47 protein-coding genes and 1 pseudogene (1 of these 48 running past the window's edge) are annotated in these 57,671 nt (G+C 71.2%); 16 read left to right on the top strand and 32 right to left on the bottom strand.

Annotated elements, in window-relative coordinates; translation table 11 throughout:
* Positions 1-213 precede the first annotated feature (213 nt).
* From AC6JBM_RS12435 to AC6JBM_RS12420, 4 genes are all read left to right on the top strand, one after another.
* Entirely contained in the window at positions 214-501 is a 288-nt protein-coding gene (locus AC6JBM_RS12435; protein WP_497983752.1) for a hypothetical protein, read from the top strand.
* Between the two features lie 349 nt (positions 502-850).
* On the top strand, positions 851-1,690 hold the full coding sequence (locus AC6JBM_RS12430; protein ID WP_497986447.1) for a transposase: 840 nt from the start codon (positions 851-853) through the stop codon (positions 1,688-1,690).
* Entirely contained in the window at positions 1,687-2,190 is a 504-nt protein-coding gene (locus AC6JBM_RS12425; protein ID WP_497983751.1) for a GNAT family N-acetyltransferase, read from the top strand. The genes AC6JBM_RS12430 and AC6JBM_RS12425 overlap by 4 nt, the downstream gene beginning before the upstream one ends.
* 367 nt (positions 2,191-2,557) lie before the next feature.
* Positions 2,558-2,947 (top strand): hypothetical protein, encoded by a 390-nt coding sequence (locus tag AC6JBM_RS12420; protein WP_497983750.1) that lies wholly within the window; start codon positions 2,558-2,560, stop codon positions 2,945-2,947.
* 126 nt (positions 2,948-3,073) lie between these two features.
* On the opposite strand, the gene AC6JBM_RS12415 is transcribed toward AC6JBM_RS12420, so the two are convergent.
* Both AC6JBM_RS12415 and wrbA read right to left on the bottom strand, forming a co-directional pair.
* Positions 3,074-5,707: a beta propeller repeat protein gene (locus AC6JBM_RS12415; protein ID WP_497983749.1), complete on the bottom strand. Its 2,634-nt coding sequence runs from the start codon at positions 5,705-5,707 to the stop codon at positions 3,074-3,076.
* A gap of 149 nt (positions 5,708-5,856) precedes the next feature.
* The gene (gene wrbA, locus AC6JBM_RS12410; protein ID WP_497983748.1) at positions 5,857-6,471 is read right to left on the bottom strand and encodes an NAD(P)H:quinone oxidoreductase; all 615 of its coding nucleotides are present in this window, start codon (positions 6,469-6,471) and stop codon (positions 5,857-5,859) included.
* An 88-nt stretch (positions 6,472-6,559) separates the two neighbouring features.
* On the opposite strand from wrbA, the gene AC6JBM_RS12405 reads away from it, so the two are divergent.
* Positions 6,560-7,162 (top strand): TetR/AcrR family transcriptional regulator, encoded by a 603-nt coding sequence (locus AC6JBM_RS12405; protein ID WP_497983747.1) that lies wholly within the window; start codon positions 6,560-6,562, stop codon positions 7,160-7,162.
* Positions 7,163-7,233: 71 nt separating this feature from the next.
* Here AC6JBM_RS12405 and AC6JBM_RS12400 read toward each other — a convergent pair whose 3' ends face one another.
* The 5 genes from AC6JBM_RS12400 to AC6JBM_RS12380 all read right to left on the bottom strand — a co-directional run bounded on the left by AC6JBM_RS12400 (position 7,234) and on the right by AC6JBM_RS12380 (position 21,080).
* Positions 7,234-7,821, bottom strand: a complete 588-nt coding sequence (locus tag AC6JBM_RS12400) for a hypothetical protein (RefSeq protein ID WP_497983746.1) — start codon at positions 7,819-7,821, stop codon at positions 7,234-7,236.
* A complete protein-coding gene (locus tag AC6JBM_RS12395; RefSeq protein WP_497983745.1) occupies positions 7,818-14,888 on the bottom strand; it encodes an RHS repeat-associated core domain-containing protein in 7,071 nt (2,356 codons plus the stop codon). The genes AC6JBM_RS12400 and AC6JBM_RS12395 overlap by 4 nt, the downstream gene beginning before the upstream one ends.
* Complete coding sequence (locus AC6JBM_RS12390) at positions 14,885-19,603, bottom strand: NIDO-like domain-containing protein (RefSeq protein WP_497983744.1); 4,719 nt, start codon at positions 19,601-19,603, stop codon at positions 14,885-14,887. The genes AC6JBM_RS12395 and AC6JBM_RS12390 overlap by 4 nt, the downstream gene beginning before the upstream one ends.
* A 235-nt stretch (positions 19,604-19,838) precedes the next feature.
* Positions 19,839-20,231 (bottom strand): hypothetical protein, encoded by a 393-nt coding sequence (locus AC6JBM_RS12385; protein ID WP_497983743.1) that lies wholly within the window; start codon positions 20,229-20,231, stop codon positions 19,839-19,841.
* A gap of 21 nt (positions 20,232-20,252) precedes the next feature.
* Complete coding sequence (locus tag AC6JBM_RS12380) at positions 20,253-21,080, bottom strand: MerR family transcriptional regulator (RefSeq protein WP_497983742.1); 828 nt, start codon at positions 21,078-21,080, stop codon at positions 20,253-20,255.
* A gap of 48 nt (positions 21,081-21,128) precedes the next feature.
* Here AC6JBM_RS12380 and AC6JBM_RS12375 point away from each other — a divergent pair, with 48 nt between their 5' ends.
* Genes AC6JBM_RS12375 through AC6JBM_RS12365 form a run of 3 tightly spaced genes read left to right on the top strand, consistent with a single transcriptional unit; the run spans position 21,129 to position 23,183 of the window.
* Positions 21,129-21,455 carry a nuclear transport factor 2 family protein gene (locus AC6JBM_RS12375; RefSeq protein WP_497983741.1) on the top strand — a complete coding sequence of 109 codons (327 nt, stop codon included), beginning with the start codon at positions 21,129-21,131 and terminating at the stop codon, positions 21,453-21,455.
* Positions 21,452-22,294 carry an SDR family NAD(P)-dependent oxidoreductase gene (locus tag AC6JBM_RS12370; RefSeq protein WP_497983740.1) on the top strand — a complete coding sequence of 281 codons (843 nt, stop codon included), beginning with the start codon at positions 21,452-21,454 and terminating at the stop codon, positions 22,292-22,294. The genes AC6JBM_RS12375 and AC6JBM_RS12370 overlap by 4 nt, the downstream gene beginning before the upstream one ends.
* Positions 22,295-22,334: 40 nt before the next feature.
* A complete protein-coding gene (locus AC6JBM_RS12365; protein WP_497983739.1) occupies positions 22,335-23,183 on the top strand; it encodes an SDR family oxidoreductase in 849 nt (282 codons plus the stop codon).
* 11 nt (positions 23,184-23,194) lie between these two features.
* Here the strand turns inward: AC6JBM_RS12365 and AC6JBM_RS12360 are convergent, their stop codons facing one another.
* The 4 genes from AC6JBM_RS12360 to AC6JBM_RS12345 all read right to left on the bottom strand — a co-directional run bounded on the left by AC6JBM_RS12360 (position 23,195) and on the right by AC6JBM_RS12345 (position 26,860).
* On the bottom strand, positions 23,195-23,812 hold the full coding sequence (locus AC6JBM_RS12360) for a hypothetical protein (protein ID WP_497983738.1): 618 nt from the start codon (positions 23,810-23,812) through the stop codon (positions 23,195-23,197).
* Positions 23,813-23,884: 72 nt separating this feature from the next.
* Positions 23,885-24,637 (bottom strand): ATP-binding protein, encoded by a 753-nt coding sequence (locus tag AC6JBM_RS12355; protein ID WP_497983737.1) that lies wholly within the window; start codon positions 24,635-24,637, stop codon positions 23,885-23,887.
* Between the two features lie 91 nt (positions 24,638-24,728).
* Positions 24,729-26,411, bottom strand: coding sequence for an MFS transporter (locus AC6JBM_RS12350; protein ID WP_497983736.1), 1,683 nt, complete (start codon positions 26,409-26,411; stop codon positions 24,729-24,731).
* On the bottom strand, positions 26,408-26,860 hold the full coding sequence (locus tag AC6JBM_RS12345; RefSeq protein WP_497983735.1) for a MarR family transcriptional regulator: 453 nt from the start codon (positions 26,858-26,860) through the stop codon (positions 26,408-26,410). The genes AC6JBM_RS12350 and AC6JBM_RS12345 overlap by 4 nt, the downstream gene beginning before the upstream one ends.
* Positions 26,861-26,939: 79 nt before the next feature.
* On the opposite strand from AC6JBM_RS12345, the gene AC6JBM_RS12340 reads away from it, so the two are divergent.
* Positions 26,940-27,422 carry a universal stress protein gene (locus tag AC6JBM_RS12340; RefSeq protein WP_497983734.1) on the top strand — a complete coding sequence of 161 codons (483 nt, stop codon included), beginning with the start codon at positions 26,940-26,942 and terminating at the stop codon, positions 27,420-27,422.
* Between the two features lie 33 nt (positions 27,423-27,455).
* Here the strand turns inward: AC6JBM_RS12340 and AC6JBM_RS12335 are convergent, their stop codons facing one another.
* Positions 27,456-28,013, bottom strand: a complete 558-nt coding sequence (locus tag AC6JBM_RS12335) for a dihydrofolate reductase family protein (RefSeq protein ID WP_497983733.1) — start codon at positions 28,011-28,013, stop codon at positions 27,456-27,458.
* A gap of 117 nt (positions 28,014-28,130) precedes the next feature.
* Between AC6JBM_RS12335 and AC6JBM_RS12330 the strand changes: the two genes are divergently transcribed.
* On the top strand, positions 28,131-28,775 hold the full coding sequence (locus AC6JBM_RS12330; RefSeq protein ID WP_497983732.1) for a sigma factor-like helix-turn-helix DNA-binding protein: 645 nt from the start codon (positions 28,131-28,133) through the stop codon (positions 28,773-28,775).
* Between the two features lie 20 nt (positions 28,776-28,795).
* Here the strand turns inward: AC6JBM_RS12330 and AC6JBM_RS12325 are convergent, their stop codons facing one another.
* The 10 genes from AC6JBM_RS12325 to AC6JBM_RS12280 all read right to left on the bottom strand — a co-directional run bounded on the left by AC6JBM_RS12325 (position 28,796) and on the right by AC6JBM_RS12280 (position 39,533).
* Positions 28,796-29,503 carry an ABC transporter ATP-binding protein gene (locus AC6JBM_RS12325; protein ID WP_350625510.1) on the bottom strand — a complete coding sequence of 236 codons (708 nt, stop codon included), beginning with the start codon at positions 29,501-29,503 and terminating at the stop codon, positions 28,796-28,798.
* Positions 29,496-30,593 (bottom strand): branched-chain amino acid ABC transporter permease, encoded by a 1,098-nt coding sequence (locus AC6JBM_RS12320; RefSeq protein ID WP_497983731.1) that lies wholly within the window; start codon positions 30,591-30,593, stop codon positions 29,496-29,498. The genes AC6JBM_RS12325 and AC6JBM_RS12320 overlap by 8 nt, the downstream gene beginning before the upstream one ends.
* On the bottom strand, positions 30,590-31,459 hold the full coding sequence (locus tag AC6JBM_RS12315; RefSeq protein ID WP_497986446.1) for a branched-chain amino acid ABC transporter permease: 870 nt from the start codon (positions 31,457-31,459) through the stop codon (positions 30,590-30,592). Before AC6JBM_RS12315 ends, AC6JBM_RS12320 begins: the two co-directional genes overlap by 4 nt.
* Entirely contained in the window at positions 31,459-32,136 is a 678-nt protein-coding gene (locus AC6JBM_RS12310; RefSeq protein WP_497983730.1) for an ABC transporter ATP-binding protein, read from the bottom strand. Before AC6JBM_RS12310 ends, AC6JBM_RS12315 begins: the two co-directional genes overlap by 1 nt.
* A gap of 74 nt (positions 32,137-32,210) precedes the next feature.
* Positions 32,211-33,503, bottom strand: a complete 1,293-nt coding sequence (locus tag AC6JBM_RS12305) for an ABC transporter substrate-binding protein (RefSeq protein ID WP_497983729.1) — start codon at positions 33,501-33,503, stop codon at positions 32,211-32,213.
* A gap of 58 nt (positions 33,504-33,561) precedes the next feature.
* A complete protein-coding gene (locus AC6JBM_RS12300) occupies positions 33,562-34,353 on the bottom strand; it encodes an enoyl-CoA hydratase/isomerase family protein (RefSeq protein WP_497983728.1) in 792 nt (263 codons plus the stop codon).
* The gene (locus tag AC6JBM_RS12295; RefSeq protein WP_497983727.1) at positions 34,347-35,432 is read right to left on the bottom strand and encodes an acyl-CoA dehydrogenase family protein; all 1,086 of its coding nucleotides are present in this window, start codon (positions 35,430-35,432) and stop codon (positions 34,347-34,349) included. Before AC6JBM_RS12295 ends, AC6JBM_RS12300 begins: the two co-directional genes overlap by 7 nt.
* Complete coding sequence (locus AC6JBM_RS12290; protein WP_497983726.1) at positions 35,432-36,580, bottom strand: acyl-CoA dehydrogenase family protein; 1,149 nt, start codon at positions 36,578-36,580, stop codon at positions 35,432-35,434. Before AC6JBM_RS12290 ends, AC6JBM_RS12295 begins: the two co-directional genes overlap by 1 nt.
* Complete coding sequence (locus tag AC6JBM_RS12285) at positions 36,577-37,359, bottom strand: enoyl-CoA hydratase/isomerase family protein (protein WP_497983725.1); 783 nt, start codon at positions 37,357-37,359, stop codon at positions 36,577-36,579. The genes AC6JBM_RS12290 and AC6JBM_RS12285 overlap by 4 nt, the downstream gene beginning before the upstream one ends.
* On the bottom strand, positions 37,356-39,533 hold the full coding sequence (locus tag AC6JBM_RS12280; RefSeq protein WP_497983724.1) for an acetate--CoA ligase family protein: 2,178 nt from the start codon (positions 39,531-39,533) through the stop codon (positions 37,356-37,358). Before AC6JBM_RS12280 ends, AC6JBM_RS12285 begins: the two co-directional genes overlap by 4 nt.
* A gap of 119 nt (positions 39,534-39,652) precedes the next feature.
* Here AC6JBM_RS12280 and AC6JBM_RS12275 point away from each other — a divergent pair, with 119 nt between their 5' ends.
* The gene (locus AC6JBM_RS12275; RefSeq protein ID WP_497983723.1) at positions 39,653-40,528 is read left to right on the top strand and encodes an LLM class F420-dependent oxidoreductase; all 876 of its coding nucleotides are present in this window, start codon (positions 39,653-39,655) and stop codon (positions 40,526-40,528) included.
* A 14-nt stretch (positions 40,529-40,542) separates the two neighbouring features.
* On the top strand, positions 40,543-41,502 hold the full coding sequence (locus AC6JBM_RS12270) for a phosphotriesterase family protein (protein WP_497983722.1): 960 nt from the start codon (positions 40,543-40,545) through the stop codon (positions 41,500-41,502).
* A 19-nt stretch (positions 41,503-41,521) separates the two neighbouring features.
* Here the strand turns inward: AC6JBM_RS12270 and AC6JBM_RS12265 are convergent, their stop codons facing one another.
* The gene (locus AC6JBM_RS12265; RefSeq protein ID WP_350625531.1) at positions 41,522-42,115 is read right to left on the bottom strand and encodes a TetR/AcrR family transcriptional regulator; all 594 of its coding nucleotides are present in this window, start codon (positions 42,113-42,115) and stop codon (positions 41,522-41,524) included.
* A 184-nt stretch (positions 42,116-42,299) separates the two neighbouring features.
* On the opposite strand from AC6JBM_RS12265, the gene AC6JBM_RS12260 reads away from it, so the two are divergent.
* The gene (locus AC6JBM_RS12260; protein WP_497983721.1) at positions 42,300-44,072 is read left to right on the top strand and encodes a flavin-containing monooxygenase; all 1,773 of its coding nucleotides are present in this window, start codon (positions 42,300-42,302) and stop codon (positions 44,070-44,072) included.
* A 79-nt stretch (positions 44,073-44,151) separates the two neighbouring features.
* Here the strand turns inward: AC6JBM_RS12260 and AC6JBM_RS12255 are convergent, their stop codons facing one another.
* From AC6JBM_RS12255 to AC6JBM_RS12235, 5 genes and pseudogenes are all read right to left on the bottom strand, one after another.
* Positions 44,152-45,633, bottom strand: coding sequence for a PP2C family protein-serine/threonine phosphatase (locus AC6JBM_RS12255; RefSeq protein WP_497983720.1), 1,482 nt, complete (start codon positions 45,631-45,633; stop codon positions 44,152-44,154).
* Positions 45,634-45,736: 103 nt separating this feature from the next.
* Positions 45,737-46,798 carry a hypothetical protein gene (locus AC6JBM_RS12250; protein ID WP_497983719.1) on the bottom strand — a complete coding sequence of 354 codons (1,062 nt, stop codon included), beginning with the start codon at positions 46,796-46,798 and terminating at the stop codon, positions 45,737-45,739.
* A gap of 5 nt (positions 46,799-46,803) precedes the next feature.
* Entirely contained in the window at positions 46,804-47,016 is a 213-nt protein-coding gene (locus AC6JBM_RS12245) for a hypothetical protein (protein ID WP_497983718.1), read from the bottom strand.
* Positions 47,017-47,086: 70 nt separating this feature from the next.
* A pseudogene (locus AC6JBM_RS12240) lies at positions 47,087-47,944 on the bottom strand (permease); the annotation flags it as partial.
* Between the two features lie 105 nt (positions 47,945-48,049).
* Positions 48,050-48,910, bottom strand: coding sequence for a phosphotransferase enzyme family protein (locus AC6JBM_RS12235; RefSeq protein WP_497983717.1), 861 nt, complete (start codon positions 48,908-48,910; stop codon positions 48,050-48,052).
* Positions 48,911-49,199: 289 nt separating this feature from the next.
* On the opposite strand from AC6JBM_RS12235, the gene AC6JBM_RS12230 reads away from it, so the two are divergent.
* Complete coding sequence (locus AC6JBM_RS12230) at positions 49,200-49,793, top strand: TetR/AcrR family transcriptional regulator (protein WP_350616760.1); 594 nt, start codon at positions 49,200-49,202, stop codon at positions 49,791-49,793.
* Positions 49,790-50,836 carry an MBL fold metallo-hydrolase gene (locus AC6JBM_RS12225; RefSeq protein WP_497983716.1) on the top strand — a complete coding sequence of 349 codons (1,047 nt, stop codon included), beginning with the start codon at positions 49,790-49,792 and terminating at the stop codon, positions 50,834-50,836. Before AC6JBM_RS12230 ends, AC6JBM_RS12225 begins: the two co-directional genes overlap by 4 nt.
* 13 nt (positions 50,837-50,849) lie before the next feature.
* On the opposite strand, the gene AC6JBM_RS12220 is transcribed toward AC6JBM_RS12225, so the two are convergent.
* Both AC6JBM_RS12220 and AC6JBM_RS12215 read right to left on the bottom strand, forming a co-directional pair.
* Positions 50,850-53,585 (bottom strand): dipeptide ABC transporter ATP-binding protein, encoded by a 2,736-nt coding sequence (locus AC6JBM_RS12220; RefSeq protein WP_497983715.1) that lies wholly within the window; start codon positions 53,583-53,585, stop codon positions 50,850-50,852.
* Positions 53,578-54,585, bottom strand: a complete 1,008-nt coding sequence (locus AC6JBM_RS12215) for an ABC transporter permease (protein ID WP_497983714.1) — start codon at positions 54,583-54,585, stop codon at positions 53,578-53,580. The genes AC6JBM_RS12220 and AC6JBM_RS12215 overlap by 8 nt, the downstream gene beginning before the upstream one ends.
* 81 nt (positions 54,586-54,666) lie before the next feature.
* On the opposite strand from AC6JBM_RS12215, the gene AC6JBM_RS12210 reads away from it, so the two are divergent.
* Positions 54,667-56,328, top strand: a complete 1,662-nt coding sequence (locus AC6JBM_RS12210) for an ABC transporter family substrate-binding protein (RefSeq protein ID WP_497983713.1) — start codon at positions 54,667-54,669, stop codon at positions 56,326-56,328.
* A 235-nt stretch (positions 56,329-56,563) separates the two neighbouring features.
* Here AC6JBM_RS12210 and AC6JBM_RS12205 read toward each other — a convergent pair whose 3' ends face one another.
* Both AC6JBM_RS12205 and AC6JBM_RS12200 read right to left on the bottom strand, forming a co-directional pair.
* Complete coding sequence (locus tag AC6JBM_RS12205) at positions 56,564-56,836, bottom strand: GlsB/YeaQ/YmgE family stress response membrane protein (protein ID WP_350616769.1); 273 nt, start codon at positions 56,834-56,836, stop codon at positions 56,564-56,566.
* Between the two features lie 94 nt (positions 56,837-56,930).
* Positions 56,931-57,671, bottom strand: the end of a protein-coding gene (locus tag AC6JBM_RS12200; RefSeq protein WP_497983712.1) for a glycoside hydrolase family 3 N-terminal domain-containing protein. It continues 1,452 nt past the right edge of the window; only the last 741 of its 2,193 coding nucleotides appear in the window; its start codon lies off the right edge, out of view — the gene reads right to left on this strand; it ends in the stop codon at positions 56,931-56,933.

The raw sequence follows: 57,671 nt of genomic DNA, 5'->3' as shown, positions 1-57,671 counted from the left end.
TGCAAAACCAAGATGGAGGTTGAGCTATCGGTAGACAGGTTCTTGCGACGGAATCGATCCACCGAGAGGGCTCCGGCACGTCGCCGGCCTGCTCCGCGCGGAACGTCGTGCCTGCGGAACGCGTCGGAGAACCCCGGATTCGGCGCGTCCCGGGCCACCGCGTACCGCTAAGCCCTCGACATCACCGGCGCCCCGTGCTGGACCGCGTCCACATTGGACCTACCGACCCTGGCCGACTCCGGCTACGACGACACCGGCCCGGGCATCCACACCCCATACAAGCAATCCGCCGACGGCCGGGCACTCGCGGTCGACAACCGCGCCCACAACCCGCTGCCGCGCTCGATGCGCTGCCTCGGCGAACGCGGGTTCGCCATCCTCACCGGACGCCGGCGGACACCTCGTCACACCACCGCCAGCCCCCGCAGGCTCGGCGACATCGTCGCCGCAGCACTGCACCTCACCCACTTCGAATACCGCTACATGCCGCAATCTCGTTGAGATCACGTCACTGAGCCAGATAGCCTCACCCCTGCCCCGCATCGAAGTCAGCAGGAGCCGCAGCAACCTTCCTTCGAAAAGCGCCATCGACCGGGGCACCATGATTGAGCATATGATCAGGAGTTCCTCCTTCTGCAAGTGAGGAATGCTCGAAACCTGTGGATGAACGTCGGGAGGCGTACCCTCCCGAACGAGTCCGTGTCAGGAGTTCGAGTAAGGCCCGCGCGCCAACGCGGGTCGGGAAGGTACGCCGTGCTCACCGGCAGCCAACCAGGATGAGGTCACGCCAGCCGCCCCGAGTGTCGCGGCCACGACGCCGGCGCCTGCGCCGCACGGCGATGACGTGTCGATGGTAGGTGGGTCGCTGATCGACGAGATCGTGCGGGAGGACGCGCGGCGGATGCTGGCCGCGGCGTTGGAGGCCGAGGTCGCCGCGTACATCGCCGCGCATCGCGAGGAGGTCGACGAGCAGGGCCGCCGGTTGGTGGTCCGCAACGGCCGCGCCCGGCCGCGACGGGTGTTGACGTCGGCCGGGGCGGTGGAGGTGACGGCGCCTTGCGTCAATGACAAGCGGGTGGACGAGTCCACGGGTGATCGGCGGCGGTTCGCCTCGGCGATCCTGCCGGCCTGGTGCCGCAAGTCGCCGAAGATCACCGAGGTGCTGGCGCTGCTGTACCTGCACGGCCTGTCCAGTCAGGACTTCGTGCCCGTGCTGGAGAGCTTCCTGGGCACCGGGTCTGGGCTGTCCGCACCGACGATCAGCCGGCTGACCGTGGCGTGGCAGGACGAAGCGCGCCGCTTCGCCGGCCGGAGTCTGTCCGATGTGGACTACGTGTACGTGTGGGCCGACGGGGTACACCTCAACATTCGGCTGGACGAGGAGAAACTCTGCCTGCTCGTGATGATCGGGGTGCGGGTCGACGGCACCAAGGAACTCGTCGCCCTGGCCGAAGGCTACCGCAAGTCCACCTTCGCCACCGTGCGCCACCGGCCCAAGGTCACCAAGGGGCCCGGGTCCAAGGCGGCCGGCCTGGCCATGGCGTTCAAGCCCATCGAGGCCGCCCAGGCCCGGTGGCGCGCGGTCAACGCGCCCCACCTCGTCGCCCTGGCGCGCGCCGGCGCCCGCTTCGAGCGCGGCAAGCTCGTCGAACGCCCGCAACCGGACACCACGCAAGGCGCGGCGGCATGACGGCCCTGCGCGTGCTGGCCGCCACCGTCGCCGAGCTGCCCGACGCCCAGGCGCTCGTGTTCGAGTACATGGCCAGCACCCAACGCGAGGCCGGCCGCGCCGTGCCGGGCAGCATCGACGAGCTGCCCGCCATCCTGCACACCGAATGCGCCGACCTGGCCACCGCCTACCAGCCGCCCGGGGCACTACTGCTGGCCTACCACCACCAGCAGCCGATCGGCTGCGTCGGCCTCAAACCCATGCCCCCGGCCGGCACCATCGAGGTCAAGCGCCTCTACGTCCGCCCCACCCACCGTCGCGGCGGCACCGCCCGCTTGCTCATGCACCACGCCCACCGCCACGCCGCCGACCACGGCTTCGCCCGCCTCGTCCTCGACGTCATGCCCACCCGTACCGACGTCATCGACTTCTACCGCCGCCTCGGCTACACCGACGCCGAACCGTACCCAGCCGAGGCGCCCGACCCAATGATCTACCTACAACGCCCCAGCAACCCGTAGTTCCCCCATCCACATGTATTGACAATTCCTCCTGCAAGTCGTGAACCCGCATAACGTGCGGGAGCTTTCCCACCCCGACCGGCGTCCCGACTGGCACTGAGCCTTCGACCCCGTGGTCGACCGCCTCGTTGAACACCTCATGTAACGGCGTCATCGCCACTACACATCCCTCACCAATTCGTCCTTACGATACGTTCCAATACGGCGGCAGTCAGGGATCGTTACGTAGCTTTGGATCGATAGCCTGTGGGTTGCTGGGCTAGCGAGAGCGGGTCGACTGCAGCAGCCATTGCTCGGGGTCTTGACCGCCAACGACGCCGAGGTACGCCGTTGCCACCGTTGGAAACGGCTGATGAGGGGTGGTTCGGTGCCGATCGTCAACGGCAGGGCGACGGCGGTGCGGGCGACGGCCGCCCTGCTGAGCATCGGAACGCTGGAGATCCGGTCACTCGCCCGCGATCTGGACCGGGACGAGGCGGACCTCGACATCGCGACCGATGCCCTGCTCGAGCTGACGCGCCACGAGACCGACCGCGGCTGGATCGAACGGCTCCTACTCCGGCTCATCGACGGCGACGCCGACGTGCGGCTGCGAGCGCTGGCGGTCACCTGCCTCGGTCACGTCGCGCGGCAGCACCGGGCGATCGATCGGGAGACGGTGCTGCCGGTGCTGCGCGGGCTCCTGGACGACGCGGCACTCGGCGGCCGCGCCCAGGAGGCGATCGACGACATCGAGACCTTCACCTCCGGCGCCTGACCTTCCGCAGTCTTCGCTCGCGGACCAGGCCGTCGTACGGCGCGTAGGACGTGGAATAGCCGCCTCAAGCCGGTCGGGGGCAGGGGCGGCCCCGGGTGAACCAGGGCCGCCCTCACCTAGCAAGGCTCAGCCGAACAGCAGTAGTTGCCACAGGTCGTAGGACTGGATGCCGCGGCCGTGGGTCGCGGCGTAGAGACGCAGGCCGTAGAGCCCGGTCCGCAGCTCCATCGTGGTCGTCGTCGGCAGGTTGCGGCCGAGGACCTTCCAGCCGGTCTGGCCCGCCGGGCGGTACAGCACCCCGAGGTCCGTGCCGACGACCAGGCCGCCGCCCCACAGGACCTTCACCGCGTTGGCCGGGATGTCCGGCAGGTTCGCGGAGATGTCGGTCCAGTGCGCGCCCGCGTCGCGGGACTCGAAGACGTGCCCGACGCCGGCGCCGGGGCCTTCGGTCCACTTGCGGGAGTAGCCGTTCATCGCGACGTACACGTGGTTCGGGTTCGCCGGGTCGACGTCGAAGCCGGAGACGTACCGGTTCGGGATCACCCCGTCGACCGGCAGGCTCAGCTGGTGCCAGCCCGTCCCGTCCGCCTTGCCGACCGCGATGCCGCGCGTGAAGCCCTGGTTGTTGCACGGGCCGCACCAGCCGACGTAGACCATGCCACCCGAGATGGACACGCCGGTCGCGACGTGGCCCGCGCCGAGGTCGAAGACGTTCACCCAGTCCGCGCCGGACTGGATTGCGAAGCCCTTGTGCTGGACCCACACGTGGGTGCCGCCGGCGACCCAGGTGTTCACGTCCCGCGCGTCGGCGGCGATCGGGGCGATGAACCGCGCGCCGGCCGGACCCAGTTCGTTGTCGGGCGGGGCGATGTTGCGGCTCGACACCTTGCTCGGGTCGGTCGTCCACGAGCCGTCGTTGACCGCGCAGTTGTTCGTCACGGACAGGGCGAGGTACACGTACTCCGCCGCGACGTTGCAGCCGTTGCCCGGGTCGACGATCGTGTCGCCGCCGTCGCCGCCGAAGTTCGAGCCCATCACCTTGTCGCCCGGGCGCAGGATCGACTCGCCGTTGTCCTGCAGGCCGCCGCTGATCGCCACGCCCGCGTTGTGCCCCTGCCGGTCGGCGCCGACGCCCACGGAGTAGTACTGCAGGACGTCCATGCTGCCGTCGTTGAGCGACACCCAGTCGGTCGCGTGCCCCGATGCGTCCGCCTTGCCGTTCGCCGGCCGGCGGTAGATGCCGCCGTCGTCGCCGACGACGACGTACGGCTTGCCGCCGTTGCTGCCGATCGCGGCCGCGTGCTGGTCGGCGTGGACGGTCTGGTGGCAGTCGCCGGTCTGCTTCGACGGGTCGATGCTCCAGCACGGGAAGTTGAAGTTCCAGTACGGGCCCGGGGTGGTCCACGTCGCGCCCGCGTCCTTGGACTCGAAGACCTCCTCCAGCCCGACGTACAGGTGCCGCGGGTCGGCCGGGTCGACCTGGACGAACTGGTTGTACCAGGCCTGGATGCCCGGCATGTAGCCCGGCGAGGTGTTCGCGGAGCCCGACGCGGCCAGCTTGTGGTAGTCCGCGACCCGGGTCCACGGGCCGAGCGGGTTGCCGTTGTTCGAGACGAAGATGCCGAAGAGGTTGCTGTCGCCGTTCGTCGCGAGCATCTCGGGCGACTGCTCGATCGCGTAGTACTTGCTGCCGTCGGCGGAGCGGCCGAACGTCACCGCGCCGAGGTTGTCCGGGTCGCTCGCGATGTCCCCGGCGAGCGTGGTCTTCTGCCAGGTGCCGCCGTTCTTGACGTAGAAGCCGTTGTAGTCGTCGCCGCTGCGCCAGCCGATCGCGAGCACGACCTTCGACGGGTCACGCGGGTCGATGGCGATGTCGTTGGCGATGTTCTTGTACGGCGCGTCCTCGTCGGCCGCGTCGGCGCCGCCGGGCAGGAACGACGGGTTCGGCGCGAACTCGAGGCGCCAGGGGCCCGCGAGGTTGGTGGTGGAGTGGCTCCAGACGCCGCGGCTCGTGGCCGCCCACACGGTGTCGCCGCCGAAGCGCAGCGCCCGGATCGTCGTGTTCTCCAGTTCGGTACCGCCGACACGGTCGCTCGCCCGGAACTCGCCGTGGCGCGGGTCGGCGAGCACGTACACGCCGGCGCCGACGAAGCTCGTCGCGCTCGTGTTGGCCTCGCCGGTCGCGAACCACAGCCGGCCGCGCCCGTCGAGGCGCAGGTCGCCGGTGGCCGGGGCCGGGAGCTTGTCGGAGATCGGCTGCCATCTACCGCCGCCCGTCGACGAGCGCCAGACGCCGCCGTTGGCCGAGCCGGCGTACACGTAGCCGTGATCGTCGGCCGCCATGCCGACCACGCGGCCGGTGACGTTGCCGGCGCCGCCCGACGAGTTCGAGTTGATGTCGCGGTACCGAGGGTCGTCGGAGTTGTACGGCAGGCCGGTCTCGTCGGTCCAGTTCCCGCCGGTGCGGGGCAGGGCTTGCAGTTGCGCCCAGGCGGCCGAGTACGCGCCCGGGGCCACGACCCCGGGCGCGCTGCGGGCCTCGTTCCACTGGTCGGCCTGCTCCATGATGTCGCTGGAGCCTTCCTCGTCGTCCTCGGCCAGGGTTTTGATCTGGTCCCGAGCGGCGGTTCTCGCCAGGTCGTCGAACCGGGCCGGGCGCGGGGTGCCGGGGTCGGCGGTGGCCGGCGCTCCGGCGAGGGTGAGGGCTAATGCGGAGAGTCCCGCGGTGATGAGCAGACGTCGATGCCGAAGTCGCGGCAAGGCCGGCTCCCTCCAGAACCGCGCGCCGGTCGTCGGTGGCCGGCGCATTCACGCCTGATTGACTCATTCACCGCGATAAACATCAAGCCTTCTTGATCTTACATTGCGTAGGAGACTGGCATTCTCCATTGGTACGTGACACTGGACGATTAGCTTAGGCTGAGCACACTCTCCTGTAGCCTGGCGGCGACGGTCGCGAGCCGTTTCCCCTGGTAATGGGCGGCCGCAAGGGTCGCGCCGGAAGGTGCGCCGTCCGTTCCCGGGTGCCCGACGCCGTACGGGTTTCCGCGCGCGGCGTGAATGGCCGGATCGGTGTATCCGGGCGGGACGATGAACGCGCCCCAGTGATAGAACGTGTTGTACATCGCGAGGAGCGTGGACTCATTTCCGCCCTGCGCGTTGGCCGCACTCGTGAACGCGGTGGCCGCCTTGTTCGCCAGCCGCCCCGCCGCCCACAGCCCGCCCGTCGTGTCGATGAACTGCTTGAGCTGCGCCGAGACATTGCCGAACCGCGTCGGCGACCCGAACGCGAACGCGTCGGCCCAGGTCAGATCGTCGTGCGTGGCGACCTCGACGTGCGGGGTCGCCTGGATGTGCGCCCGCCAGGCCGGATTGGCGTCGATCGCGGCGTCCGGCGCGAGCTCGGGCACCCGCCGGAGCCGCACCTCGGCGCCGGCCTCGAGCGCCCCTTCCGCGACCGCCTCGGCCAGCGCGTGCACGTTCCCCGTGGCCGAGTAGTAGATGACGGCGACCTTCGCGCCCATGACGCCTCCAAGAAGTGGAACTTTTTCCGCTTACACTCGGAGCCTAAGTGGAACTTCTTCCACTTACAAGAGATGCGAGGATCGTCACGTGACCCGCCGCAAGCCGACCCCCCTGCCGCTCATCGACCAGCCCCCGGCCGAGCGGGCGGACGCCGCGCGCAACCGTCAGCGGCTGGTGGAGGCGGCGGCGCGGATCGTGTCCGCGCGGGGCGTGGCGGGGCTGGCGCTCGACGAGGTCGCCCGGGAGGCGGGAGTCGGCGTCGGTACGGCCTATCGCCGCTTCGGCGACGTAGGGGCACTCGCGTACGCGCTGCTGGAGGACCACGAGGTCCGCTTCCAGGAGGCCTTCCTGACCGGCCCGCCACCGCTGGGCCCGGGCGCCCCGCCGGCGTCGCGAATCCGCGCGTTCGTGTTCGCGTTGCTGGACTTGCAGGAGGAGCAGTGGGACCTGCGCCTGCTGGCGGTGCAGAAGGCGTCACAGGGGCACGGGAGCGGCCCTTACCCGACGTACCACCTGCATCTGGTACGCCTGCTGGAAGAACTCGACCGCGGCCTGGACGCGCCGTATGTGGCGAGCGCGCTGCTGGCCCTGCTCCAGCCGAACGTGCTGGACCACCAGCGCCGGACCCTGGACCTCAGCCCGGCCCGAATCCGCCAAGGCATCGAATCCGTCCTCGACGGCCTGCTTTAGGTCGCGCGCTCGCCCCGTTTCTCGCCGAGCGACCGTCGGCCCCACCGGCCGGCGGCGGACTAGACACCGTCCTACTGCTCAGCCGGACCGCGTTCCGGTGATGTCTCAAGCCAGCGCTGCGCCTCGACACGCTCGCCGTCGGACGAGTACAGCGATTGCGCCAGGCCCTCAACCGCACGCCGAAGGGTCGACGAACGACGGGGCGTCGGCACGACGAAGGTGCCAATCTTCCACTGCCACGTCGTGCCGCACACGAGAACGCTCTGGTCGAGGGCGAGCATTGCGAATTCGGGCCGGCACCAAGCGGAACCCAGCACCCCGGCGGCACCGGCCCCCATCAGGTCCCACTCCGGCCGCAACTCGACCCGCGCCCAGCCACCGGTCTCCTCGTCAAACCGAACGGCGAGGTAAAACTGTGGCCGGGCCGGGTCGAACAACCCCGACTGGATCGACAGCCGGTACCAATCCGCGTTGGAACGCTCACGAACGTGCGGATCGTCGATATCTACCTGCGCCCAACGACTGCCTTCGGACTCCGGCACGCTCATCGCCTGACCGGCAGCCTTCGGCGGGAGGAGCCGGATGGCTCGGTCGGCGATGGCGATTACGTCAAGTCCCGCAGTCGCCAACGCCGACCGAAGTTCGCCGACCCAGCTCACGGCGGCGGGATGTACGCGTTCGGAAGCCTCACCCATGGATACTCAAACACCTGATTGTAGTTGTGACCGAGAACGTATCCGATATTACCCGCAGCATCCACCAAAACGCGCGTCCCACCAGGGTTTGATACGCCGGTGTAAATCGTAGCGTTCTTCCACTTGTGGTACTGGGTCGGGGTACCCGGCCCATGGACGGTATTCGGCTTGATCTCGTAACGGTCGATATTGTCGAGAAAGTTTCCAGGCGTGCGCGGCTGGACGGAGCCGTTCTCGATTCCATTTACCGTCTGATGGATCTCCTTCGGAATGCTCTTGGTTCCCGCGTGCTCGGCGACGCGGTCTGCGATCTCTTGCTGTGAGTAGTTCTCCGGCGACCAACCCTCGGCGGGGCAGTTGTGGACGAGTACGGGAGTTGCCCCGGCCAGCACGGAGAACGTGTGAATCTCGGCGACCGTGAGGTCGTACATGTACCGATCGCCGAGGTAGTTGTGAACCTCGACAACGTCCGGAACCGCACCGTCTCCGTGGAGTTCGGCGCCGGGGCGCAGGTCACCAGCGCTGACCCAGACACGGCGGCCCGAGTCCCAGAACGGGTGATTCTGGGAGGTCTTGACGGTTTCCAGCCGGCCGCCGGCGGTCCGCACCGTGAGGTCTGTCAGGGCCTTGTCGCGGTTCAGATACACCGCCACCACAACGCGCGCACTGGTCTTGCCGCTGGCCGGATCGGTCGCCTGGACGACGTCACCAGGATGCACCTCGGCGATTCGCTTGTTGGTGCCGTCGGCCATCCGGACGTTGGTGTCAGCGGTGAAACTGCACCCGCCGCCACCACCACCGCTGCCCCCGCCGCCGCCGCCGCGCGGCTTGAACATGTCCTTTGCGCCCTGGGCGATAGCCTTCGACTCGGCGGCAGCGGCCTTGCCACCGGCTTTCGCCGCGGCTTTCAGCCCGTCGCCCGCCATGATCGCGGCCTTGCCGGCCTTGAACGCCGCTCCGCCCACGGACCCCAGGCCGCCCATGACACCGCCGACGAGCGCGCCGACCGCGCCGGTCTTGAGCATGCCGCCCCAGGAGAAGTTGCCCTTCCCGTCGACCTTGGTCTCGATGGCGTACTGCACCATGTTCGTGACGGCTCCAGCCAGCGCGCCACAAGCAACCGCCCCGACTCCGGTCCAGCCGATGGCCAAGCCGCAGCCAACGCCAACCGCAATCCCGGCGACGTTGGCGATGATCTCGGCCTTGTGCTCGTCGACCCAGTTGACCGTCGCGGTTTTCGCCTTCTGCCAGCCGCACTTGATCGGGTGCGACTTGCAGTACGCCTTCTGTTGCGCCTCCTTGGCACGCTTCTGCCCGTCGAGCTCCGCCTGCACGTCGCGGTTGTATTGCGCCTCGTCGACGACCTTTTCCATCTTGGCGGCACCGGCTTTGCCGTAGTACTGCTCGTCGGTGCGCTGGCCGGTCGGGTCGCTGTGCGAGACCGGGCTGTTCTCGGCGTAGGCGTAGCCCTGCAACTGTTGCGGATCACCGACGTCCACCACAGGATCTGGCGAGATGAACCGGCCGAGGATCGGGTCGTAGTATCGGGAACCTAGCTGGACCAGACCGGTCGGATCGTTGGTGCCACCGACGAAGCCGCGTTCGTTGGGCCACGTGACCGCGGCGCCGCGCATCTCACCAAACGGCATCTGACGTCGGCGCGTCAGAGCCTGCGTCGTCGCGTCGATCGACACGTCGGCGGTGCCCTGGCCGTCACTCGACAACCACGTCAGACCGGACGTCGTACGCTGCCCGATGATCGTTCCGCCGAAGCTGTAGTACCGCGTGCACGTCTTGGCCGCCGTCTGCGTGTTGTAGCGCAGTTCCATGTCCGGCAGGTAGAGCGTCTTGCCGGAGGCGTCCTTGCGGATGAGTCGTGCACCATCGGCGTCATACAGGAAGCTCGTGCTCCCGGCCGTGTCAGTCACACTGCTGAGATGGCCTTCGGTGTCCCACTGCAGTGTCTGGGTGCCGTGAGCACCGGGACGGGTCAGCGTGTTTCCAGCATTGTCGTACGTGTACGACGCCGCGTGAGTGCCGTTGTCGTCGCTGGTGCTGACACCCGTCACGGTGTGCGGACGCGTCGTGGTCGCCGGAGTGGTGCCCGTCGGATACGTGTATGTACTCGTGGCGGTGCCGGCGGCCGTGTCGTACTGCGTCTGCTTCGTACGGCGCCCGATCGTGTCGTACTCGTAGTTCACCCGATATGGAGCAGGGCCTCCAGTGGTGGCCGCCGGACCGGTGGAGCAGTCGCCCGACGCTGGTGTCCAGGCTTCGGTGAGCCGCTCGTACCGGTCGTGGGTGAAGCATTGGGTATCGGCGGTACCACCGGCCGGCGTGTCGGCGATCTTCGTGATGGTGCCGACGTCGTTGTACGTGTAGTTCAGGTCCGAGACCGTGTTCGGGGAGACTTGGTCTCGCTGTGTCTTGAGGTTGGTGACCCGGCCCGTTTCGAGCTCGTAGCTGCGCGAGAGGTAGGTTCGAGGCCCGTTGCTGTCGTTGTCGTCGGTGGTAACCGTGCTGTTGAACAGCGTGTACTGCGTCGGCTGAGCCAACGCGTCGAACGACGTGCGCTCCACCAGCCAACGCCGGGTGTCAGTGCCGTAGAACGTGCTGAGGTTGTCCGTCATGCCGAGCGCGTTGTAGCCGACGAGCGTCGTTTCGGCGGCAAGGCCACCCGCGGCCGGTGAACTGGTGCTGCTGACGGTGCCGTCCGGGTTGTAGGACGTGTAGTAGGTGTAGTCGCCCGCAAGGCCCGTCTCGGACGCCGGGATACTGATCGTCGCCGCCGTCGCGCGATAATGATCGTCGTACTGCGCGATCGTGGACTTGTACTGCTGGCCGCTGACGTAGCGGGTCGACGATGTCGGGGAGCCCTTCGCGTTGGTGACGCCATCGGTGAGCTTGGTGGTGTCGTACGTCCAACCGGCCAGTTGGTTGGCCGCGGTGACCGAGTTCTGGTAAAGCCCGATCTTGCGGTTCAGGTTGTCATAGGTGAACACGAGGGTCTTGCCACGGCTGTCCGTCGCCTGTGTGACGCGGCCGGCGTTGTCAAAGACCTTCGTCACGGTTCCGGCATCTGGGTCTTTCGTCGATGTGGCTCGGCCCCGCAGGTCGTAGGAGTAGGTCCACTCGAACCCGGACGGGTCGACGACCTTCGACAACAGGCCGCGCCGGTTATAGGAATACGTTGTCTTGTCGTAGGTGCCGGGTGCCGCGTTCAGGGCCCCTGGAGTCTGCGTGGCGAACTGCCGCAGTTCGGTGGTGCGACCGCTCTCATCGAAGATCGAGAGCGAGCCCGTACCCCCCGCGGGTGGCGTGACCGCCGTGTAGTCGCCGCCGTAGCGGGTCGTTGTCCGCCAGCGTTCGGTGTTGTACGGCTGGAAGACCTCGGCAATCTTGCGGCCAGCGCCGTCGAACTCGTACCGGAGCTGGCTCGGCACGGTGAGGCCCTCATCGATCGGGGCGACGACCGTCGTGCCGGGCGGAGCGGACGCGTCATGGTAGGGCGCGAATGAGCGTATGGGCCGGCCCGCGGTGTCATAGAAGAGATCGGTGAGCAGGCGACCGCCGGATGGTGAATCCGTCTGCGTCTGCCGCTGGCGGACCAGGCCGTCATACAGGGCATACGCCGTTGTGTAGCCCCCGGACGGGTTGAGCGTGTGCGTAATGACCGCGTTGGCGCCGTCGGTTCGCACGACGTACTCATAGGTCGCGTCGGCCGGATCGACACCCTTGCTGCGTCCAGGCTGCCACGCCGCCGTCAGCCGACCGAGACCGTCGTAGGTGATGTCGCTGCGACGGTTGTTCGGGTCCAGGACGGACGTCATCAAGCCCCACGCCGGCTCGATCGTGGTCGTAGTGGTCCAGCCCCGCGGGTTGGTGTCGACGGTCTGGGTCACCGGACCGGTCGTCGCCGGGGTGTAGTCGGTCTGCGAGTGATAGTCCATCGCATCCCAAGACTCGTGAACCCGGCCGAGGACGTCATACGTCGCGCGACTGAGCTGGTAGTACTGGGGATTCGTGGCGCTCCAGACGCTCAGCGCTTCGGCCTTGGTGACGTCGCCCTTCGTTGGCGCGGAGCCAAACGTGGTCGAGCCGTCGTAGTAGAGACGGCTGTCGCCGATCACGTCGTCCTCAGTGACGGGACCAGCCGTGACCTGGTCACAGTCGAGGGCGAAGCTCTGGGTGCGCTGCTGTGCCGAGATGAGCCAGACCGTCGTGTTTCGGGGCTCATAGGTGGTTTTGACGCATTGCTCGTCACCGGTTACGGCGTCATCGCCGTAGTCGGTAGCGGCGGTGATCAGGCCGTACGAGTCGAAGGTGTTCTTCGTGGACGAACGGCGGAAGCCGCGACCGTTGTCCAGCGCCGTGCGGCCGTGCACCGCAGCCGTGTTCACGAACTTCGCCGTCGTCGTGACGCCGTTGATGGTGCGGGTCGCGGTCGCGGCCGACTGCCACGGGTCGTTGATGGCGCCCGTCACCTCGGCGCCGCCGACGCCGTTGAAGGTGCGGGACTCGCGGATCATGCCGGAGAAGGCGTCGTCGTCGGGGACGCTGCCGCCCTCGGAGTCGACCACGTTGACGGTGCGGGTGCCCGACGGCAGGTGGTCGCCGTTCATGCCGCGGAAGTACAGCGTCTCGCTGTACGTGCGCTCGTCCGGGTTGCCGGGTGCGGTGGGGGCCTCGCCGGCCGAGGTGCCGACCTTCGCGTAGCCGCGCCAGACGTTCCAGGTCTTCTGGTCGCTGGAGATGAGGCCGTCGTCGTCGGCGTAGTGCCAGGCCGGGTCGCCGATGTACGTGTACTGGTGCAGGACCCGCTTGGAGCCGCCGGTCAGGTCGTTCTCGATGACCTTGTCCACGACGTACTTGTGGAAGTAGTCGGTGATCTCGCCCGTGATCGGGTCGGGGGTCCACCGCACCGGGTAGCAGCGCAGCGTGTTGTTCTCGGGCGCGGCGGGCATGCGGGTGCCGACGAAGCAGTCCGGCGCGGAGTACACGATCTGGATCTGGCCGCCGGTCTCGGTGTTGATGGCGGTCAGCCGGCTCCAGTTCATCGACGGCGACGCGTCCACGCCGTCGACGCGGTTGGCCATCTGGGTCGGCACGAAGCTCACGTCGGGCAGGTCCGTCGAGGTGCCGGGCGGTCCGACGAGGCCGCTGTGCGAGACCTTGTCCAGCCACAGGCCGGCGCGGGTGCCGTCCTCCGGGTCCGGGAACGTGTGGGTCAGCGTCCACCGCTCGACGTCGCGCATCTGCGAGGTCGTCGCCTCCCACACCTTGGTGGTGATGGAAGCCAGGCGGCGGGTGGTCCAGAACGACGGGGAGGTCTGCGAGCAGGAGGCCCCGCTGTCGCAGTTGAGGTCCCAGGGCGTGTCCGGCCAGTGGGCCTTGTCCTTGGTACCGCATGAGGAAAGACAACGGTCCGCGTAGGCGTAGCTGATCCGGGCCGCCGCGTGCCCGCTGAACGCGGTGTCGGTGCCGGTGGTCCAGTCCCCCGCGGTGGTGAGGTTCTCGTCGCGGGTGCCGTAGTCGACGTGGTCGAGGTAGCCCGCGCGGTCGTACTGCGTCGCGGTGCTGTTGTTCTTCTTGTAGAAGTTGCGGTCGATGCCGTACCAGTACGACATCGTGTTGCCGTGCGGGTCCACGACGTAGTCGAGGTTCCAGCGGTACGCCTGCGTGCACGACGACGCCGCGAAGGTGGCGCCGTGGCACGGCTCGCCGGTGTCGTTGCCGAACACCGGCTCGGTCCACGTCGACTGGGTCGTGGTGCCCGCGGGCGCGCCGGGCAGCTGGTTGCGGCCGAACCAGTACTGCGTCCCGTTCACGGTGGTGACGACCCACCACTCGCCGTCGTTGTCCCCGTTGGACGCGCCGGTCTTGTGCTCGACTCGGGAGCCGTCGTCGTTGCGCGGATGCCAGCGGTTGGGGTCCGAGCCGTCCTTGATGAGCTCGGAGCCGCTGCCGTTGAGGCTCATCGTGGCGTTGTCGGTCGCCCAGCACATGTCGCCGGTCTTCGCCGCCGGGTCGCCGCCCGTCTTCGGGTCCTCGGCGCACGTCTTGTACCGGCGCTCGATGTAGCCGCTCGTGGACAGCTCGAAGCCCTCGCCGACGATCGACGGCTGGTTGTTCGAGGTGACCATCCGGCCGTCGACGGACTGGGCGGAGTACGTGATCTGCAGCGTCGGCGACGGGCCGCCCAGCGACGGCGGGGTGCGCATCGGGAACGACCACGAGAAGTCGCCCGCCGAGCCGCCCGCCGACCAGGTGCTCGACGACGAGAGGCTGGTCGCGCCGTAGCTGCCGGACGCGCCCGACGAGCCGGCGGTGAGCGCGAGCGTCTTCGCGCCGGCGGCGAGCACGACGTCGCCGCTGACCGTCTTCGTCCGGGCGTCGTTGTGGCTGGGGACGTCGATCGCGCCGCACTCGGGCCGGTCCGGGGTCGTCTGCGCGCACTCGGGCAGCTCGACCAGCTTGAGGCGGCTCGACCAGTCGGCGCCGTAGGCCGTGGCGAACCGGCTGTAGTCGACCTTCACGCCCACGGCGCTCGCCGAGCTGCCGCCGTCGGCCCGGCCGACCTTGAGCAGCAGGCCCTGGACGTTCGCCTTGCGCGACGCCTGCTGGTCGAGGACCTCGACGTGCACCTTCGCCGGGATCGCGATGCCCGCCGCGCCGATCGTCCTGGCCTGCTTCGTCGTGGCCGGGGTCGTGATGGTGACCGGGCCGGAGGCGGCCGGCGCGGGGGCGCCGACGCCGACGTCGACCGCTGACGCGCCCGGCCAGACCGGCGCCGGGTTGTCCTGGGCCTTCTTCGTGGTGTCCTTGACCGGCTTCCCGGCCGTGACCGCCTTCGTCTTGACGCTGGGCACCTTGGCGGCGGCCGCCGGCGTGAACGGCCTGGCCGGGCCGGCGAACACCGGCTGCTGCCCGGCGACGAGCACGACGAGCAGCGCCGAGAGGGTGTACAGCAGGCCGTTGCGGGCGCGCAGTGAGGTGTGCACCGGCTTCCTCCAAAGTTCCACGACGATCACGCGGCCGGCGGGGTGTAGGTGATGGCCCGGCCGTCGGCCAGCGCATCACGGAACGCGGAGTAGGTCTGGCCGATGGTGCCGTCGGCGTTCTCGATGCCGACGACCGTGCCGAGGCCGCGCTCGTAGGCGTTGTCGAGCCCGGCGTAGTTGAAGGTGATGGTGCCGTTCTCGGCGATGATCGCCTCGACGGTGACCCGGCGCGAGGTGTTGCCGAAGAGGTACATGTCGCGCCACTCGACCACGAACTTGCGGTTCGGTGCCGAGCCGGCGACCGCGGTGCGGACGCTGGAGTTGCCGTCCAGCACCAGGTCGTCCCAGAAGGGGTACAGCGCGGCATTCGGGCCGGTCGCGTTGGGCAGGGCGGCCCGCACGTCCGGGTTCTCGTAGCCCGGGTCGGTGAAGCTGACGAAGCCGTTGGCCGAGACCCAGGCGCTGGTGTACGTCTGGCCGTAGAACGTCACCGGGAAGGGCAGCGTCACCAGGGTGTGCGCGTCGTCGTCGACGATCGGCAGCACCGTCGTATTGGCCGGCACGAACGCCTGCGTCGACGTGGTGCAGGTGTAGCCGAACTCGTCCGGCACCGCGGCCAGGGCCAGGTTCGCGACGGTCGGGCCGGACACGTGACCGCTCGCGGCGGCCGTGGCGCAACCGTCCACGGTGGACACGCTGAACCCGCCCTCCTCGACGGCGGCGAAGGCGTACGTGCCGTCGTTCGCCGTCGTCGTGGTGAGCCCCTGCGGCTGCAGCGACACGGTGAGCCCGGCGGCGGGGGTGCCGTTGCGGGTCACGGTGCCGGTGACGTAGCCGGTGCCGATCGGCTGGGCGTCGAGCGGGTAGTCGATGAGCACCGCCTTGCCGGACTCGAGTACCGGCTGGTGGAAGGCGTACTGCAGGCCGTACTCGCCGCCGGTGCTCTCGATGCCGACCGTCGCCTCGCCGCCGCGCTCGGCGTCGTCGGCGTCGATGTCGGCGTAGTTGAAGGCGATGTCGCCGTTCTCGGACAGGATCACCTCGAACGTGACCCGCTTGCTGCTGGCGAAGAGCGCCACGTTGCGCCACTCGATGATGAAGCGCCGGTTCGGGAACGCCCCGTCCGTCTTCGTGTAGACGCTCGCGCTGCCGTCGACGACCAGGTCGGTCCAGAACGGCGCGACGAGCGCGTTCGGGGCGGCCGACTGCGGGATGGCGGCGCCGGCCGCCGCGTCACCGGCCGCGCTCGGGTCGGCGAAGGCCAGGAAGCCGTTCGTCGACACCCAGGCGGTGGACGAGTTGTGCCCGTAGAAGGGCATCGCGAACGGTACGGGCACCTGGGTCACCGAGTCGTCGCCGGTCAGGCCGAGCAGCGTGTCGCCGGGCTCGAACGCCTGGGTCTGGGTCAGACAGGTGTACCCGAACACGTCGGACTGCGGGAAGAGCAGCAGGTCCACGTACGTCTGCCCGGTGACCACGACCTCGGTGCTGGCGTACAGCCCGCACGCGTCGCCGACCGCGGTCGACACGGTGTAGGTGCCCGGGGTCAGGCCGGTGAACTCGTAGACGCCGAACGCGTCGGTCACCCGGGTGGTGCCGCTCGGGCGCAGCGTCACCGTCGCGCCGGAGATCGCGTTGCCGCTGACCGGGTCGACGACCGTGCCGGTGATCGCGGGCGGCGTGCCGACCGTGATGAACGCGGTGGCGATGTCGCTCTGGTGGGTGCCCGCGACGGCCGCGGCGAACAGCGTGACCTGGCCCATGGCGGGCGGCGTGACGGTGACCGTGACCTGACCGCCCGGCGTGGGCAGGGTCGCGGTCGAGCCGAGCCCGGCGGCGCCGAGGCTGTACTTGATCGCCGTCACGGCCGGGTCTCCCCCGCCGCTGAAGGTGACCTGCAGCGGCTGGTTCACCGTCGGCGTCTGGCCGGCCGGGATGGTGATGGTCGGCTTCTCGGGGTTGAGCTGGTTGGTGAGCTCGGGATCGGTCGCGGGCACGACCCGGGCGTAGATGCGCACGTCGTCGACGCCGCCCTTGAAGAAGCTGTCGGAGTTGCCGGCCCACTTGCGCCGGCCGAGCACCACCGGGCCGCTGGGGTCGAACGCGGCGGTGATCGTCCCGGTGGCCGACTGCAGGAGGCCATCGACATACAGCCGCGTGGTGTGGGTCGAGGCGTCGTACGTGGCGACGAGGTACGTCCACTTCCCCGGCGTCGGAGGGGCGTCCGACAGCACCGAGTACACGGCGGGCGCGTCCACATCGGAGCCGTTCATCGCGAACCGCCAGCGGTCGACCGGGCCGTTGTAGCCCAGCGCCCACGCCGAAGTCCGGGTGCCTTCCTGGGCCACCGCGGTGTAGTTCTTGCCGCCGGGATCGAGCGCGTCGACCTTCAGCCACGCGGTGACGGTGAAGTTGGCGTTGGTGTGCACCGTCGTCGCCGTGTTCGTGGTCGGCGACTTGGTGTTGATCGGGCCGCCCGTCACGCCGGTGGCGTTGGTGCCGTTGAACGCGAGCGCCTTGCCGGTGCCGCCGCGGCTCGCGATCCACGACGGGTTGGACAGGGTGATCGGGTTGCCGTGCCCGGTCGAGTCCGCGGCGCTGGTGCCGCTGCCCTCGTCGAGCTGCCAGCGGGCGTCGGGTCCGGCGCCGGCCTTGACGCTGAAGGCGTACGTGGTCGGCGTGGAGTAGCTGCCGCCCGTGTCCTTGGTCCACACGCGCAGCGTGAACGCGTCATCGGTCGGCGGCGTGATGCTCACCGTCGCCGTGTTGTCCGTGGCCGCGGCGACCTGCTTGGCGTTCGGCGGCGTCGTGCCGGTGTCGAGGGTGTAGGCGTAGCCGGCGAAGTCCGACGGCACACTGGCCGGCGGGAAGAACTTGAAGGTGCCGCCGATGCCCGCGCCGCCGTGGCGCTGCCCGTCGCTGGGGTAGTCGGTGGAGGTCACCTGCGACGGTGGGCCGGGTGGTGCGGTGTCCACTTTGAACTCGCACACCTGCGAGAACTGGCCGTCGTCGGTGCCGTCGTAGGAGCGGGCCTGGAACTGGTACACCCCGTCGTTGACGAGCTTGCCCGGCGGGATGCTGACGATGGCGGTGGTGCCGGGCGTGACGGCCGTCTGCGTGACCTTGTCGTTGTCGTTGCGGGTGCCCCCGACGGGCCACCACCAGAACGACACGCGGTGGGTCTGGGCGGTACCGTCGGCGTCGCTGGTGCGGGCGCGCAACTCCGGCGTCACCGTCTTCACCACCGGCCGGGCCGTGCCCGTCGCGCACGCGCTGCCGGAGACGGTCAGCTGGTCGGGCGCGTTCGGGTAGGAGTTGTAGGTGACGGTCAGCAGCGCCGTGCCCGCGTCGAACTTCTTCCACGCGTTGTGGTTGGCCTCGTCGCCGGCCCGCAGGCCGATGGTGACGCCGTTCCAGTACTGCCCGGCCGCCGACTGGATCAGCCCGGTGATGCCCCACTCGCTGCGCACCCGGGTCAGGTTGCACGTGTGGTTGTCGGTGAACGTCTGCAGCGAGCTCCAGCTGCCCGCGTGGTTGCTCCAGGTGGTGTTGGCGTCGATCGGGCCGACCCACCACAGGCTCGTGCGGGTGTCGCTGCAGGTCCACGAGTGCAGCAGATCCATCGAGAACTTGGCGTCCAGCACGTGCTTGCCGACGTACGAGGCCGTCGGGAGCAGGAAGATCGAGCGGTAGATCATCGTCTGGCCCTCGTCGGTGTACCCGACCTTGGCGCACGGGACGCTCTTGAAGGGCGCGGGGCAGCCGTTGCGGTCGTAGCTCCAGTACGACTGGGTCGTGAACCGGCTGTTGATCATCGTCCAGGCGCTCGCGTTGAAGGCCGGGTCGATGAAGACCGGGAACTTCGTCGCGCCGCCGTGCAGCACCTGCAGGTCGGGGCGGATGACGACGTCGCCGCCCTCGACCGTCACGGGCATCCGCGCGGTGCGGCTCTGCGCGGTCGCGTTCCGCGCGTCGGCCGGGATGCCGCCGGAGGAGTCCCACATCGCCGGGGTGCCGGAGGCGAACATCGGCGAGCCGCTGCCGTCGAGGTACGACACGGAGCCGGAGTCGCCGGTCTTGACCTTGAGCCCCTTGGTCGCGGTGCGGAACCGCACGTTCTCCAGGGCCGGCTGCTTGGCGGCCTCGGGCGTCTTGACGACCAGCACCTCGGAGTAGCCCTCGACCTCGGCGGTCAGCTGCAGGTCGACGCCGGGCAGCACCTCCGGGTAGGTGGCGGTGTTCCCGGCGACCTTCGGCTCCGGCAGCGCGGACGGCCACGACAGGGAGAGCTCGCCGGAGCCGCGGCGCAGCGTCACCAGCGGGCCGGTGCCGCCGCCGGAGAACGTGGTGCCGAGCCAGCTCGCCGCGGGTGCGTAGCCGCCGGAGGAGGTCTTGCGCAGCGTCGAGTCCGGGGCCGTCCAGCCGCCGCCGGCGGTGCGCACCCGCTGCACGACCACCGCCTCGTTCGACGTGAAGGTGCCGTTCGGGTTGGCGAAGACCTGGGCCCGCTCGGTGCGGCCGCCGAGCACCTCGACGCGGCCCTTGCACGCCGCCGCCTGGTCCCGCGCGGTCTTCGCGTCGGGCGCGGTCGCCGGGCAGGCGGGGGTCTTGGGCGCGGCGTGCGCCGGCCCAGCGAAGGGCGGCGCCACGAGCAGCGTCACCATGAGGCTGAGCAGCGCGAACAGTACGCCGAAGGCCTTGTACGGCCGCACGTGCGCACGAAACATGGGCAGACGAATATCCACGCCGGCCACTCCCCCGTGATCCAGTCGGACGGTGCGGAGGGAAGGCTAGGAGTTCGCTGGGAATCCGGTCAACGGCCCGGGACACTGACTCCGGTGATTGGGTTTACTCATCGCGACTACTCGATGTGATCATGCGACCACGGAGCCCTGCTCAAAATGGATAAGCCGCTTAACGGTCCGTCGCATCCGGTCCCGTCAATGTGAAGAATCTCACCGCCGGACGGGCCGGGCGTGCCTAGCGCAGCACCCGCCGGAGCGGGTTCTTGGCCATCCAGCGCTGGTGCTCGCGATCGAGCATCGCCGGGTACCGCCGGAACTGCGGCCCGGCATCGGCCAGCGCGGCCTCGATCCACTCGCGCGCGGCGTCGGTCGAGACGCCCCACCGCCACACGAGCGCCTCCCGGGCGGCGCGCTCGCGACCGAGCAGCCCGGGCCGGATGAGCAGCAGCGGGAAGTCGTGGGTGACGTCGGCGATCATCTGCATCCGCGCGATGGCGTCGGCCACCTCGTGCGCGGCGATCGCCCCCTGGCGCAGGTCGCTCGCGAGCGCGCGCAGTTCGAGCGCCCCGATGCCGAGCAACGCCGCGACGGCCCGGACCGCCGTGGCCCGTCCGGAAACGAACGCCATCTCAGCTCCCCTGCCGATGTCCTACGGCATCCTAAGCCAGTCCCCCGGGGTGAGGCGGAACACCGGCCAGCCGATCTCGGTGCGCCAGTCGGCCGGGGCCGGGGTGTCGCGGGGGCCGGCCAGGTAGGTCTCGTCGATCGGGCCGTCGACGGCCAGGGCGTGTTCGACCACCCACGATCCCAGGCGGCCGTACGTCACGTCGATGTCGTCGTGCCCGCCTGAGTGCACGGCGACGGCGAGGTCGGCCGGTGGCAGCTCGACGACCTCGATGCGGCCGCTCGCGCGGGGTTCACGCACCGGGCGGTACACCGTCATCGCCCCGGCGCCGGCGGTGAACAGCTCGTTGGCGTAGCGGCCGCCGGGTGGCCCGGTGCGATCGGCCGGGGCGAAGGCGGCATCGAGCTCGGCCATCGCCGCGCCGTACCACCTCGTCGAGTCCTCGAGCGCGACGTGCCCGCGGACGGCCGCGACGGTCCGGGCGGGCACGGAGCGCAGCTCGACCTGAAGGTTCTCCGGGTCGGGGCGCAGCAGCCGCCGCAGCGACACGACGGCGGCCCGGGTGCGATCGAGCTCCGCCTCCAGCCGGCGCAGGTGCCCGGCGATGAGGTCCGCGCGCCGCTCGGGGCTGGCGGCGAGGATGGACTTCACCTCGGCAAGCGGGACGTCGAGCTCGCGCAGCCGGTGGATGACCTGCGCGGACGGGATCTGTTCGACGGCGTAGTAGCGGTAGCCGGTGAACGGGTCGACGGTGGCGGGCACGAGGAGGGCGGCCTCGTGGTACCGGCGCAACGTCCGCACGCTCAGGTGCGTCAGCGTGGCGAACTCCCCGATGGTCAGTCCTCGGCGCATGCCTCCAGTCTTGACCCTCCCCCTGCGCGAGACTCCACAGTTGGCTTCATGGACCTTCCTCCCGCGATCACGACCTATCTGACCGCGCACAACGCCCGGGACGTCGACCGCGCTATCGCGTGTTACGCACCCGACGCCGTCGTGATCGACGACGGCCGCGGCCATCACGGCACCGCCGAGATCCGCGCGTGGCTGGCCGGTGCGGCGGCCGAGTACACGTCCACCACCGAACTCGTCTCCGCCACGCGGCTCGGGGAGGAGCGGTATGACGTGACCCAGCGTCTGGAGGGCGACTTTCCGGGCGGGGTCGTCGACCTGCACTACCGGTTCACCCTGCGCGGCTCCTCCATCGTCCGGCTCATGATCGAGCCATGAGGACGTGGTTCATCACCGGTGGGACGCCGGGCGGCTTCGGCCAGGCGTACGCCGACGCCGCGCTCGAGACGGGCGACCGGGTGGCGCTGACCACGCGGCGCCCCGAGGAGCTGCGGGAGTGGGCGCGGCCGAACGGCGACCGCGTGCTGCTCCTGCCGCTGGACGTCACCGACGCGGGCCAGGTCCGCACCGCGGTGGCCGCGGCCGAGCAGCGCTTCGACGGGATCGACGTGCTGGTCAACAATGCCGGGCGGGGATGGTACGGCTCGGTCGAGGGCATGCCCGAGGATGCGGTACGGCGGACGTTCGACCTGAACTTCTTCGCGCTGCTCTCGGTGACCCGCGCGGTGCTGCCCGGCATGCGCGAACGGCGCCGCGGCTGGATCGTCAACATGTCCTCGCTCGCCGGCCTGCGCGCCGTGACCGGGTTCGGCTACTACAGCGCCGCGAAGCACGCGGTCGAGGCGGCGACGGCGGTCCTGCGCGAGGAGGTCGCCCCGCTGGGCATCCGCGTCCTGGCGGTCGAGCCGGGGCCCTTCCGCACGAACGCCTTTGCCGGGTTCGCCGACGAGCCGATCACCGAGACCGTGCCGGCCTACCGCCGGATGCTGGACGACGTGCGGTCCGCGATGATCGACCAGGACGGCAAGCAGCCCGGCGACCCGCGGCGCGGCGTCCGCGCGGTCATCGCCGCGATGGCCGAGGACCCGCCGCCGCGCCGGCTGGTGCTGGGCAGCGACGCGTACGACAGGGTGACGTCGGCGCTGCGCGAGGCGATGGCCGACATCGGCAGATCCGAATCCATGTCCCGCGCCGCCGACTTTCCGCCGGGCCGGTGAAGCGTTGCATCGATACCGCTCAAGAAGGGACGGGTGTGCCATGAAGAAGGTGCTCATCACCGGAGCCGGGACCGGGTTCGGCCACGAGGTGGCCATGCGCCTGGCCGGAAAGGGATTCGACGTCATCGCCGCCGTGGAGATCTGGGCCCAGGTGCAGACCCTCAAGTGGCAGGCGGCGCAGCGAGGGGTGAATCTGCAAGTCGAAAAGCTCGACGTCACCGACGAAGGCGACCGGAGGAAGGCCCTCTCGTGGGGCGTCGAGATTCTGGTGAACAATGCCGGCGTCGGGGAAGGGGGATCGACCGTCGACATTCCCGCGAGGAACATCCGCCACCAGTTCGAGGTGAACGTCTTCGGGCCGCTCCTGCTGACGCAGGGCATCGCGCGGCAGATGGTCAAGCGCGGCGAGGGCCGGATCGTCTGGGTGTCCTCACGCGAGGGGCTGAACGTCAATCCTTTCACGGGCCTCTACTCGGCGTCGAAGCACGCGATCGAGGCCATCGCCGAGTCCATGGCGGACGAGCTGCGCGAGTTCGGCATCGAGGTGGCCACCGTCAACCCGGGCCCGTTCCTGACCGGATTCAACGACCGCATGTTCCAGACGTGGAAGAGCTGGGAGGACGATCCCGGCGAGCGGCTCTTCGACTACTCGAGGCTCGCGTTCCCCCGGGCGCAGTTCGATCCCGAGCCCGTGTACGCGACCTTGACCGCCGTCGCCGCCGGCGAGGTGGACACCTACCGCAACCTGGAACCGGCGTCGATGCTCGACGAGACCAAGCACCTCATCGAGGCGCCGTGGCATCGCGCGATCCGCGCCGGACTCGGCACACGCCCGGAGAAACTCCAGGCGTCGTTCGACATGGAGCCCGAAACCCCCGTCCCCGCCTGAGCCGGCATCTGTCAGTCGTCGTCCAGGGCCAGCAGCGGCTCGGCATCCGCGGGAGACTCGGTGCGGTCCAGCATCTGGGCCAGGCGATCGGCTTCCGGCAGCAGCCGCGCCGCCAGGGCGAGCTCGCCGATGCCGATCACGGCCGCGGCGATGATCAGGCCCACCACCGGCGCCGCGGCCACCGCGATGGCGGCGACCAGACCGCTCCCCGCGCGCACGCGCAGGCAGGTGCGGGCCAGGCTCGGCAGGGGCTGCGCCGCGGCGCCATCGACGGCCGCGGCGATGCCGAACGCGAGGGCGGCCACCGAGACGCCGACGGACGGGTCCGACTCCGGCAGGCGGATCAGGATGACGCCGGCCAGCGCCAGCAGGGCGGGGCCGGCCTGCAGATAGAGCGGGCCGCCGTAGCGGGCGCGCAGGAGCTGGCCGCCGCCGGCGCGGCCGACGGCGGTGAACAGCAGCCAGGCGCCCAGCGCGGCGGTGCCGACCGCGCGCACGTACGTCGGCCAGCAGGCCGCCAGGGCCGCCACCAGCACGCTCAGCAGGCCGAAGCTCGTCACGGCCCACCAGCCGAGGACGCCGTGCAGCGGGCGGGCGTGACGGCCCAGCGTTTGCAGCTCGGTTGGCATGGGGGGCTCCCTCGGAGTGGCTGCGAATCGACCACTCTGATACCCATCAGCCCGGCCTACCGAACATAACGGTCATTCTCGCGGCGGGGGTGCGATCCACAGCGCGGCCCAGACGATTTTGCCCTCGGCGCTGCGCAAACAGCCCCACGCGGTGGCGTTGCGGTCGACGATGTGCAGGCCGTCGCCGGGGACGCCCGCTTTGCGGCTGTTGGGCAGCACCGTCGGAGGCCGGGGGTCGCCGTCGCGCACCGACAGATGCAGGAAGCCGCCGCGCCGGCTGACGACCAGGACGAGCGGTGTGGCCGCGTGGGTGGCGGCGTTGTGGACGAGCTCGAAGACGACCCGGCGCGCGACGGTGGCCATGTGCGGCAGGTCCCAGGCCATGCAGGCGTCGTGGACGATCAGGCGGGCCCGGCTCGGGGCGAAGCCGTCGGGCTCGAGCGGCTCGGTGTACCGGGTCGGCGGCGGCGGGCCGAGCTCGACGGCCGCCTCGGCCTCGGCGATGGTGTCGTAGAGCCGCAGGACGCGGTGCCAGAACGGGTTGGCGAGCCGGTCGCGGAGCTGGCCCTGGCGCGGCAGCACCCATAGCAGGAACGCCCCGTGGTGGCGGAAGGCCCGGCCCTGGGCCGCGTGGAACAGCGGCGCGGCGGTGCCGGTCGGGTCGTCGAAGCCGGTGAGGTTGACGATGACGGCGCGGGGGCAGGCGACGAGCGCCTTGCCGATGATCGTGCGGAGGCGGTGCTTGCGTTCCACGGTGAGTTCCCCGGCGACGGTGATCCAGGTGACCTCCCGTTCGAGGTCGTACCGGGACTCGACGGTCATCATGGAATAACCGTAAAACGAATCGAGTGAACCGGAAACCGTCCAGGGCACGAACACGTGCCCCGGACGGACGATCACCGGCTGTCCGCGGGGATTACCCCGCAAGCGTGACCGGCGGGACGACGAGCACCTCGCAGCCCGACTCCGCGACGATGCGCTCGCTCGCGCTGCCGTCGAGCAGGTGGGCGACGCCGCCGTGGGACGGGCCGCCGATCGCGACCAGCTGGGCGTCGACGGCTTTGGCGTGGCGGGCGATCAGGCTGCCGGCGTGGCCGTGGTCGGCGACGCTGCGCAGCACGTGCCCGGACGCGGTGACGCCGCGGGCGGCCAGCTCGTCCAGCAGCGTCTGGACCCGGGTGCGGGCCTGCTCGTACGTCTCCCGATCCACCGCCTCGTCGCCGACGACCGCGATCTCGTGGACGTGCAGCAGCTCCAGCGGCGCGTGCAGCTCGGCGGCGCGCTCGGCCGCGGCGGCGAGGACGGCGGCCGCGGACTCCCCCGCGTCGACGGCCACGACGACGGGCCGGTTGCCGTTGGCCGCGCCGATGCGGCCGACGGCGACGATCTCGCCGATGGGCTGGGACTCGGCGGCCGAGGCCGCGTTCTCGGCGTCGGTGAGGATCCGGTGGCCGGTGGCCAGCACGAAGATGGCGAGGATGAAGGTCGCGGCGCCGAGGTAGAACGGCACGTGGATGTTGTAGTGGTCGGCGAGCTTGCCCGCCACGAACGGGGCGAGACCGCCGCCGATGAAGCGCACGAAGCCGTAGGAGGCGGACGCGACCGGCCGCGGTACCGGGGCCACCGTCATGACCGCCTGGGTGGTCAGGGTGTTGTTGATGCCGATGAAGGCGCCGCAGACGATGACCGCGACGATGACCGTGGCGGGCGAGTCGGTGAACGCGGCGATGACGGTCATCACGACGCCGAGGAGGAACAGGTTGGCGTAGAGCGTCTTGGCCGTGCCGAAGCGCCGCTGCAGCCGCGGGGCGACGGCGACGCTGAAGATCGCGACGAGCAGGCCCCAGCCGGTGAAGACGAGGCCGAGCTTGTGCTCGTTGAGGTGCATCGGGTAGGGGGCGTACCCGAGCATGGTGAAGAAGCCCCAGTTGTACAGCACGGCGGTGAGGCTCATGATGAGCAGCCCGCGGTGGCGCAGCGCGGCGATCGGGGCCGCGATGGAGGTGCGCTCGGCCGGCTTGGGCGTCTTCGGCACCAGGAAGATGGTCGCGATGAGCGCGATGAACATCAGCACGCTCACGCCGTAGAACGGGCCGCGCCAGCTGATCCCGCCGAGGGTGCCGCCGAGCAGGGGGCCGACCGCGATGCCGACGCCGAGCGCCGTCTCGTACAGGATGATCGCCCCGCCGAAGCCGCCGCTCGCGGACGCGACGATGACGGCGAGCGAGGTGGCGATGAACAGCGCATTGCCCAGGCCCCAGCCGGCGCGGAAGCCGACTATGCCGCCGATCGAGTCCGAGGTCCCGGCGAGGCCCGCGAACACGACGATGATCACGAGGCCGGCGATGAGGGTCCGCTTCGGGCCGATGCGGCTGGACACCATGTTGGTGACGAGCATGGCGACTGCGGTCACGAGCAGGTAGCTGGTGAACAGCAGCGACACCTGGCTGGGCGACGCGTGCAGCTTGGTCGACAGCGCGGGCAGGATCGGGTCGACGAGGCCGATGCCCATGAACGACACGACGCAGGCGAACGCGACGGCCCACACCGCCTTCGGCTGCCGGAACGGGCTGGCCGGCGCCGGACTGTGCTGAGTCATACCGAGGTACTCCCGGGGAGGAGGGTCTGATAGGTGGTGACGAGCCGGTCCAAGGCGGGCAGGGCGGCGGCGAGCGCGGCGCGGTCCTCCTCGCCGAGGCGATCGGCGAGGTCGGCCAGGAGCCGGGCCCGGGTGTCGCGGCGGTGCCGCAGCACGTCGGCGCCGTCCGGGGTGAGGTGCACCATCACGACCCGGGCGTCGTCGGACCAGGAGCGACGCTCGGCGTAGCCGTCCTGCTCCAGGCGGGAGACGAGCTGGGTCATGGCCGGCTGGGTGATGCCCTCGCGGACCGCGAGCTCGGAGATGCGGCACGGGCCGTGGACGTCGAGCGTCCGCAGCGTGGCCGCCTTCGTCAGCGAGACCTGGTCCGAGGGGGCCAGCCGGCGCAGGAGCGAGACGACCCGCTCCAGGCTGTTGGCCAGCGCCACCCCGTCAAGGATCTTGGACACACAACTTTTATATCACGTACTTATATTCTGGCGTTATGCTTTCCCCTGTGATCGCGCCCTCACACCCCGGGGAGATGCCGTGAACGAGGAACTGCAGCCGGCCGCCCGGCCCATTCGCGAGGTCAGCAGCGACGGGCCGGGCACGATCGTCGTCGGCATCGACGGCTCGACGTCCTCCCTGCGCGCGGCGGCGTACGCCGTGGGCCTCGCCCGGCGGCAGCGCTCGCGGCTCGTCGCCGTCTACGTGCGCACGCTCCCCGCGAGCGTGCTCTCGCTCGCCGACACCGGCGGGAACGCGGCCGCCAACGTGGTCGACGCGCACGACGCGGTCGAGCGGCAGCTGCGCGACGCCGTCGAGCACCACATCCCGCGCCTGAACGTCGACGCGCGCCTGGTGGTGCGGACCGGGGAGCCGTACACCGAACTGGTCGCCATCGCCGAGCAGCTCAACGCGGACGCGGTCGTCGTGGGCCGCTCGGCCGGCGCCCTGCACCGCTTCGCCGGCTCGGTCGCGGTCAAACTCGTGCGCTGCGGCCGCTGGCCGGTCACCGTGGTCCCGTGACGGTGACCGGCACACGGCCGCCATCGCGGCCGGTCACCCCGCCAGGTAGGTCACATGCGTCGCGCCGGGCGTGTCCACGGTCTCGAGGTGCCGCAGCTGCGGACCGGCCCCGTCGAACAGGGCGGTGCAGGAGCCGAGCAGCAGCGGGGCGATGTGCAGGCGCAGCCGGTCGACCAGGCCGGTCCGCAGGGCCTGCTGGATGAGCGATGCCCCGCCCATGATGTGCACCCGCCGATCGGCGGCGGCCACCGCGGCCGCCTCCAGCGCCGCGCGCACGCCCTCGGTGACGAACGTGAACGTCGTGTCGCGGTGGCGGACCGGCTCGTGCGGGCGGTGGGTCACGACGAAGACCGGCATGCCGTAGTACCCCGCGAAGGCCGGCTCGTTCCAGAACTGTGCGTGCTCGACCCAGCCTCCGGTGTCCTCGTACACCCGGCGGCTCGTCACGAAGGCCCCGGACGCGGCGAACGTCGCCTCGCTCAGCCGCAGGCCCTCCTCGTGCTCCAGCCACGCGTGCAGCCGCTCGCCGCCCCTGCCGTACCCGGGAAATGCCTCCAGGTCGGGCCCGGTCACGAACCCGTCCACCGACATCGAGATGTCCGCTACCGCATCGCAACGAACGCCTGCCTGGACACCCTGCGACGTCCGGGTCCACCGCTGCAGCCGTACCCCGACCAGCTCCTCGACGAGCAGCCCGGCCCGGACGCGGTGGCCGTCGGCCGCGAGACCATCTCCCTGGCGTTCCTCGCCGCGATCCAGCTCCTGCCGCCGCGCCAGCGGGCCGTGCTCATCCTGCGCGACGTCCTGTCCATGTCGGCCGGCGAGACGGCCGGCATGCTCGACACCACCACGCAGGCGGCGAACAGCGCCCTGCAGCGAGCGCGGTCGGCCCTGCGCGAACGGTGGCCCGGCGGCCGGCTGGAGTGGGCGCCGGCGAACGTCCCGGACGAGGCGCAGCGGGACCTGGTGCGGCGGTACATCGCGGCCCACGAAGGCGCCGACCCCGAGGCGCTCATCGCCCTGCTCCGCGAGGACGTCCGCCTCACCATCGAGCCCGGCGTCGGCTCGTGGACCGGCCGGGACCGGGTCGCGCCGGCGCTGCGCGAGGACATGATGTCGGAGGGCCGCTGGCGCATGCTGCCGACGGGCGCGAACCGCCAGCCGGCGGTGGCCGCGTACATCTGCCGCCCCGGCGACACCACGTTCCGCCCGTTCGCCCTGATCCTGCTCCGCCTCGCGCCCGACGGGCTGGCCGCCATGGACGTGTTCGAGGCGCCCGGCCTGTTCCCCGCCTTCGGCCTGCCCGACCGCATCGCGCAGCGGGACTCGGACGCCGCCGCCCCCCGTGGATGACGACCGGCGACGCCCGGACCTCACGCGGCGCCCAGGTACGCCTCACGAACGTCGGGGTGGGCGGTCACCTCGGCCAGGGCTCCCTCGGTGACGATCCGGCCGTGGTTGAGCACCACGGCCTTGTCCGCGAGCGCGTTCACCGCCTGCATCACGTGCTCGATCATCACGATGGCGATGCCCTCCGCGCGACACTCGCGCACGCGCTCGATCACGATGTCGACCTCGTGCGGGGTCAGGCCGGCCATCACCTCGTCGAGCAGCAGCACCTTCGGCTGCGACACCAGGCCCCGGGCGAAGTCGACGATCCGGACCATCGCCGACGGGATGTCCCCGATCGCCTCGCGCCGGTACTGCCAGAGGTCGAACCGCTCGAGCTGCTCGCGAGCCAGCCGGTTCGCCTCCCGGTAGCCGCGGGCGCGCCGGTAGGCCGCCAGCGCGACGCACTCGAAGACGTTGAGCTCCGACACGTTCCCCGACACCTGAAAGGTCCGGGCGACGCCCGCCTCGAACACCTTCACCGGAGACATCCCGGTGATGTCGACGCCGTCCAGCAGCACCGTCCCGTTCGTCGGGCGCAGCACGCCGGCGATCAGGTTCACCAGCGTCGACTTGCCCGCGCCGTTGGGACCGATCAGGGCGGTCACCATCCCGGACCCGGCCGTGAAGGAGACGTCCTGCAGCACCTTGAGACCGCCGAAGTTCTTGGCGATCGCCGTGACCTCAAGCATGCTCGCTCACCACCTCGGGGGCCGGGGCTCGATCGGGCGCCGACCGGCCGGACGGAGTCCCGGACTCCGGGTCGTGCGGCCGGCCGGTGCCGAACAGGCGGACGATCAACCGGTTCCACAGCGGCACGATGCCCGAGCCGCCGAACCGCAGGATCGCGATGACGCAGATCGCGTACGCGATCTGGGTGTAGCTGGAGACGTTGGAGCTGGACACCGCGAACATGCGCAGCAGCTCCTCGAGCACCGCGATGCCGATCCCGGCCACGATCGGCCCGGCGAGCGTGGCCGAGCCGCCGATGATCGCGCCCACGAGCATCGCGACGCCGACCTCCACCGACAGGACGGAGTCGTAGCTGACGAAGTTCGTGTACTGCGCGATGAGCGCACCCGGAATCGCGGTGAGCCCCATGCTGACACCCATGGCGATCGCCTGGTTGTGGATCACCGCGACGCCCATGCTCGCGGCGAGCACCGGATCCTCGCGGATGAACGGCAGCGAACGGCCGAACCGGGTGCGGCGCGTCATCCACGACACCCCGGCGGTGAGGAGCACGAGGACGGCGAGCGCGACGTAGTACAGCGGAGCGGCGTCCGTGAACCACTGCAGATGCAGGATGCCCTCCTGCGTGGTGAGGTTCTGCAGGCCGTTCACGCCGCCCGTGACGCCCCATGTGGCCGCGATGCCGGAGATCGCGACCGCCAGGGCCAGGGTTCCGAGCGTGAAGAACAGCGCGTTGACGCCGAACCGGCTCATGATCAGGCTGACCGCCGCGCCGATCGCCGCCGAGAGCAGGATGCCGACGCCGATCGCCAGCCAGATGTTGATGCCGTGCTGCCAGGTCAGCACCGCGACCGAGAACGCGCCGATGCCCAAGGCGCTGGCGTGCGCGATCGACAGCAGTCCGGTGAAGCCGCCGGCGATGTTCCAGGTGAGGTTGCGCATCGCGTAGATCAGGGCGACGAAGCCGACGCCGATCGTCGGCTCCGCGGCGAACTGCGGGAAGGTCACCGCCACGGCGAGCGCGACGGCCACGACCAGGGTGTTCGCCCGGTTCAGCGGGGTGGAGGCGAGCGCGCGCAGGGATCTCATGTCCGGGCCACCCGCTTCCGAGCCAGGCCCTGCGGGCGGAACAGGATGATCAGCAGGAACGCGCCGTAGATCACCGAGGAGGCCAGCGAGCCGCTGACGTAGACGCTGCTGGCCGCCTCGGCCACCCCGAGCAGGATGCCGGCCGTCACCGTCCCCCACAGCGCCCCGCTGCCGCCGATCACGACCACGATGAATGCCTTGACCGTCAGCTCCAGGCCGTACAGGGGAGACACCGGCTGGAACGGAATCAGCAGCCCGCCGGCCACCGCCGCCGCGGCCGCGCCGAGCGCGAACGTCGAGCGGTACACCCGGCGGACGTTGACGCCGACGAACATGGCACCGTTCAGGCTCTCCGCACAGGCCCGCATGTAGACGCCCAGGCGCGTCCGGTAGATCAGCCACGACAGGGCGAGCGCCAGGACGAGGCTCACCGTTCCGGCCGCCAGCCGGGCGAAGCTGATCGTGACGCCGAGGGTGTTGATGGCGTCGATCGGCCAGGGGTTGCGGATGGTCTGGTACGGCTCGGGATAGAGCACCTGGAAGAGGTACTGCAGGGCCACGCCGATGCTGAGGGTGATCACCAGCTGCGCGTGACCCGTCTTGTCGAGGGTCGACTCGATGAGGAAGCGCTCGACGAGAAAGCCGAAGGCGGCCGCGATCGCGGCGACGAAGAGCAGGGCCACGGCGAAGTCGGCCAGCGAACTGGGCTTGAGCGACAGCACCCCGTACATGCCGATCAGGACGAAGTAGCCATGGGCGAAGTTCACCACCCGCATGACGTTGAAAATCAGGTAGAGGCCGAGCCCGATCAGGGCGTAGATCAGCCCCTGGAGCACCCCGGTAACGGCGATCTGGAGTACGGCCATCACCTGGCCTCCTCTCGTGTGCTGGTCGTGGTTCCGAGATATCCGCTCTCCAGCAGGCTGGAGGCGAGCAGCGACTCCGCGGTGCCGGCCGCGACGATCGTTCCGCCCTCCAGCACGTAGCCGCGGGCGGCCAGCGCGAGCGCCTGGTGGACGTTCTGCTCGATCAGCAGGACCCCGACACCGGCGGCGTTGATCTCGCCGATCGTCTTCATGATCACCTGGACGATGACCGGGGCCAGACCGAGCGAGGGCTCGTCGAGCACGAGCGTGCGCGGCTGGAGCATGAGCCCCCGGGCGATGGCGAGCATGCTGCGCTCGCCACCGCTCAGGGTCCCCGCGAGCTGGCCGGCCCGATCCTTCAGGCGCGGGAAGAGGTCGTACATGGCCGCCAGGTCGAAGGGGCCCGCTTTCGCCCGCGGTCCCGCGCCGACCCGGAGGTTCTCCTCGACCGTCATGCCCACGAACAGCGACCGCTCCTGCGGGACCAGGACGAGTCCCGCCCGCACCCGGTGCCAGGGCCGCAGGCCGGCGATCGGGCGACCGTCGAACTCCAGCTTGCCGGCGCGGGCGGGGATGGTGCCGAGCAGCCCCTCGGTGAGGGTCGTCTTGCCCGCTCCGTTGGAGCCGAGCAGGCAGACGAGCTCACCCTGGCCGACCTCGAGGTCGACGGATCGCACGATCTCCGACCGTCCACGCCAGACGCTGAATCCCTCAACCGACAGGGCCGTCTTCATCATGGTCCCCGATCCGCCTACGGCCTCGGGTAGACGGTCGAGGTCGCGGCCGCGTCCGCCGGGAAGACCGGGACGTACTTGCCGCCCTGGATCTGGGTGACCAGGCCGGTCGCCCGCTCGTTCGTGCCCTTGGCGTCGAACTTCACGCCGTGGCTGATGATCCACAGCCCGTGCTTGTCGCCGTTGATGCCGGAGATGTCCACGGACCGCAGGGCCGACGTGATCGATTCCTTGTCGTCCGGGTTGCTCGCCGCGGACAGGGCGTCCGCCAGCAGCCCGACCGACGCGTAGTAGTAGGCGCCCACCCCGTCGGGCGTCTGCCCGTTGTACTTGGCCTTGTACTCGTCCGAGTAGCTCTGCGGGGTGTGCTTGGCGCCGTCGGCCGACTTGAGCAGCGAGGTCCAGTAGTTGCCGGCGACGTCGCCGTCCGAGATCGCGCCGACCGTCGGGATGAACTGCGCGTTGGTGTTGCCGCCCAGCACGCCGACCGTCGCCTTGGGCTTCCAGCCGGAGCGGGCGAGCGCCGGGTAGAAGAGGAACGCGCCCTGCGGGTTGCCGCCGAACAACAGGATGTCGGGGTTCGCGCTCTTCGCCTGGCTGACCAGCGGGGCGAAGTCCGTCGTCGTGGCCTCGTCGTAGGAGATGGAGTCGAGCACCTTCACGCCCGGGTACTCCTTCTGGAAGGTGCCGGACCACGCCTTCTGCGCGTCCGGGTAGGCCCCGGCGCTGGCGTAGATCAGCATCGCCGTCTTCGGCGTCTCGCCCTGCTTCTCCGCCCCCTGCATCACGGCGCGCACCGACTGCGCCGCCCAGCCGTTGTCGGCCAGGATCGAGGGGGCCAGTTTGAAGACGTACTTGCGCCCGCTGCCGATGATGCTGTCGGCGGCCTCCATCGGCACGATCAGCGGCACCTTGAGCTGGTCGGCGGTCTGGGCCGCGGTGATGGTGACCGGGCTGGACGACGCGCCGACGATGACGTTCGCGCCGCCGGACACGAGCCGGCGCATCAGGGCGGGGACCTCTTCCGGCTTCGAGCGGTTGTCGAGCACCTCCACCGAGACCTTGCGCCCGTTGATCCCACCGGCCGCGTTGAGGTCGGCGACGCCCATCTGGAAGGAGTTCACGCTCTGGACGCCGTAGGGTGCGGCGATGCCGGTCAGCGCGGCGATCACGCCGACCTTGATGTCGCCGCCGCCCTTGCCGCTGTCCGCGGAACCGCCTCCGCAGGCGGCGAGGGCGAGGCTGGCAACCGTGGCCATGGCCACGGCGGCGGTGCGGGGTATGGTGCGGAACCGTTGGGGTGTCTTCATGGCTGTTCCCTTCGCAGCAGTGGAGCCGGGGTGTTGCGGGGTGTCGCGATCCGTGCGTTCAGCGGCCGGACCACCGTGGAGTTCGCTTCTGGCTGAAGGCTGCGGTGCCCTCCGCGCGGTCCTCGCTCAGGTAGGGGCTGGGACCGGGGTCGAGGCGCAGCGCGGTGGCGATCGGCAGGGACGACCCGAGGTGCACCATCGCCTTGTACCGCTGCAGGGTGATCGGCGCCCTGGACACGAGGGTCGCCACCAGGGCGTCCACCGTCGCGTCCAGCTCCTCGGGCGGGGCGATCCGGTTGAGCAGCCCCATCCGGAACCCGGTTGCGGCGTCGAACGGCTCGGCGAGGTACAGCACCTCGAAGGCGAAGCCCGCGGGCACCAGCCGCGGCAGCATCTGACTGCCGAAGTTGGCACCGAGGCCCACCTTGGACTCGGGCATCAGAAACCGTGCGGTGTCCGCGGCGACCCGCAGGTCGCACGCCATCGCCAGCTCGAGTCCGCCGCCGACGACCCAGCCCTCCAGGACCGCGATCGTCGGCTTGCGGCACTCCAGCACGGTTTCGTAGGGGTTGCGGGTGGCCTCGCGCATCGGCTCGTACGGCAGATGCTCGGCCGTGTCCCGGGCGTGCATCTCCTTCAGATCGGCACCGACGGAGAACGCCTGTCCACCGGTGCCGCGCAGCACCACCACCCGGACGTCGCGACGCCGGTCGAGGTCGGTGAAGACGGTCGTGATGTCGCTCAGCAGCCCGCGGCTCAGGGCGTTGCGGCGTTCGGGGCGGTTCAGGCGGACGACGGCGACACCGTCGGCGCTGACGTCGACCAGGAGATCGGACCGGTGCCCTACCACGGGACCATCTCGCCCAGGGCGCGCCCGGCGTGGGCCTGCTCGGTCGAGGAGATCAGGCTCCAGAGGCTCGGCAGGCTCTTGTTCAGCGCCGCGCGGCCGATGAAGACCGACCAGTCCCGGCTGCTGCCGAACTCCCCCTGCCAGCTCCACAGCCGCGTGGTGAGGGCCGGCAGCTCGTGCTCGTCGGTCACGCCGATCGCGCCGAGCACCTGATGGGCCGACCGGTTCAGCCGGCGGGTGTCCTCCTTGGCGGTCACGCCCGCGGAGGCGGCGGCCAGCAGCCGCTCCCCCGGATCGGCCAGCACGGCGGCGTTGACCGCGAGCATCGTGGCGGCCGCGGCCTCGGCCACGTCGACCATGTGGTGCTGCACCGCCTGGAACGTCCGGATCGGCTTGCCGAACTGCTCGCGTGTGTCGGCGTAGGCCAGCACCACGGCGAGGACCCGCTGCATCGCGCCGGCGGCGGAGGCGGCACGCAGCAGGACGCCGCGGGCGCGCAGCTCCAGGGGCGACGGGCCCGCGCCCTGCGCGATCGCCGCGGCGGGCAGCCGCAGCCGGTCGAACAGGACGGTGTCGCGGGGCTCCCCGGCCAGGTTCTCCCCGGCCCGGACCTCGGCCGGGCGCGGCAGCAGCACCGTGCGGGGGGTGCCCCCGATGTCCGCGACCGCCACCAGGTGGTCCGCCCGGCGCCCCCATGGGACTCGATGCAGCGTCCCGGAGATCTCGGCGTCGCCGCCGGGCAGCGGCGTCACGCGGAGGTCGTCCAGCGGATGCGACACGGCGCCGAGGGTCAGGCCCTCCGGGCGCTCGAGGGCGGACCGGGCGAGCAGCCAGGACACCAGGCCGGCGGTTTCGACCAGGGGTATCGCGACGGCGTGCCGGCCGACGCAGATCGCGATCCGGACGGCCTCCTCCAGCCCGATGCCGTGCTCGTCGAGGTCGAGGTAGGCGAATCCGTTGGCCTCCACGGTCGACCAGGTGTCCTGCGGCCAGGACGCGCCCCGCTGCGCCGGTCCCCGGCCGGATCGGGTGAAGATGGCGGCGAGCGCCTGGTCGAGCATCTCGGACGTCTCCGACATCAGTCACTCCTCGACGAGCGGGCCAGGTGCTTGGCGATGACGGTGCGCAGCACCTCGTTGGTGCCGCCGCGCAGCGTGAAGGTCGGGGCCGTCACCACGGCGTCCGCGAGCAGGGACCGCAGCCCGCCGGCCGAGGGGTCCAGCTCGTCCGGCACGAGCTTGCGCAGGATCTCGACGACCTCGTTCTCGAACTGCGTGCTGATGTCCTTCACGAGGGCCGCCTCCACGGCCGGGGTCTCGCCCCGGTCGAGGGCCCGGGCGATGGACAGCGACAGGTTGCGCAGGGTCCAGTAGCGCGCGGTGACCAGCCCGATGAGGTGTTCCGTCTCCTCCGGCGGGCTGGTCTCGGCCAGCGCCGCGTAGACCATTTCCAGCACCGGGACGACCGACATGAACCGGTCGGGGCCGGATCGCTCGTGCGCCAGCTCGGACGTGACCTGCAGCCACCCGTCACCGATCTCGCCCAGCACCATGTCGTCGGGGACGAAGACGTCGTCGAAGTAGACCTCGTTGAAGTGGTGGAAGCCGTTGAGCAGGCGGATCGGGCGGATCGTGATGCCGTCGGCGCGCAGGTCGACGATGAGCTGGCTGAGCCCGGCGTGCTTGCCCTCGGCCGACGTCCGGCAGAGGGTCACGGCGAAGTCCGCGTAGTGCGCGCCCGAGGTCCAGACCTTCTGCCCGTTCAGCAGCCAGCCGCCGTCCGTCCGGGTGGCCCGGGTGCGCACGGACGCGAGGTCCGAGCCGCTGCCGGGCTCGCTCATGCCCAGGCAGAACCAGACCTCTCCCTGGACGATCGCGGGCAGGAACCGCCGTTTCTGCTCCTCGGTTCCGAACCGCAGGATGATCTGGGCGGTCTGCCGGTCGCCGACCCAGTGGGCGCTGATCGGGGCCCCGGCGGCCAGCATCTCCTCGACCACCACGAAGCGGTCGACGGCGCTGCGGCCCGGGCCGCCGTACTCCTTGGGCACCACCATCCCGACCCAGCCGCGACGGGCGACCTCGCGGCTGAACTCGATGTTCGCCTCCGCGTTGATGCCCAGGCCGACCGAGAAGCGGTTCTCGCGCCGCGCCGCGGCGATGAACTCGCGCACCTCGTCGCGGAGCGTCATCTCCGCCTCGGTCAGCCGGGAGGCCGCAAAGTCGATCATGACGTGCCCGCCTCGGTGTGCTCGGCGGCCGCCAGGCGCTTGAGGCGGCGGTTCTGCGTCCAGAGCTGCACGCCGCGTTCGAGCTCCAGGGCGACCGGCCACGGCAGCCGCTGGTCCGAGGTCTCGAGCCGGAACGAGCGCACGACCCGCGTCGCCAGCAGCGGGTCGGCCGCGATCCGCCCGGCGAGCTCCAGTGCCGTGGACTCGACCTCGCCGTCCGGCACCGATCGCCAGGCCAGGCCGAGCTCGCGCGCCCGGTCGCCGTCGATCTCGTCGCTGAACACCCCCATCCCGGCCGCGGCCTCCCGGCCGGTCAGCCGGCTCAGGATCGTGAAGAAGCCGCCCCCGGGGTGGATGCCCGCCCGCAGGAAGCCGGCCATCAGCCGCGCATCGCGGGACACGATCCGAAGGTCGGTGGCGAGCGCCAGGTTGAGCCCGGCCCCCACGGCGGCGCCGCGCACCGCGGCCACCGTGGGCACCCGAAGCTGTCCCACCCGGACGAACGAGCCGTACATCTGGTCCGTCTCGGCGTACGCGCGGTCACTCACGGCGTCCCCGGCGTAGGAGTCGCGCCACGAGTTGGTGTCCGCTCCCGAGCAGAACGTCCCGGCGTCGCCCCGGATCACCGCCGCCCCGAGCGTCTCGTCCCGGTCGATCCGCTCGCAGCAATCCGCCAGCTGCCAGGCCATGTCCATGGTCAGCGCGTTCTTGATCGCCGGGTTGGAGATGGTCACGAGCGCGACGTTGCCGTGGCGCTCAAAGGTGACCGAGGGGGTCATCGGGCTTCTCCTTCACGGGGTCCGTTGGATGGGACCGGCGCCGAGGCCGGCCGGTTGAGCAGCAGGAAGTCCAGGGCGATCGCCCGGCCGTCGGGGGTCACCCGCAGCGGGTTCACCTCCAGGTCGCTCAGGCGCTCGCCGGCCGCGACGGCCAGGAGACTGATCCGGGAGATGGCCCGCGCGGTGTCGGACAGGTCCACCGGAGGACTGCCACGGAAGCCGGTCAGCAGCGGGGCGGCGGCCAGCGAACGGACCATCCGCTCAGCCCGCTGCGGGGACACCGGGGCGAAGGCCGAGACCGCGTCCCGGTAGATCTCGGTGGCGTACCCGCCCAGGCCCACGGTGACGATCGGCAGGCCGCCCGCGGACCGGGTCACGCCCACGATCAGCTCGACGCCCGCCGGCGCCATCTCCTGGACCAGCACGCCCGCGGGCTGATCGGCCGCGAACTCGGTCATCAGGTCGCGGTAGGTCGGCACGAGCTGGTCCGCCGGGACGGCCAGCCGCACGCCGCCGCGCTCGGACTTGTGCAGCACGCCGCTCGCCTGGATCTTCAGGACGCTCGGCCCGGCGGCCTCGGCGGCGAGCGCCTGCGCCTGCTCCACCGAGCGCACCAGGACCGAGGCGGGCCGGGCGACCCCGGCGAGCCCGAGCAGGACGTCCCCTTCGGCCTCGGTGACCACCGCGCCGGTGCCCGCCATCGCCCGCTGGATCTCGGCGACCGGGAACGCCGCCGAGGTGAAGCCGTCCTCCGCCGCCGCGGGGCTGCGCAGCGCGGTCAGCACGCGTGCCGCCTGGCGGGTCGAGTCGAAGATCGGCCAGCCCGCGTCCCGCAGGATGTCGCGCGCCTCGGCGGTCTGCTCCCGGGCCGCCATCCAGACCAGGACCATGGGCTTGGCCAGGTCGCGCCAGGTCTTCACGAACGACTCGGCCATGCGGGTGGCCAGCGTGCCGGTGACGAGCGTGAGCGTGATCATCACGGCGTCGATGCCGTCCGAGCGGTACACCCGGTCACAGACCTCCACGAAGTCCGAGGGGTCGCTGTCCCGGAAGATCTGCGCCGTGACGTCGACGGGATTGTCGACGGCGCCGAAGCTGGGCACCAGGCCGCGCAGCTCGGCCCGGGTCCGCTCGGGGAGGTCGTCGACGGCGAGGCCCGCGGCCGAGAGCTGGTCCGCGGCGAGGCTGCCGGCTCCGCCCGAGGTGGTGACGACGGCGACCCGATCGCCGGCGATCGGCGGGGAGACCGTCAGGCCGTGCGCGAGCGCCACGAAGTCGTCGACGTCCTCGGCCTCGACCACGCCGAACTCGCGGACCGTCACCCGGTAGCCGGCGTCGTCGCCGACGATCGCGCCCGTGTGCGAGGCCGCGGCGCGGGCACCGGCGGCGCTGACCGCGGAGCGCAGGACGATCACCTTCTTGCCCAGCTCGGCGGCCCTTCGCGCGAGCTCGCGGAAGTCGTGGTCGTCGACCGCGGCCTCGAGGTACATGGACAGGACCCGGACCTCGTCCTCCTCCAGCAGGTAGCGGCCGAGCTCGACGGCGGTCAGGTCGACCTGGTTGCCGGTGCTCGCCCAGGCGGCGATCCCGAGGCCGCGCTCGCGGGCCAGGCTGAGAATCGATCCGCCGACCGCGCCGCTCTGGCCGACGTAGGCCAGCCCGCCGGCCGCGACGGGGCCGGACTCGAGGGCGGCGGTGAACGTGCCGAACATGGCCTCGCCCGTGTGGACCACGCCCTGGCAGTTGGGCCCGAGCAACCGCACGCCCAGGCCGCGCGCGGTCTCCCGCAGCTGCGCCTGCAGCGCCTGGCCCTCCCGCAGCTCCCCGAAGCCGGAGGCGAAGACGACGGCGGCGCGCGCACCCGCCGCGGCGACCGCGGGCAGTTCCTGCAGCACCCGCGCCGCCGGAATCAGCATCAGCACCAGGTCGACCGGGCCGGGCAGCGCGGCGAGCGAGGGGTAGCACGGCCGGCCGGCGAGCTCCGCGTATCCGGGGTTGACCGGGTAGATCTCGCCGGTGAACCCGAACTGCGCCAGGTAGTGCAGGGGGCGGGCGAACGGGTTCGCCTCCCGGCCGGAGGCGCCGAGGACGGCGACCGCTCGCGGGTGGAAGAGCGCATCCAGGCCCCCGTGCGGCCCGTTGAGGTCCCGCGGTCGCCCGAGCGGATCTCGCATGTCCCCTCCTTCTGGTAGAGCCGAAAGCCTTGACAGTGTGGTGGCAGTCACAGCTAAGTTGAACTTGGCGCCAGAGTCAAGTGGATGCCAGACACAATCCGAGGCCGGGAGCGGAGCCCATGAAATTCGGCATCAGCCACTGCAACGTCGGCGAGTTCGCCGAGCCTGACCGCGCACTCGACCTCGCACGCTGGGCCGAACAGGCCGGCTTCGAATCCCTCTGGACCGTCGAGCACGTGGTCATCCCGGAGGTCTACGAGCCGCGGTACCCCGAAACCCCCGACGGGCGCTTCTGGTTCGGCCACGACCTGCCGCTCACCGACCCCCTGATCTGGATGGCGTTCGTCGCGGCCGCGACCACGCGGCTGCGCCTCGGCACCGGGATCATCACCGTCCCGCAGCGCAACCCGCTGATCACGGCGAAGGAGATCGCGACCCTCGACCGGCTCAGCCGCGGCCGCGTCGAGATCGGCGTCGGGGTGGGCTGGCTCCGCGAGGAGTTCGAGGCCCTGGGCGCCGACTTCGCGCAGCGAGGCGCGGTGATGGACGAGTCGATCGCCGTGATGCGCGAGCTGTGGGCGTCGGGCCCCCGCACGTACCAGGGAAAGTTCTTCTCCTTCGACCTCGTCCACAGCGAGCCCTCGCCGCCCCGGGGCTCGGTGCCGATCCACATCGGCGGGTCGACCAAGGTGGCCGCTCGGCGGGCCGGCCGGATCGGCGACGGGTTCTTCCCGGGCGGCTACGACCGTGAGGCGGTGGCGTCGCTGGTCGCCTTCGCCCGCACGGAGTTCGAGGCGTCCGGACGCGACGGCCGCCTGGAGATCACCGCCCGCTGGACGAAGGACCCCGGCCGGCTCGGGGACCACGAGACGCTCCGGTTCCTGCGGGATCTCGGCGTGGACCGGGTCCTGGTGCCCGCGCAGACCCTGGCCGAGCCCGGGCTGCGACGATCCATCGCCGAGCTCGGCTCCAGCACCCTCCCCGCCTTCGCCTGACAGGAGCGCAGTCCATGAGCACCGTTCCCACCGTCCGCGGCCCCGTCGACCCGGCCGAGCTCGGCCAGACGCTGATGCACGAACACGTCTTCGTGCTCGACACCGAGGTCGAGCGCAACTACCCGGGCCGCTGGGACGAGGCGGCCCGCCGGGCCGATGCCGTCCAGAAGCTGGAGCGCGCCTACGAGCTCGGCGTCCGGACCATCGTCGACCTCACCGTGATCGGACTGGGCCGCGACGTGGCGCGGGTGGCCGAGGTCGCCAAGCTCGTCCGCATGAACATCGTGGTCGCCACCGGCCTCTACACCTACGACGACGTCCCGATGTTCTTCAAGTTCCGCGGTCCCGGCAAGCTGATCGACGGCCCGGAGCTGCTGACCGAGTTCTTCATCAGGGACCTCACGACCGGGATCGCGGACACCGGCATCCGCGCGGGCATCATCAAGTGCGCCACCGACGAGAGCGGCCTGACCCCCGGCGTCGAACGGGTGCTGCGAGCCGCGGCGCTGGCGCACCGCGAGACCGGGGCGCCCATCTCCACCCACACCCACGCCGGCACCCGCAGGGGCACCGACCAGCAGGCGGTCTTCCGCAAGGAGGGGGTGGACCTCGAACGCGTGGTGATCGGCCACAGCGGCGACACGACCGACCTCGACTATCTGCGCTCACTGATGGACGCCGGGTCCTGCATCGGCATGGACCGGTTCGGACTGGACCTCATGCTGCCGTTCGAGGCGCGGGTGCAGACCGTCGCCGACCTCTGCGCGCTCGGCTACGCGGACCGGATGGTGCTGTCGCACGACGCCTCGTGCTTCACGCACAACTTCGACGTCGCCGACAAGGCCCGCCTGCTGCCGAACTGGCACTACAACCATCTGCACGAGGACGTCCTGCCCGCGCTGCTCCAGCGGGGCGTGACGCCCGAACAGATCCACACGATGCTCGTGACCAACCCCGCCCGGATTCTCGGCTGAGCGCCGGGCGGGCGCAATGCTAGGAGGCGCTGGGCTCGGCGTTGCGCAGGTCGACCTCGATGCCCAGCGCCTGGGCCCAGAGCCGGCTCAGCGTGAGGATGGCCGTCTCCTCGTCGTAGTCCTCGTCCAGGACCAGCCACATGTAACAGAAGTTGCTGACCATCGAGGTCAACGCGGCCGCGGCGTAGTCCGCCGGCAGGCTCGGCGAGACCAGGCCCGACTCCTGGAAGCGGCGGATGCCGCGCTCGGTGCGCGCGCGGAAGACCTTCCGCGTCTCCCGCCGCATCTCCCGGAACTCCGGGCTGAAGCTCGCGACCTGCTCCAGGATCATCAGCAGGCTGGCCTCCTCGCGGTAGGCCCGCACGTAGGCCCGCGTGGCGTGCTCGATGCGCTGATAGGCGCTGGATCCGGCGTCGGCGGGCACCCGGGACTTCGTGAACATCCGCTCGTTCACCTCGTCGATGACCGCGCGGAAGATCGCCTCCTTCGACTCGAAGTAGGTGTAGAAGCTCCCGTTGGCGACGCCGGCCTCGGTCGTGATGTCAGTGATCTTGGTGTCCAGGAAGCCCTTGCGCCCGAACACCACCGCAGCGGCATCGACCAGCTTGCTCATCGTCCGGCGGCCCCGCGCACTCACCGGAAAGGCTTGCTCCGTCGCTGGCACAGCCCCATCCAATATCGATCGACTTTGTCGAAACGCAGCGTAGCACCAAAAAGTTGACTCTGGCGCCATGTTCAACTTACTGTGTCCAAGGCTACCAATGATGGTTCCGGGAGGGCCGATGTCCCGCTCCGACATGTCAGCACCAGCGTGCCTCAGCGCCGTCACCGAATGGCTTCAGAACCTCGAAACCGCTCTGGACGCCGAGGATCTGGACCGGCTGGCCGATCTCTTCCTGACCGAGGCCGACTGGCGCGACCTCGTCTCGTTCACCTGGGACGTCCGGACCACGCTCGGCGGCCGGGAAGCCGCCGCCGAGCTCATCGCGCGCAATCGCGACGTGAAGGCCTGCGGCTTCGCCCTGGCCCCGGGACGCACGGCACCCCGGGTCGCCGTCCGCGCCGGCGACGACGTGGTCGAGGGCTTCTTCAGCTTCGACACGGCGTTCGGTCACGGCGCCGGCGTGGTCCGCCTCGACCTGGCCGCCGGGCCACCGCTGCGGGCCCGCACCCTGTTGACCACCCTGCAGGAGCTGACCGGCTCCGAGGAGCGCCGCGGCGCCAACCGGCCGCACGGCACGGCATACTCGCGGACGTTCGGTGGCAAGAACTGGCTCGACCTGCGCCAGGAGGAACAGCGCTACGACGACCGCTCCCCCGAGGTGCTGATCGTCGGCGCGGGGCAGGCGGGCCTGTCGATCGCGGCCCGGCTGCGCACCATCGGCGTCGACGCCCTGATCGTGGACAAGCACGAACGCGTCGGGGACGTCTGGCGCAAGCGCTACCACTCGCTCACCCTGCACAACGAGTCCTGGGTCGCGAGCCTGCCGTACCTGCCCTACCCCGACACCTGGCCCACGTACATCCCGAAGGACAAGCTGGGCAACTGGTTCGAGCACTACGCCGACATCATGGAGCTCAACGTCTGGACCTCGACCGAGTTCGTGGGCGGCACCTACGACGAGGACGAGCAGATCTGGACGGTCACCGTGCGGCGCGACGGCGCCGAGCGCGTCCTGCGGCCCCGGCACGTCGTCATCGCGACCGGCGGCGTGAGCGGCGTGCCCAACCGCCCGCGGCTTCCCGGGCTCGAGGACTTCCGCGGCGACGTCCTGCACTCCACCCAGTACACGTCCGGGACCCGGTTCCAAAACCGCAAGGCCCTGGTCATCGGGACGGGGACGAGCGGGCACGATGTGGCGCAGGACCTGCACGCCCTGGGCTCCCGGGTGGACATCGTGCAGCGGCAGCCCACGACCGTGGTGAGCCTGGAACCGAGCGGGATCATGGTCTACGCCCTCTACTCCGAGGGCACCCCGACCGAGGACGTCGACCTCATCGCCGCGGCGAACTCGTTCCCGACCCTGATCAAGGCCAACCGGATCCTCGCCCAGCGGATGCTCGAGGCCGACAAGGACATCCTCGACCGCCTGCACGCCGTCGGATTCCGCACGGACATCGGGGAGGACGGCACCGGCTTCCACCTGAAGTACAACCGCCGCGGCGGCGGCTACTACATCAACGTCGGCTGCTCCGACCTGATCGCCGACGGCGAGATCGGCCTGCTGCAGGCGGACCAGATCGCGTCGTTCACCCCGGACGGGATCGAACTGGCCGACGGGACCACCCGGGAGTACGACCTCGTCGTGCTGGCCACCGGGTACCGCAACCAGCAGGAGGAGGTCCGGACCTTCTTCGGCGACGCCGTGGCGGACAAGGTGGGCCTGATCTGGGGCGTGGACGACGGCGGCGAGATGCGCAACATGTGGCGCCCCACGGCCCAGCGCGGCCTGTGGTTCAACGCCGGCAGCCTCGCGGCCTGCCGTGGCAACTCGAAGTACCTGGCGGTGCAGATCCTGGCCGCGCTCAAGGGCATGAGCCCCGGTTACCGGGAAACCGAACGCGACTGACGGGCGGCGCCCCCCGGTACAACATTTTTTTAACGCGGCTCTGCCAGGCTTGATCAGCCGGTGGTGCAGCGGGGGCGCATCAACGGCCCGCTTGCAGCACGGTGACGACGATGTCGTCGCCGGCGCCGGCCCGGGACGCGGCCAGCAGATGGTCGCACAGCTGCTCGGCGGTCAGGTCGTGCCGGCCGGTGAGCAGGTCGGCGAGGCCGCGCAGGCCCTCGTCGAGCGGCTTACCGGGGCGCTCGATGAGGCCGTCGGTGTAGAGGACCACGTGGCTGCCCGACTCCAGCGTCACCGAGTGGTCGCTGCGCGTGGCGGGCAGGCCGGTGCCGAGCAGGAGTTCCGACGGGTGGCGCAGCAGGGTCGCCCCGCCGTCGGGGGTGAGCAGGATCGGAGGCGGGTGGCCGGCGTTGGACCAGCGCAGCGTGTAGGGGGCTGGGGCGCCCGGCTCGGAATCCGCGCTGACCTGGGCCAGCACGACCGTCGCGAAGGTGTCCAGGCCGAAGCCGGACATCGCCTCGTCCATCGCGGCCAGGATGCGTGAGGGCGGCCCGAGCAGGGTGTGTGCGATGCCCCGCAGGATGCTGCGGACCTGCGCCATGGTCGCCGCCGCGAACCGGTCGTGGCCGCTGATGTCGCCCACGACGACGGTCATGGTGCCGTCGGGCAGCAGGAACGCGTCGTACCAGTCGCCGCCCACCCGGGCGTGCTCGACGGCGGGCTCGTAGCGCGCCGCGACCCGGTAGTGCTCGCTCACCGGCGGCGGCGTGAGCAGGCTGCGCTGGATCGTCTCGGAGATATCCCGCTCGATCGCGGTGGCCCTGCGCTCGGCCTCGCGCAGCCGCGCCCGGTCCAGCGCCTGGCTGATCGTGGCGCCGACCAGCCGGACGAAGATCAGGTAGGTCTCGTCGGCGAGCAGGCGCGGGTTGAGCGTGGTGCGCAGCATCAGGTCACCGGCCGCGTACGCGCGCGTGCTCAGCCGTACCGTCGCCACCTTCCCGGCCGCCGTCTGCCCCACCGCGGCATCGCTCCCGTCCGCGGCCACGATTTCCGCGTCGGGCAGGTCCTGCGGGTCGGCGCGCAGCACCGGCAGCGCCCGCTGGAGCACCTCGCCGCGGTGGTCGACGGTGGCGAGCCGGTCGTGCAGCGCGTTGAGCAGCCGGAGCCGGCGGGTGGCCAGGATCTGGGTTGTGGTCTCGGAGGCGATGTCGAAGACGCCCTCGACCTGGCCGTCCTCGCCCACGACCGGGGAGTAGGAGAACGTGAAGTAGCACTCCTCGAGGAAGCCGTGCCGGCGCATCTCCAGGCGGAGGTCCTCGACCCACGTCGCGCCGCCGCCGCCGAGAACCTGCTTGATCATGGGGCCGATGTCGCCCCAGATCTCGGCGAAGACCTCCCGGGCCGGGGCGCCGAGGGCGGCCGGGTGCTTGTCGGCGATCATCGGCACGTAGGCCTCGTTGTAGAGCATCACGGACTGCGGGCCCCAGAACAGCGTCACCGGGAACCGCGTTCGCAGTGCCAGGTCGACGGCCGTGCGCAGGGCCGTCCCCCACGACGCCACCGGCCCGAGCGGGGGTCGCGGCCCAGTCGACCCCCGCGTAGGCCTCGCGCAGGTCTCCGGCGGCGGCGAACAACGGATCCACGCCTCGAACTTAGACCACCGCCTACGGGATCGCCGCGAGGTCGAGCAGGTGCCACGTCATCGTCTCGGTGTCGCCGGTCGCCCACCACAGCCAGGAGCCGGACAGCCCCTCGGCCGTCGACACGGCGAGCGGGGTGCGGCGGCGCGTTCGCAGGTCGTACATCGTCAGCCGCTCAATCGACGTCGACGCCTGCGGGGAGATCGGGGCCGCGAGGAACTCGAAGCGGTCCAGCGCGGCGATGTCGAGGAACAGCGTCACCTCGCGGTCGACGTTCACGCGGCCCGTCTCGCCGCTGCCGTCGGTGCGGTGCAGGGTGACGACGGTGCTCTGCCGCGTGCTCGCGACGGTGCGGCACCACACCGCGCCGCAGTACACGTCGCGCCCCGGCGGCTCGTCGAAGGTGCGCCGTTCGCCGGTCACGAGGTTCAGCTGCAGCACGGGCTGCCCGCCGATGCCGTCGTCGGTCGCCCAGGGCCAGGCGGTCAGGTGGTACGTCCCGTCGAGCGGCCGCACCGTGACCTCGCCCCCGTCCAGCGGCACGGATCGCAGGTCGGTCGTCGGCACCGTCAGTCCCCGCGTGGCCGTCCACCAGACCCGGCCTTCGGCGATCTCGAGGTCGTGCATGCCGCCGGTGAACAGCGGGCGGCCGGTGTCGGTGGTGAGGACCTCGGCGGCGCCCGAGGCGTCGGCGCGGTGCAGGGTGGTGCGGGTGCCGCCCTGGTCGTCGGCGACGCTCGACATCCAGTAGACCCGGCCGTCGGCGACCCGGACCGCGTCGAACGAGCCGCCGCCCGCGATCGGGATGCGCTCGAGCCGGAGCGGGGCGGCAGAGCCCGATCTGTCCGACGGGTCGAGCAGCGCGAGCGAGGCGGTGTCCGGGTCGGCGTCGGCGATCTGCACGACGAGGTGCCGCGGGTCGAGCACGGCGGCGGGGCTGAACGTGGTGCCGTCGGGCAGCGTGGCGGACACGTCGAGCGTCGGCGGGACGGGCGGCGCCGGCTCCGGCTCCGGCGCGGCGGGCAGCATCAGCAGGGTGCCCGCCGCGAGGACGGCCGCGGCCACCCGCAAACGCTGGGTGCTCATGGCGCTCATGACTCGTAGGGCTGCTTCGGCGCCGGGCCGCGGAACACCCGCACCAGGTTCACGGCCGCGACGGCGACCAGGACGGGGCCGGCGACGAGGAGCGGCCAGTGCCGCCCGGGCTTCACGTAGCGCACATAGGTGCCGGTCCAGGCCGTGCGCACGAGTGCGCCGCCGATCAGCAGCAGCGCCACCGACTGCACCCCGGCGCGGCCGCTCACAGCAGCGCTCCCGCGGTCGCGACCGCCAGGGTCACGCCGACGGCGAAGGCGGCCGGACCGGCGCGGCCGCTCACAGCAGCGCTCCCGCGGTCGCGACGGCCAGGGTCACGCCGACGGCGAAGGTGGCCGGGGCGAACCGGATCGCGAACCGGCGGCCGGACGCGCCGACCTGCATCGCGAACAGCTTCAGGTCGACCATCGGCCCGGCGACGAGGAACGCCAGCCGGGCGGTGAGCGAGCACTGCGGCAGCGAGGCGGCCACGAACGCGTCGGCCTCGGAGCAGATCGACAGCAGCACCGCGAGGCCGGCCAGGGCGACGACGGCGAGCACGGCCCGTCCGGCCAGCGCGTGCAGCCATTGCTGCGGCACCAGCACGTTGAGGCAGGCGGCCGCGGCGGCGCCGAGCACGAGGAAGCCGGCGGCGTCGGCGGCGTCCTGGCGTACCGTCGCGAAATAGGCGGCCGCCCGGCTCCCGGACACGGGTTCGCGGTGCGGGGTGCGCAGCCAGTCGCCGCGCCCGAGCCGGAGCCACAGCCAGCCCATCGCCACGCTGGTGGCCAGGCTCGCGACGAGCCGGGCGACGACCATCATCGGCTCGCCGGGGAAGGCGACGGCGGTCGCGGCAAGCATGACCGGGTTGATCGCGGGCACGGCGAGCAGGAACGCCGGCGCGGCGGCCGGGGTCACGCCGCGGCGCATCAGCGCGCCGGCGACGGGCACCGAGGCGCACTCGCAGCCGGGCAGCGCGAGCCCGGCGACGCCCGCGACCGGCACCGCGAGGGCCGGCCGGGCGGGCAGGGCGCGGGCGAAGAGGCGCTCGGGCACGAGCGCGGCGATGGCCGCGGACAGCAGCGTGCCGAGCACCACGAAGGGCATCGCCCGCACGACGATCGCGACGAAGACGGTGACCCACTCAAGCAAGCTTGGTCGGCCGGCCGAGGCGATGGAGTCCGTCGTCGACGCTGAAGCGCGGATCGACGTGATCCGGCGTCGGCCGCGCCGTAATCTCGTCGATCGGCGCATCGGGCGGCCTCAGCGGTCGCAGAATGGCCGGGCGAGCGCGAGGTCGGCGTCCACTCGGCGCAACAAGTCGAAACCCCACGTGTTGACGCCGTCCAGGTCGACCTCGTTGTAGATGCGAGCCGCAAGGTCGTGCAGCGAGCGGGCGAGCCGGGCGTACTCGAGGTGGGTGAGCTCGAGTCGCTGCGCGCCGTAGGCGTGCAGGAAGCGCACAGGGTCGGGTCCGCACAAGGCGGCGAACAGGTCGTGCTCGCGCGGTGCCAGCATCGTCTGGCCCCAGTCGAGCAGCGTCGCGACGCGACCGTCGCGGTCGACGATGACGTTGTGAGGGAACAGGTCGTGGTGGCACACGATGTGGGGCACGTCGATCGCGCGGGCCCGTTCGATCACCGCTTCGAGCCGGTCGACGTTGGCCATGACCTCGTCGCGGCGGTCGACGATCCACGGGTGGTCGTGCCGGTCGCGCAGCACCTCGATGCACCACTCGTCCATATCGGTGCGGGGTAGGACGAGGTCGGCGATCTCGTGCACGGCGCGCATCGCCCGCGCGATCGCGTCGGCGTCGTTCCACGTTGCCTGGCGGCCGTCGACGAACGGGAACAGCGCGTAGTGCCGGCCATGGTGCTCGGAGGTGTACGAGCCGTCGAGCGCTCGCTGCGCCGCAGGAACGGGGATGCCCCGAGCCGCCAGCTCAGCGGTCAGCGCAAGTGCGGCGTCGCTGTGGGGCTGCTGACGCCAGAGTTTCACGAACCAGCGCCCGTCCGTGAACGCATCCGCTTCGAACCCGCCCGGGTGGGGCCGCAGCTCGCCCACCTCGACGCCGAAGGCGTCGCGGACCTGAGTCGTCGTCGGCGGGGTTGCTTCGCTCCACATCGAACCAGGATGCTACCGCTGCCGAGTCCTGCCGGTCGACGTCTCTTGCGAGTATCGGCTCGAGTGGCCGTGGATCTGCACGACCAGGACAAGGCCGCGAACAGGTCGTTGAACGCTTGATCGGGGATGCTCCGCGGGACCGGCTTGGGCTCCTTGGGGCTGATACACCGCTCGCCGGGACATACGTTGGAACATCAGCACTTCCCGCATGGGTCAGCCCCTGAGGCGTGCGTCACGCTGTGATCAGATGGACAATCTGAACGCCGACCGTTCAGATACTATGGGGCCGATGAGCGCGACGACAGCAGCACCGCCGGGAAGGCCCCGCGATCCGCAGGTCGACCGGCGGATCCTGCAGGCCGCCGTCGACGTGTTCGGCGACGGCGGGTGGGCCGGCTTCGCGATGGAGACCGTCGCGCGGCGGGCCGGGGTCGGCAAGGCCTCGCTGTATCTGCGGTGGAGCACCAAGGAGGCGCTGCTCGCCGACGCGCTGGCGGCCGGGCTGGTCCGGGTCAGCGACGTGGACACGGGCACGCTGCGCGGCGACCTGATCGAGCTGGCCACGCAGGTGCTCGACCGCTACACCGGCCCGTCCAGCCGCGCGGCGCTGCGCCTGCCGCTCGAGGTGGGGACGATTCCGGGGGTGGCGGAGCAGTACGAGTCGCTGCGCATGGCCCAGATCGTCGCCGCCCGCGCCATCGTGCGCCGCGGCATCGACCGCGGCGAGCTGCCCGCAACGGTGTCGGTCACGCTGCTGCTCGACACGCTGGTCGGCGGCGCGATGATGCACGCGCTGAGCACACCGGCGGACAAACGCGGCCCCATCCCGGCGGATGCGGCGCGACTGGTCGACTTCCTGCTGCACACCGGGGGCAACTCGTGATCATCACCGGGACGGATCAGCACGAGGCGTGGCAGCGGCGGGTCATGCCGCCGGTCGAGCGGGTGCGCCCCGGCGTGTGGTCGGTTCCCGTGCCGATTCCGAACAGCCCGCTGCGGTACACGCTGAGCTATCTCTTCCTCGACGACGCCGGCGTGCTGCTGGTCGACCCGGGCTGGGACTCGGACGCGGGACGCGCCGCGATCACGGCCGGGCTGGGCGCGGCCGGCGCGAGCCTCGAGGACGTCATCGGCGTCGTCGTCACCCACGTCCACCCCGACCACCACGGCATGAGCGGCTGGCTGCGCGAGCGGACCGGCGCCTGGATCGGCATGCACCCGGCCGAGGCGGCGACGCTGCCCGCCCGCTCGTGGCGCGACCGCGGCCGCAGCCCGGCGACCGACCGCGACTGGCTCCTGCGCCACGGGGCGCCCGAGTCCGAGGTCGACGAGCTGGTCATGCCGGAGGAGCGCGTCGAAGAGCTGATGGGCATGGCCGAGCCCGACCGCGCGATCGAGGACGGCGACCTGCTGCCCCTGGCCCGGCACGAGCTGCGCGCGATCTGGACGCCCGGCCACACGCCCGGCCACCTGTGCCTGCACGAGGCGAGCGCGGGCGTGCTGCTGACCGGCGACCACCTCCTGCCGCGGATCAGCCCCAACATCGGCGTGCACGCGATCACGGACGGCAACCCGCTCGGCGCCTACCTGGACTCGCTGGAGCTCGTCGCCAAGTTCGGGACGGACGAGGCGCTGCCGGCCCACGAGTACCGCTTCCGCGGCCTCGACGCCCGCGCCGCCGACCTCGTGCACCACCACGACGAGCGCGGCGCCGAGATCGTGCACGCCATCGACACCCTCGGCTCGCCGACGGGCTGGGCGATCGCGGCCGCCATCACGTGGTCGCGCGGCTGGGACGCCCTGCAGGGCATGCTGCGCCGCCTGGCACTGGCCGAGACCCTGGCCCACCTGGAGCACCTGTCCGTCCTCGGCACCGTCCGGGCGACGGCAGACTCCCCGGTGCGCTGGCACACGACCCGCGGCTGAACTCGGCCGACGCTCAGCCCGGGGCGGCATGGTGGCAGGCGGCCCGATGGTCGCCGCCGGTCATCGCGGGCTCCTCCGTCTCGCAACGGGTGCGCGGCAGAGGCTCCAGGCGGGCGTACAACGGGCAGCGACTCCGGAACCCGCAGCCCACCGGCCGCTCGTCGGCCGCCGGCGGGTCACCGGCGAGCAGGATACGCTCGCGGCCGCGCTCGGCGTCCGGGTCGGGCACCGGCACCGCGGACAGCAGCGCCCGGGTGTACGGGTGCGCCGGCCGGGCCAGCACCCCGGCGGCCGGTCCGGTCTCCACGATCCGGCCCCGGTACATCACGCTGACCGCGTCCGCGATGCGAGCCACGACGGCGAGATCGTGGGTCACGACCAGGTAGGCGAGGCCGAGGCGCTCCTGCAGCCGGGCCAGCAGCTCCAGCACCGCGGCCTGCACGGTCACGTCCAGCGAGGAGACCGGCTCGTCGAGCACGAGCAGGTCCGGCTCGACGGCGATGGCGCGCGCGATCGCGATGCGCTGCCGCTGGCCGCCGGAGAACTCGTGGGGGAAGCGTCCGGCCAGGGCCGGGTCCAGCCCGACGAGCCGCAGGACCTCGGCCGCCCGGGCCCGGGCCGGCGCCGGGGCACACCCCTGCGCCAGCATCGGCTCGGCGATGACGTCGCCGACCGGGAGCCTCGGGTCCAGGCTGGCGAACGGGTCCTGGAACACCAGCTGCATCCGGCGGCGCAGCCCCGCACGGTCGGCGCCGCTCAGGTGGGCGCCGACCGTGCGGCCGAACAGTTCGATGGTGCCGGCCTCCGGCGGCCGCAGGGCCAGCACCTCCAGCAGCGTCGTGGACTTGCCGCTGCCCGACTCCCCCACCAGCGCGTGGGTCCGGCCCGGGTCGACGGTCAGGTCGACGCCGTCGACGGCGTGGATCGCGGCGGCCCGGCGGCGCAGGACGCGGCCTCGGTACACAGGAAAGGTGCGCCGCAGGCCGGTGACCCGGAGCACGGGCGGGCCGGGCGGGCGCTCACGCACGGCGCGCGGGCGGTCGAGGCGCGGCCGGGCGGCCAGCAGCTCGCGGGTGTACGGGTCGTGCGGGTGGTGGTACAGCTGCCGCACCTCCGCCTCTTCGACGATCCGGCCGCCGCGCATGACGGCCACCGTGTCGGCGAGGCCGGCCACGACGCCGAGATCGTGGCTCACGAAGACCAGCGCGGCGCCGGTGGCCTCGCGCACGTCCCGCAGGACCTGCAGGATCTGCGCCTGGACGGTCACGTCCAGTGCCGTTGTCGGCTCGTCGGCGAGGATCAGGTCGGGGTCGTTGGCGATGGCCATGGCGATCATCACGCGCTGGCGCATGCCGCCCGAGAGCTCGTCCGGGAACGACCGCGCGCGCAGCTCGGGCGACGGGATGCCGACCAGGCGCAGGAGCTCCTCGGCTCGCCGTCGGGCCTGCGCCCGGGACACGTCGCGGTGGGCGCGCACGGCCTCCGCCAGCTGGTCGCCCACCCGGTAGACGGGGGTCAGGGCGGAGAGGGAGTCCTGGAAGACGACCGCGGCGACCCGGCCTCGCAGGCGGCGCAGGGTGCCGGCGGTGGCGCCGACGACCTCGGTGCCGCCCAGCACGATGCTGCCGGCCACCGCGGCGTCGGCCGGGAGCAGTCCCAGGGCGGCCAGCACGGTCACGGACTTGCCGGAGCCGGACTCGCCGACGAGGCCCAGGACCTGTCCACGGTGGACGGTCAGGTCGATGCCGTCCACCGCGGGCGGGGCGGCGCCGAAGCGGACCGTCAGGCCCCGCACGGCCAGCACGGCACCGTCGGGCGGGGGCGGCGCCGCGACCGGGTGCGGGGGCCGGCGCCGGGCCGGGCCGGAGCGCGGGTCGACGGCGTCGCGCAGGGCGTCGCCGACCAGGTTGACCGCCAGCACGAAGACGACCAGCAGGCCGGCCGGGAAGAAGAACATCCACGGGTACGTGACCGCCGAGGCGGTGCCCGCGGCGATCAGGGTGCCCAGCGACACGTCCGGGGGCTGGACGCCGAAGCCGAAGTACGACAGGGACGTCTCGGTCATGACGGCGGCGCCGACGGCGAGGGTGGCGTCGATGATGAGGAAGGACGCGGTGCTCGGCAGAACGTGGCGGACGATGATCCGCGGCGCGGAGACGCCCATGAACCGGGCCGCGCGGACGAACGGCAGGTCCTTGAGCGAGATCGTCAGGGACCGCACGACGCGGGCGGAGATCATCCAGCCGAAGATCGCGAGCAGGCCGACGAAGGCGACCCAGCCGCCGGCGCGCAGCCGGGGCGACACCACGGCGATGACCAGGAACGACGGGAACACCAGGAGCAGGTCGACGACGAGGACGAGGGCGCGCTCGGTCCAGCCGCCGACATACCCGGCGACCGCGCCGACGGCGGCGGCCAGGGCCGTGGCGACCACGGCCACGGCGAGGCCGATGAGCAGCGACTTCTGCAGCCCGCGGACGGTCTGGGCGAACACGTCCTGGCCGATGCCGTTGGTGCCCCACCAGTGCGCCGCGGAGGGGGCGGCGCGCAGGGCGGCGTAGTCGATGTCGGCGTACGACCAGCGGGCCACCAGCGGGCCGGCGAACGCGAGCAGGAACAGCAACGCGACGACGGCGGCGCCGAACCGGGCGGCCTTGTCGCGGCGCAGACGCCGGGCGACGACCCGCAGCCGGGTCGGCGGCGCCTGGCGGACCTCGTCGGCGACCTCCGCGGCGAGCGTGTCAGCCACGGCGGCCGCCGAGGCGCACGCGCGGGTCGAGGACGGCGTGCAGGACGTCGGCGAGGAGCCCGGCGAACAGGACGGTGACGGCGGCGAAGAGGTTGACCGCCACGACCGCGTTGACGTCGTTGTTGTTGACCGAGTCGATGAACCACTCCCCCATGCCGTGCCAGCCGAAGATCTTCTCGGTGAAGGTGGCGCCGGTGAGCACGCCGAGGAAGCCGAACGAGAAGAACGTCGACATCGGGATGAGCGCGGTGCGCAGGCCGTGCTTGACCAGCACGGTGCGGCGCGGCAGGCCCTTGGCCGCGGCCGTGCGCAGGTAGTCGGCGCCGAGCACGTCGAGCATGGCGCTGCGCTGGTAGCGGCTGTAGGTGGCCAGCGTGACCAGCCCGATCGACAGCGTCGGCAGCAGCAGGTGACCGGCCCGGTCGGCGAGCAGGGTCAGCGCCGAGCCGGTCAGGCCCGGCGAGCGCTCCCCGGTGAAGGCGACGACCTGCCGCCCGGCGGCCTGGTTCGCGGCCAGCGCACCGATCTTGAGCAGCAGCGCGACGAGGAACGTCGGCGTGGACAGCAGCAGGAACGCGAGCACCGTGAACGAGCGGTCGGAGAGCCGGTGCTGGCGCACCGCGCTCCACGCGCCGGCGGCCACCCCGGCGGCGATCCCGAGGGTGGTGCCGATCGCGAGCAGCCGCAGGCTCACCCCGACGCGGCGGCCGAACTCGGCGTTGACGGAGGTGCCGGTGATGCTCGTGCCGAGGTCGCCGCGGGCCGCCCGGCCGGCCCAGCCCGCGAAGCGCTCGGTGACCGGCCGGCGGTCGTCGAGCCCGATGGCGTGCAGCTGCCGGTCCACCTGCTCGGCCGGCGGCGGGGGCAGCCGGGCCTGGAAGTACGCGCGGGGCGACAGCGCGGTCGCCGCCAGGATGTAGGACAGAAACGCGGCCGAGAGCAGCAGGACCATGTAGTACGCGAGACGGCGGGCGAGGAAGGCGAGCACCAAACCTCCCATTGACGGATATCGTATCGATGAAGGTAGCAGAAGATGTATATATAGACGGTCTGCTAAGTATGGATCAGGGAGGCGGGTTCGATGCGGAACTCCACGGCGCTGGGCCTCGTCGCGCTGCTGGCCGGGGTCGGGCTGACCGCGGGCTGCGGCGGCGACGGCGCACCCGGCAAGCAGGGCACGCCGCCGAAGACCGGCAGCGCCGACATCAACCCGCAGCCGCGCGAGAGCCTGCGGCAGGGCGGCACGCTGAAGCTCTCGATTCAGCAGTGGATCACGCAGTACAACGTCGGGCAGGTCGACGGCACGCAGGGCGACGGCTCCTCGATCCTGTCGCTGGCCGAGCCGAAGCTGTGGTTCGCCGACGACAACGGGGTGCCGGCCGCCAACCCGGACGTGCTCGCCGCGGCGGACGTGAGCACCTCCGGGGGCGCGCAGGTCGTGACGTACAAGCTGAACCCCAAGGCCGCCTGGAGCGACTCGACGCCGATCACCTGGCAGGACTTCGCCACCAACTGGAAGACCCGCAACGGCTCCGACGAGCGGTTCCAGCTCTCGGGCACGACCGGCTACGACGCCATCGCGAACGTCGAGCGCGGAGCCGACGACCGCACCGTGAAGGTGACCTTCAAGACGCCGTACGCCGACTGGCAGACGCTCTTCGACCCGCTGCTGCCCGGCAGCGCGATCGACACGCCCGAGGAGTTCAACACCGGCTGGATCGAGAAGATCCCGGTCTGGGGCGGCCCGTGGAAGATCGGCTCGGCCGACAAGACCAGCCAGACGATCACCATGGTGCCGAACCCGTCGTACTGGGGCACGAAGCCGCTGCTCGACTCCATCGTGTACCGGGCGCTGGACAGCACCGCGATCACCGAGGCCTACCTCAACAACGAGATCGACCAGGCGCCCGGCCGCCAGCCCGAGGCCTACCAGCGCCTCGCCGGGGCCGCGAACACCGTCATCCGCACCGGCGGCCGCTGGGACGAGACGCAGCTGACGCTCGGGCACGCCGGGGCGCTCGCCGACGAGCGGGTCCGGCAGGCGATCCAGAACGCCGTGGACCGTGGCGCGATCGCGTCGGCCCAGTCGGCCGGACTGCCGTTCAAGGTGAACACGCTCGGCAGCCACTTCTTCATGCCGAGCCAGGACGGGTACCGCGACACCAGCGCCGAGTTCGGGAAGTTCGACCTCGAGCGGGCCAGGCGCCTGCTCGACGAGGCCGGCTGGAAGGCGTCCGCGGACGGCCGGACCCGCACGAAGGACGGCGCGCCGCTGAAGCTCGTCTACGTGGTGAACGGCAACGGCAGCACGGACCTGCCGCAGCTCGTGCAGAACATGCTCGGCCAGGCGGGCGTCACCGTCGAGCTGCGCAAGGTGCCCGGGAACGACTACTTCGCGAAGTACGTCAACGTCGGCGCCTTCGACCTGGCCTCGTTCCGGCAGGTCGACAACGTGTTCCCGTCGCTGCTCTACCCGGTGTACCGCACCGGCGGCGACCAGAACTACGGCGGGATCGGCACGCCGGAGATCGACGCGCTGATCGACCGCGCCGGGGCCGAGACGGACCGGGGCAAGGCCACCGAGCTGCTCAACCAGGCCGACGCCCTGCTGTGGAAGGCCGGGCACTCCGTGCCGCTGTTCCAGACGCCGCAGATCTCGGCCGTGCGCCCGGGCCTGGCGAACTTCGGGGCGTTCGGGTTGCGCAGTGAGCGGCAGTACGTCGACACCGGCTGGACCAGGTAGTCACGCCGGCCCGCACCGGCACGCTCACCCTCGTCCGCGCGGATCTATGCTCGCCACCGCCGTCTGCCTGGCCCTCGCGGTGACCCGCCGCGCGCTGGCCCGGCCCGTGCCGCCGGACGCCCCGGCCCCGGCGCCGCCCGGAGGCTGGGCCGCACCCTGAGCCGAGGCCGGCCCGGCGCCGGAACACGGCGATGGCGCGGACCGGTGCCGGTCCGCGCCATCGGGTGTCGTCGGGTCAGCGAACGCTGCGTCGACCGTAGAGACCGGCGACGGCCCAGACGCCGATCGCGGCCAGCACGACCTGGATGACGATCTCGAGCCAGTCGACGCCGGAAGTGTCGGCCCAGCCGAGACCGCGGGCGATCGCCGTGCCGATGAGCGCGGCGATGATGCCGATGACGATGGTGAGCCAGATCGGGATGTTCTGCTTGCCGGGCACGACCAGGCGCCCCAACGCGCCGATGATCAAGCCGACGACCAGTGCGGAGATGATGCCGCCGACAGTCATGTCACGCCTCCATTGTTCCGGGTGTTCCCTTGCCGACGTCTATTCCCGATCCGCGCGGAACGCAAACCGGGGCATCCCCGGACCGTGGGGGCCGTCACACCGCGCGGACCTCGAAGGTCGTGGCGAGCTCGGCGGTCGAGCTGCCGCCGACCCACACGTCGAACGTCGTGGTGTCGAGGACCCAGTCGCGGACGGCCGCGTGCCAGTACCGCCGGTGCTGCGGCCCGACCGTGAACGTCACGCGGCGGGTCTCGCCCGGCGCCAGCTCGACCCGCGAGAAGCCCTTCAGCTCCCGGACGGGGCGGGAGGCGCGGCCGTGGCGCTGGTGGAGGTACAGCTGAACGACCTCGGGCGCGGGCCGCGCTCCGGTGTTGGTGACGTCGACCGACACGGTGACGTCGGCGTCCGGGGCGACGGTGTCGGCGGAGACGAACAGGTTCTCGTAGGCGAACCGGCCGTAGCTCAGGCCGTGGCCGAACGGGAACAGGGGCGTGCTCGCCTCGTCCCAGTAGCGGCGGCCCTGGTTCTGCGGCTCGTGCGAGCGCGTGTGTCCATAGTAGATCGGCACCTGGCCGACCGTGCGCGGCCAGGTGAAGGGCAGCTTCCCGCCCGGAGACGCGGCGCCGAAGAGCAGGTCGGCGACGGCGTTGCCGCCCTGGCTGCCGGGGTACCAGATGTCCAGGATCGCCGGCACGTGCTCGGCCGGCCAGCGCAGGTCGAGCGGGCGGCCGTTCATGAGCAGCAGGACCGTCGGCGTGCCGGTGGCCGCGACCGCCCGCAACAGCTCCAGCTGCCGGCCCGGCAGCTCCAGCGAGGAGCGGGACGCGGCCTCGCC

The sequence above is a fragment of the Dactylosporangium thailandense genome (assembly GCF_059739745.1).
This window is presented reverse-complemented; position numbering and strand designations above follow the sequence as displayed.

Coding starts and splice junctions, on each gene's coding strand:
- AC6JBM_RS12430 (WP_497986447.1), top strand. CDS start 851: ATGGTAGGTGGGTCGCTGATCGACGAGATCGTGCGGGAGGACGCGCGG.
- AC6JBM_RS12425 (WP_497983751.1), top strand. CDS start 1,687: ATGACGGCCCTGCGCGTGCTGGCCGCCACCGTCGCCGAGCTGCCCGAC.
- wrbA (WP_497983748.1), bottom strand. CDS start 6,471: ATGGGCGCGAAGGTCGCCGTCATCTACTACTCGGCCACGGGGAACGTG.
- AC6JBM_RS12385 (WP_497983743.1), bottom strand. CDS start 20,231: ATGGCGTTCGTTTCCGGACGGGCCACGGCGGTCCGGGCCGTCGCGGCG.
- AC6JBM_RS12380 (WP_497983742.1), bottom strand. CDS start 21,080: ATGCGCCGAGGACTGACCATCGGGGAGTTCGCCACGCTGACGCACCTG.
- AC6JBM_RS12375 (WP_497983741.1), top strand. CDS start 21,129: ATGGACCTTCCTCCCGCGATCACGACCTATCTGACCGCGCACAACGCC.
- AC6JBM_RS12370 (WP_497983740.1), top strand. CDS start 21,452: ATGAGGACGTGGTTCATCACCGGTGGGACGCCGGGCGGCTTCGGCCAG.
- AC6JBM_RS12365 (WP_497983739.1), top strand. CDS start 22,335: ATGAAGAAGGTGCTCATCACCGGAGCCGGGACCGGGTTCGGCCACGAG.
- AC6JBM_RS12360 (WP_497983738.1), bottom strand. CDS start 23,812: ATGCCAACCGAGCTGCAAACGCTGGGCCGTCACGCCCGCCCGCTGCAC.
- AC6JBM_RS12355 (WP_497983737.1), bottom strand. CDS start 24,637: ATGATGACCGTCGAGTCCCGGTACGACCTCGAACGGGAGGTCACCTGG.
- AC6JBM_RS12350 (WP_497983736.1), bottom strand. CDS start 26,411: ATGACTCAGCACAGTCCGGCGCCGGCCAGCCCGTTCCGGCAGCCGAAG.
- AC6JBM_RS12335 (WP_497983733.1), bottom strand. CDS start 28,013: ATGTCGGTGGACGGGTTCGTGACCGGGCCCGACCTGGAGGCATTTCCC.
- AC6JBM_RS12325 (WP_350625510.1), bottom strand. CDS start 29,503: ATGCTTGAGGTCACGGCGATCGCCAAGAACTTCGGCGGTCTCAAGGTG.
- AC6JBM_RS12320 (WP_497983731.1), bottom strand. CDS start 30,593: ATGAGATCCCTGCGCGCGCTCGCCTCCACCCCGCTGAACCGGGCGAAC.
- AC6JBM_RS12315 (WP_497986446.1), bottom strand. CDS start 31,459: ATGGCCGTACTCCAGATCGCCGTTACCGGGGTGCTCCAGGGGCTGATC.
- AC6JBM_RS12305 (WP_497983729.1), bottom strand. CDS start 33,503: ATGAAGACACCCCAACGGTTCCGCACCATACCCCGCACCGCCGCCGTG.
- AC6JBM_RS12295 (WP_497983727.1), bottom strand. CDS start 35,432: ATGTCGGAGACGTCCGAGATGCTCGACCAGGCGCTCGCCGCCATCTTC.
- AC6JBM_RS12290 (WP_497983726.1), bottom strand. CDS start 36,580: ATGATCGACTTTGCGGCCTCCCGGCTGACCGAGGCGGAGATGACGCTC.
- AC6JBM_RS12285 (WP_497983725.1), bottom strand. CDS start 37,359: ATGACCCCCTCGGTCACCTTTGAGCGCCACGGCAACGTCGCGCTCGTG.
- AC6JBM_RS12280 (WP_497983724.1), bottom strand. CDS start 39,533: ATGCGAGATCCGCTCGGGCGACCGCGGGACCTCAACGGGCCGCACGGG.
- AC6JBM_RS12275 (WP_497983723.1), top strand. CDS start 39,653: ATGAAATTCGGCATCAGCCACTGCAACGTCGGCGAGTTCGCCGAGCCT.
- AC6JBM_RS12270 (WP_497983722.1), top strand. CDS start 40,543: ATGAGCACCGTTCCCACCGTCCGCGGCCCCGTCGACCCGGCCGAGCTC.
- AC6JBM_RS12265 (WP_350625531.1), bottom strand. CDS start 42,115: ATGAGCAAGCTGGTCGATGCCGCTGCGGTGGTGTTCGGGCGCAAGGGC.
- AC6JBM_RS12260 (WP_497983721.1), top strand. CDS start 42,300: ATGTCAGCACCAGCGTGCCTCAGCGCCGTCACCGAATGGCTTCAGAAC.
- AC6JBM_RS12250 (WP_497983719.1), bottom strand. CDS start 46,798: ATGAGCACCCAGCGTTTGCGGGTGGCCGCGGCCGTCCTCGCGGCGGGC.
- AC6JBM_RS12235 (WP_497983717.1), bottom strand. CDS start 48,910: ATGTGGAGCGAAGCAACCCCGCCGACGACGACTCAGGTCCGCGACGCC.
- AC6JBM_RS12230 (WP_350616760.1), top strand. CDS start 49,200: ATGAGCGCGACGACAGCAGCACCGCCGGGAAGGCCCCGCGATCCGCAG.
- AC6JBM_RS12215 (WP_497983714.1), bottom strand. CDS start 54,585: ATGGGAGGTTTGGTGCTCGCCTTCCTCGCCCGCCGTCTCGCGTACTAC.
- AC6JBM_RS12210 (WP_497983713.1), top strand. CDS start 54,667: ATGCGGAACTCCACGGCGCTGGGCCTCGTCGCGCTGCTGGCCGGGGTC.
- AC6JBM_RS12205 (WP_350616769.1), bottom strand. CDS start 56,836: ATGACTGTCGGCGGCATCATCTCCGCACTGGTCGTCGGCTTGATCATC.